Source organism: Vibrio gigantis (genome assembly GCF_024347515.1).
Lineage (GTDB): Bacteria > Pseudomonadota > Gammaproteobacteria > Enterobacterales > Vibrionaceae > Vibrio > Vibrio gigantis.
In genome coordinates this window covers 692056-749726 of the sequence record NZ_AP025493.1, presented here as the reverse complement: position 1 = coordinate 749726, position 57671 = coordinate 692056, and the positions used below count along the sequence as shown (strand labels likewise).

Below are 57671 nucleotides of genomic sequence, written 5' to 3'. Positions count from 1 at the left end.
GTCGTTCAATTGACCTGCTTTGATTTGCGTCTGCTCTTGGTTGATTTTAGAAGAAAGAGCGTAAGACCAATTATTGGCTTTGCCTTGCTCAGAACTTTCAATCACAAGCTCAGTGCTGTATGAAGCGTTCTCACCGGATTGATCGAATACGCGAGTGTAAACAGCGTCACCTACATTCAGGTCTTGTGTTGGGTTGATTTGACCGCCTTGATCCCAATCAGGAATGATAGGACCGTCGCCATCAAACTTCACGTCGATAACGTTGTAGAAAGCCGCAGCAGTGTCACCTACATCCCATACCGCAAGGATCACTTGATAACCTTCGCGTTCTGGCACATTACACAAGTGGCTTACTTGCATCGGTGGCTGTTTCATATTGCCTTCAACAACACAGAATGGCGTTAAGTCAAAGGAGCTGCGTGCCAAAGGCTGGTTTGGGTTCCAGTCTGGTTGAGTAATGTAATATTTCCAATCGCGAGTCTTGTGGTTAGCTGTGAACGTCCATTCAAAGTACTGAGAACCAGACTTGATAGGGCGTTTAACCCAGCGATCTGCTTTTTGCTCGTCTAGTGCTGCTGCTAAAGAAGATTGCGCACTGGCGATTTTCCCATCAGCAGGGCCGACTTCAGGAAAGCCTTCAGGGCCTTCCACACTTTGTGGCTCGTATTGGATACCACCACAGTTGGTGTTTTTCTCTTGCGTATCACTCGCGGGGAACTTACATAGGGCAACACGGCTCTCAGCAACGCCATTGTTGTATGCAGAGACATAACCGTGACCGAAGCTTGCACCGCTTACGCTAAGTAGCGATAGTGCGATGAGCGATTTTTTTGGGAGTTGTTTCATTATTTGTCCTTACTGTATTTGGCCGACAAAAAAGAGAACACTCCGGCATGCATTTACACTTAAATCCTATTAAGTGGCGGCCCCGCTATCATAGACAGAATATTTGTCGACAGACCGGTGGCTTTGCGTCCTATTCTTTCAAATAGTTTGCCAGAAGTGCGTTTGAGCAAACGAAATGTAGCCAACCAGTTTTATAAATGCGAATCAATCGATTGAAATGTGGAATGCCAATCTCGAACTTTTAATTCTTAATACAAATTAACTTGCTATATATTTCTTAAGTTAATGTATAAAATATTGATATAAATAAAGAAAGCATTTGCTCTAATCGTTTTTGTGAATGCTTTGAGTCTTTGTGCTTCGTTCTGTAGAACAATTGTGCTCATATCAAAACCAAACCTTTGGTTTCCACTAACCGAACTCTGACATGTCATGTATGAAAAAACGGACAATTGATTGGTATGAATTATATAAAGGAGTCGGTATGGAATTCACAGAACAAGACAGAGATGCGTTGTATCAAACGTGGATGTCACAAAAATCGAGAATGCGAATTACGCAGATGGAGTTTTCAAAAAAGCTAGGGATGAACCAGCTTGATTTCTCAAATGTACTGCGAGGGGAGACGCCATTGACCATGTCTTTCATCAGTCACTTTTGCCGTTTACTTCATTTAGAACCTAGAAATGTGTTCCCTTCACTTAAAGAAGGTAATGAGTCTGGACCTAAAGTGGTGTATTTGAAAAGTAGAATGAGTGTTGATGGCGAGATTCAAAACGCTTATATCGAAGGAAATCAGGTGATTGTAGAGTATGCTCATACCGTGCAGCATGACTAATTTTAGAGCTAGCTCTGAGTTTTAACCCCTTTTTCTACAATCTTCTCACATAGGGTATGGCATACTTAGTTGGATTTTTCTATTTAATGTAAGTGCGCTATGAAACCTTTAAAACTTCTCTTGCTTGTTGCAACCAGCATTTTTTTGTTTGGTTGTGCAGGCGGTCCAATTAAAACCGCAACCAAGTTCACCAGTTATGAAGATTTTCAGCCAGGTCCTGACGGTGGTGTTGACTTAGTTTGGGCCAGAATCGGTCTGCGTGACGCACAGCGTTTGAAATCCAAGTTAGATGATTACGATTCTGTAGTGATCGACCAAATTTTTGTTTTGGCAGAAGAAGGTTCGTTAGAGCAGGACGAAATTCAGGTGCTCACTACCCACATGGTTGCGCGTTTGGAAGAGAAAATATCGCCTCATAAAACGATTGTCGATGAACCTACAGGAAAGACGCTGCGCTTGAGTATCGCTCTAAGTAACGTTGAAACGCCCAACCCGATCTTAGCTGTAACGAGCAGTGTTCTGCCGTTTGGTCTTGCGATGTCAACCATATCTAAGGTGACAATAGGCGAACACAGCAATGTTGGGAGTGCGAGTGTAGAGTTATTGGTCAGTGATGCTCAAGAGGGGACGCCATTGTTTGCTGCAATCGACCGAGAAGCGGGGAATAAAGATTTTTCAACCATGATTGATTCGCTAGATGATGCCAAAGACGCGATCAACTATTGGGTTGAACGTTTAGGTGATACTCTACAGAACATAGATGACGCTTAGAAAGACCGAATAATGCTAGAGAAAGAGAACCTGATTAAGTTGGCTCGAATGCAGATGCCATTTGGAAAGTACGCGGGTCGTACACTGATTGACTTACCTGAAGAATATTTGCTGTGGTTCGACAAAAAGGGATTCCCGTCAGGCGAACTAGGCGACTTATTAAAATTGTGCCTTGCTCTCAAAATTGAAGGGCTTGATAGTGTCGTCAAGCCATTGAAAAGAATGTAATTAAACAAAAGCTCACGCTGATAACGTGAGCTTTTTTGTTTTTCAGTTCTACACAATTTCACAGGAATGCTGAAGCTTGAATAATTACTACTCTTGCTTTCCTATAAATTACGCAATCGATAACGTGTAAATAATGTTATACGGGGTGTTTTAAATATAAAACACAAAAAAATTGCGTTTATTTTCAATTAGTGATTGAAACTAGAGTTTTTACTAGTTAAGTTACAGGGAACAAGAAGATTAGTGCTGATAGAAAGTGACGTGAGACAACGTACATTCAGCTCAAGGATAGAAAAAAGGAAGAAGTAAGCAATGTTCCAGACTGATGATGTAAGAATTAACAAAGTAAAAGAGTTATTACCACCTGTTGCTGTTTTAGAAAAGTTTGCAGCGACAGAAATTGCTTCTTCTACAACCTTTGAAAGCCGTAAAGCGATTCACAATATTTTAGAAGATAGTGACGATCGCTTGCTTGTAATTGTTGGTCCATGTTCTATTCATGACACAGAAGCTGCTCTTGAGTACGGCAAGCGTTTAAAAGTGCTGCGTGACGAACTCGGCGATAAGCTTGAAATCGTAATGCGTGTTTACTTTGAAAAACCACGCACAACGGTAGGTTGGAAAGGTCTAATCAACGACCCGTACATGAACGATACGTTCAAACTAAATGATGGCCTTCGTTTAGGACGTAAGCTACTGCTTGACCTAACTGACATGGGCATGCCAACGGCAAGTGAATTCCTAGATATGATCACGCCTCAATACGTTGCTGACCTAATCAGTTGGGGTGCAATTGGCGCACGTACGACAGAATCTCAAGTTCACCGTGAGCTGGCTTCAGGCCTATCTTGCCCAGTTGGTTTTAAGAATGGTACTGATGGCAACATCAAGATCGCAACAGATGCTATTCGCTCTGCTAGCGCTTCTCACCACTTCTTATCGGTAACTAAGTACGGTCATTCAGCTATTGTTGAAACAGCAGGTAACCCTGATTGTCATATCATCCTACGCGGTGGTAAAGAGCCAAATTATAGTGCAGAGCACGTTGGTAAGATTAAAGAAGAGCTAGCAGCTTCAGGTCTTCCACAAAAAGTGATGATCGATTTCAGTCACGCGAACAGCTCTAAGCAGTTCAAACGTCAAATGAACGTGTCTGATGACGTGAGCGCACAAATTTCTGGTGGTGACAAAGCTATCTTCGGTGTGATGATTGAATCTCACCTTGTTGAAGGTCGCCAAGACTTGGTTGATGGTAAAGCTGCAACTTACGGCCAATCTGTTACTGATGCTTGTATTGGTTGGGAAGATACTGAAACAGTGCTGCGCCAGCTAGCAGACGCAGTTGAAGCTCGTCGCAACAAGTAAGTTGGTTTGCTTTAATTAGCTTTTAAAACGACTTAGATTATTTAAGGCCCTTACTCGCTTTTGTGAGTAAGGGCTTTTTTATACGCCTCTCATTTTAAGGTTTGCTATCCCATAAAGATATTTACTTATTGTATGCTGAATGGTTAAATAGTGTGGTGTTCCATAAACTGAAGAGTCGTACCAATGAAAGTAGTATTGGCGAGTGTAGTATTAATTGCGCTAAACACGTTTTCTATATCAAATGTACAAGCTGCAACAGGGCTCAACGCAGAGCAACTATGTAAAGCTGGCCTTGCACTAGCGATTGACAAGCAACCTCGTGGTATTAAAGCGACGTCAGGAAAAAGCAATCAGCGTATCTTGCTTAGCTTGAAAGATGGGCAGAACGATTGGGATTACCGTTGCGACGTAAACCGCGGTAACAAAACGATCAAGTTGGAAGCTAGAGAGCTCAAGCGTAACGATAAGTTCTTGGGCCAAGCGATTCGTTATGATGTTGCTGACGCGAAGCGCTCAGTAAAAGTAACAATGAAAAAGCGCAAAGGCTCTGGCGTGATCAGCGAAACTTATACGTCGCGCCAGCTTAAATAGTACAGTTTTCTTACATGAGAAAGCCGCAACTATTTGCGGCTTTTTTGAACTAGACAATGACAAGATAAGCCTACCTGATTAGGTTGAGTAGCTCTTCCACTTTTTCTGTTAACAAAGTTCTATTTTGTCTGGTTTCTACGTTAAGGCGGATTAATGGTTCGGTATTGGACTTTCTCAAGTTGAAACGCCACTCGCCCATGTTGATGCTGATTCCATCGGTATGATCGATGTGTACAGCACTCTTTTGGTAGCGTGATAGTACACGAGCCATAACCTTTTCAGAGTCTGCTACCTCGCGATTTATCTCGCCTGAAGAAGGGAATTTGTTCATGCTTGATCTGATGAGTTGGTGGAGAGATTGTTGAGTCTTACTGAGCAGTTCAATGACTAGTAGCCAAGGAATCATCCCTGAGTCGCAATACCCAAAGTCACGGAAGTAGTGATGTGCGCTCATTTCTCCACCGTACACTGCGTTGAGCTCTCGCATTTTCTCTTTGATCAAAGCATGCCCAGCTTTGACTCCAACAGCGTTTCCACCGAGTCTATCTGCAATCTCTATCGTATTCCATGTCATACGCATGTCGTGTAGTACAGTTGCATTGGAGTCTTTCAGCAAGAAGGCTTCGGTTAGCAGACCTACGATGTAGTAACCCTCAATGTAATTGCCTTTTTCATCAAAGAAGAAACAACGATCAAAATCACCATCCCATGCGATGCCAAGGTTTGCGGAGTGCTCTAAAACGGCATCGCGAGTGGCTGCTTGGTTTTCTTTGAGTAAAGGGTTAGGAATGCCATTTGGGAACATCCCATCAGGAATGTGATGAACCTTGATGAAGACGATTGGAACATTAAATTCGTTGAACTTAGTCTCTAGAGCATCAATGACATGCCCAGCAACGCCGTTTCCCGCGTTAACCACAATCTTCATCGGTGATAGCTTTGACGGGGTTACGTATGAGAGTAGGTGATCCACATAAGGAGCGAGAATACTGGCCGTTCTAATGAAATTATCGGCTTGATCATGGCTGATCGGTTGTTCGCTGATTCTCTCATGCTCTAGAGCTTCCATGCGCTGTTTAATTACATCTAACCCATTGCTTTTACTGATTGGATTAGCATCTAGACCGACTAACTTCATGCCGTTGTAATTGATTGGATTGTGGCTTGCCGTAATCTGGACTCCGCCAATGGCTTGTAGGTGGGGAGTTGCAAAGTAGACTTCTTCTGTGCCTGTCATACCGAGATCTACCACGTTGATCCCTGATTCAATCAAGCCCTTGGTCATCGCTTTCTGCAGTGGTAGTGAGGTTTCGCGATTATCACGACCAATGACTACTTGAGCCAGCTCACCGAATGACGTTTTAGATGCCTTTGAAAGGACATATTCGCCAAATGCTCTACCAAGCAGGTAAGCAAGGTGCTCATTGATTTGTTTACCAATGACTCCTCGGACATCGTTATTTTTAAAGCAGCTGAGTTCTAAATTCTGTTTCATTCTATCGTCGCTGCTTTAGTTCGATTTGTTGATTTGAGGTGAGCTAGATTGTTCGCTTCGCCCATAGCTATCTTGATATCGGATGATGTCGTCTTCGCTCAAATGGCTGCCGGTTTGTACTTCAATCATTTCCAATGGGGAGTCACCTGGGTTTTCTAGGCTATGTACGTGTCCTAGCGGAATGTAGGTGGATTGGTCTTCTTCGACTAGGTAAGTTTTCTCATCATTGGTCACCTTCGCGATGCCCGCGACGACAACCCAGTGTTCCGCTCTATGGTGATGCATTTGTAGCGATAACTTATGACCGGGTTTTACGGTGATACGTTTTACTTTGTCGCGTTTACCTAGGTCGATTAAATCGTATTTACCCCAAGGTCTAAACACTTCTCGGTGATGAACATGCTCTGTTCGTTCAGCTTGATTCAACTGGCTGACAATCGATTTCACTCCTTGAACCTTGTCTTTATTTGCAACCAATATAGCGTCTTTGGTTTCGACAATAATCAGGTTTTCGACACCCACAGTCGCAACCAGTTTATTTTCAGAGTGGATGTAGTTGTGCTGAGAGTCGACAGTTAACACATCGCCTTCAATCACATTGTTGTGTTCATCTTTATCACTGACATCCCAGATTGCAGACCACGAACCAATATCGTTCCAACCAACATCCATCGGGAGCACCGCAGCATCCGACGTTTTTTCCATCACGGCATAGTCGATGGAGTCGCTTGGGCTTCTTTTGAATGCTTCGGCGTCAATACGGATAAAGTCGAGGTCGGTGTTTTGCGTTGTGAGAGCGAGTTTACAGGCCGTTAAGATCTCTGGACGATGTTCAGCAAGTTCTTCAAGGTAGCGTGATGCTCTAAACATGAACATACCGCTGTTCCATAGGTATTGTCCCGAATCAATGTACTGCTCTGCAGTCGCTCTGTCGGGCTTTTCAACGAAACACTCAATTGCGTAAGCATGATGGGAGAGAGGCTCTCCTTGTTTGATATAACCATACCCAGTTTCTGGTGCGTTCGGAGTAATGCCAAATGTGACGAGTTTGCCTTGTTTCGCTTGCTCAATACCGCGGCTCACCGTTTGCTGAAATTCGGTCGTTTTGTCGATGTGGTGATCAGCGGCCAGTACTAATAGTATTGGGTCAGATTCATGTTGTTGACTGCTGTTCGAGTGATTTAAAGCCTGTAATGCAGCTAATGCGATGGCTGGAGCCGTATTTCGGCCGACAGGCTCTAGTAGAATACCACTGTGTTGGATGTGAGCCGATCGAGCTTGTTCCGCAGTAATAAAGCGGTGTTCTTCGTTACAGATAATGAAGGGAGCTGCACACTCGGTATTACTTAAGTACGCTTCAAGGCCTTGCAAACGCAAAAGGGTTTGCTGAAGCATAGATTGCTCACCTGCGATGTTGAGGAATTGCTTAGGGTAAAGCTCGCGAGATAGTGGCCAGAGGCGGCTACCAGAGCCGCCAGCTAGAATTACAGGTAAAATCATATCGAGGTAATTGAGTGCCTTAAAATACTGGCGCCATGTTACCACGCTTCACCGTTATTATTTATCGATAAGAAATTTACTTATCGATGACCTTCTAGATTGGAAGTGACTATGTCTTGAGCTTCACTCAAACCTTGTGGGTCGATTTTAAGTGTTTGAGTTGGGAACGCGATATCCGCATTGTGCTTATGAATAATCGCTAATACTTGTAATAGAACATCTTGCTTAACTTCGTGATACCTCACCCAGTTGACCGTTTTGGTGAAGGTGTAGATAAAGAAGTTCAGCGTTGATGGGCCAAACTTATCGAAGTTCACGATGAGCGTTTGCTTAGCGTCAATGTCTGGGTGCGTTTCAAGCATGGCTTTTACGTCATCCACAATAGCAGCCAACTTGTTTGCGTCTTCGTAACGAAGTCCAAAGGTTTCATTAATTCGGCGGTTCAGCATTCGCGATGGGTTTTCCACCACAATGTTACTGAATACTGAGTTTGGCACGTACAACGGGCGTTTATCGAAGGTGCGAATAATGGTCATGCGCCAGCCAATACGTTCGACGGTACCTTCGATTTGACGATCAGGTGAGCGAATCCAATCACCGACTTTAAAAGGTCGGTCGAAGTAGATCATCATGCCACCAAAGAAGTTCGAGAGTAGATCTTTTGCTGCCAAACCGACAATCAAACCACCCACACCACCAAAGGTCAGCAAGCCTGATAGGCTGAGTCCAAACGCCTGCATGATCGTCAGGCCGCCCATCACCATAAAGAACAGGCGAGCGACTTTCGCAATTGCCTGTACTGTCGTTTCATCTCTGTTTTTTTGTTCTAAGACATATGCTTCAGTGTTAGTGATCATTCGTAAGGTAAACCAAACGAAGGTACAGATAATCAATATATGCTTAAGCGTTTTTAACCAGTTGATTTCATTTCCGAACTGATCTTGAAGGATTAATCCAACAGATACTGTAGCAGGCCAGCACCAAAGTAGCGTACTGACTGGGGTTTTCAGTGCCTCTAGTAGCAGATCATCCCAGTGGAAAGGGGTTTTTTGTACCAGAATTTCTAAGCGATTATGGATAATTCGCCAAGCTACCCAAGCGAGAAAGCTCGCAATAGTGATGAATAGGACACTGTTCGCCCAATCACTATGGCTCTGGTTAATGTAGGTTTGTACTTGGGTTAAGAATTCATTCATTGTGTGTGCTGCCGCAGAAATTATGAATTGGAAATTAGCAGAAACTCGAGTTGTTCTCTACCTTTATAAATCAAGCGATTATGACAATAGTATAACCTTATTATTGCAGAACTAACTTTTTTTGAGATAGAAACTAATGTAGGTTTGGCTATCCCGTGTAATTAAAATTTCTAAACAGGATTTCAAATGAGCGACAAACAATATGCAGTTATCGGTTTAGGGCGTTTTGGTTTATCTGTTTGCAAAGAACTGCAAAGTTCAGGCGCGCAGGTATTAGCCGTCGATATTGATGAAGAGCGAGTGAAAGAAGCCGCGGCTTTTGTTTCACAAGCGATTGTTGCTAACTGTACGAGTGAAGAAACGGTTAAAGAGTTAAGGCTCGACGAGTACGATATGGTGATGGTTTCGATTGGTTCTGATGTGAACTCGAGCATTTTGACTACTCTCGTCGTAAAAGAATCGGGAGCTAAAACCGTTTGGGTTAAGGCGAACGATAAGTTCCACGGCAAGATCCTTTCTAAAATTGGCGCTGACCATATCATTATGCCGGAACGAGACATGGGTATTCGTGTTGCGCGTAAAATGTTGGATAGGCGCGTTCTTGAATTTATTGACCTTGGCAGTGATTTAGCAATGACTGAAATTGTTATTGGTTCAAAACTCTTAGGTAAGCAACTTCGTGATTTGAAGCTTTGCAAAGAAGTAGGCGTCGAGGTTCTTGGATTTAAGCGTGGTCCTAATCTCACTAAAGCACCTGAACTGGATATTAGTTTAGAAATCGGAGATGTGGTGATCATCGCTGGGCCTAAAGAGACCTTATCTAGAAAACTACGTAATTGGTAACTGGCAATGGGTCATAAGGTATTAGTATGAATTCGTTAAAACGAAAAGGTACTTTCTACACGCTTAAGAGAGATGAAAAGCCACGTAAAGGCTCTGAACCTAAGATAATCCTGACCAGTTTTTTGGCGGTTCTTATTCCTTCGGCCATCTTACTCACGATGCCCGTATTTTCTGTCACAGGGCTCAGTTTTACAGATGCGTTGTTTACCGCGACCTCTGCAATCAGCGTAACAGGTTTAGGGGTCGTTGATACGGGCGAACACTTTACTCTGGCCGGGAAAATCTTGCTGATGTTCTTGATGCAAGTGGGCGGGTTGGGGCAGATGACCTTGTCTGCGGTTCTTCTCTATATGTTTGGTGTTCGGTTAAGCTTGAAGCAGCAGGCATTAGCTAAAGAAGCATTAGGGCAAGATCGTAAGATTAACCTGCGCAAGCTAGTAAAGAAAATCATCATCTTTGCGCTAGTGGCTGAATTTATTGGCTTTGTATTGCTCTGTTTCCGGTGGGTTCCTGAAATGGGCTGGGCAACAGGCAGCTTCTACGCCCTTTTTCATGCGATATCAGCATTCAATAACGCGGGTTTTGCGTTGTTTTCAGACAGTATGATGAGCTTTGTTGACGACCCATTAGTGATCTTTACTCTAGCGGCTCTGTTCATTTTTGGCGGCTTAGGCTTTACGGTTGTCGGTGACTTGTCGAGTAACTGGCGTAAAGGCTTTCAGCATTTGCATTTACATACCAAAATTATGTTGACTGCAACGCCGACTCTATTGTTGGTGGGTACGGTATTGTTTTGGCTGTTGGAGAGAAATAACTCCGCGACTATGGAAGGGCTATCAACTCAAGGGCAATGGCTGGCGGCGTTTTTCCAATCAGCAAGTGCTCGTACCGCTGGTTTTAACAGCGTGGATTTGTCTCAGTACACGCAGCCTGCTTTGTTGGTGATGATTGTATTGATGCTGATTGGTGCAGGCTCTACTTCAACCGGTGGCGGTATTAAGGTATCGACCTTTGCAGTTGCTTTTGTCGCGACTTGGACATTCCTACGTCAGAAAAAGCACGTCGTGATGTTTAAACGTACTGTCACATGGCAGGCGGTAACCAAGTCATTGGCCATTATCGTGGTCAGTGGGGCGTTATTAACGACGGCGATGTTTCTGTTAATGCTTACTGAAAAAGCTGCGTTTGATCGAGTTATGTTCGAGGTCATTTCTGCTTTTGCAACGGTAGGGTTGACGGCTGGGTTAACCGCAAATCTAACCGAACCTGGCAAATACATCATGATTGTTGTGATGGTTATTGGTCGTATCGGTCCTTTGACGTTGGCGTATATGTTAGCTCGACCAGAGCCTTCACTGCTCAAGTATCCAGAAGACACGGTTCTAACAGGCTAGAAGCTAGTGTTCTTGTTTTTGAGTTAAAAAAAGCAAAGCCAGCGTTATGCTGGCTTTGCTTGTTATAGGTGTAGCGTTAATTATTGAATGCTTAGCCTTCAAACATCTCAACGTATTCTTCATACCCTTCTTCAGCCAGCTTATCTGCTGGGATAAAGCGCATTGCTGCTGAGTTCATGCAGTAACGTAAGCCTGTTGGTTTTGGACCATCTTTAAATACATGCCCTAGGTGAGAATCACCAAACTTACTACGAACCTCTGTTCTCGGATAAAGGAGTTTGTAGTCAGTAGTTGTTACTACATAAGCCTCGTTGATTGGCTGTGTAAAGCTCGGCCAGCCTGTACCTGACTTGTATTTGTCTTTTGAAGAGAACAATGGCTCACCCGTTACGATATCAACGTAAATACCTTCTTGCTTGTTATCCCAGTATTTGTTGTCAAACGGGCGCTCAGTCGCGTCTTCTTGCGTTACATCGTATTGAAGTGCGGTAAGCTTGGCTTTGATCTCTGCATCAGACGGTTTTACGTATGTTTTAGCATTCTTACTGTCGATGATCTGGCGGATTGTTTTAGGGTTATCCTTTCTATCATCACCGAAGATTTTATCTAAATATTGATCACGACCTGAAGCGTAACGGTAGTAATTGTAACGAACCTTACTCTTCTTATAGTAATCTTGGTGGTAATCCTCTGCTGGCCAGAATTTCTCAAATTTGATCAGTTCTGTTTTTAGTGGGGCACCAAAGATCTGAGCCTTGTCTATCTCCATCATAAAGTTTTGAGCAACGTCTTTTTGCTCTTGGTTATGATAGAAAATGGCAGGTCGATATTGCGGTCCACGGTCTACGAATGACCCTTTGTCATCAGTCGGGTCGATATGTCGGAAGAATTGGTCAAGAACCTGTTCATAGCTAACCACATCAGGGTTATAGGTCACGTTGATCACTTCGATGTGACCAGACTTACCTGAAGAAACTTGTTTATAGGTTGGGTTTTCTAACTTGCCACCAGAATATCCAGAGATAACGTCGGTTACACCTTTTAGCTTCTCTAGATCGGACTCCGTACACCAAAAACAACCACCAGCCAGTGTCGCGATTTCACTTTTACCTGAATTAGCCGTTTTATCCATTGTATTGGCAGTGCCAGTCTGGCTCACAAATAGTGAAATCAGTGGTAGCGCAACCACGAGTGATACCAATATTTTAGATAATTTATTCATAGATACCTCATCTTGACGTTCTTCTCATTCGATTTTGAATGTACGAATAGAGACAGGTTTTAGATGGAAAAAATTGCATCATTCACAAAAAAAATATGTCGCCTAGAAAATCTTGCTCATGAATGCTGCCAGTAGTAGGGTGTCGGTATTAATATCCAATAATAGATAGTGATGACGGTTATCGGTCATCTAAGGAACAACATGCAAGCAGAAGTTAAATGGGTCGAAGGCTTTAAATTCCTAGGTCAATCTCAATCAGGTCACTCTATCGTTATGGATGGAAGTGGCGGTGCTACCGCCCCAAGCCCTATGGAGATGGTCCTTATGGCCGCAGGTGGCTGTAGTTCTGTTGATGTGGTAGATGGTTTGAAGTCTGCGGGTCAGAACATCACAGGCTGTAATGCAAAGCTTGAAACCACACGTCGTGAAACAGCGCCAAAAATCTTTACTGTGATTAACATTCACTTTGAAGTGTCGGGTGACAGCCTTGATCCAGAGTTAGTGGCTAAAGTATGTGCTGACTCTTTAGAAAAGTACTGCTCTGTTTGCTTAATGCTGGGTGCTGGCGTTGAAATGACACACAGTTGGGAAATCGTTTAGTTATTTGATTGCACAGCTTGGCTTTGGCCGTTACTTTACGGCTTATGAGCAAAAACAGATAAAGACAAGGGCGGAGCACTTTGAGTGCTCCGCCCTTATTATTTCGGCTAAGGTAGAGTGCTATTATTCAGCAGTTTCTACGATAACTTCTTCAACTTGTACTTCTTCTTGGTATTCGAAACCAGGGATCGTTGCGTCAACACGACGGTTTTGAGCACGACCTTCAGCGGTATCGTTTGATGCAACTGGGTTCTCTTCACCTTCACCTGTAGCAGTGATACGCTCAGCTTCGATACCTTGCTCTTCGATGTGTGCAGCAACTGCAGCAGCACGTTTCTTAGAGATCATCATGTTGTATTCAGCAGCGCCTGTTGAGTCAGTGTGACCAACAACAACAACAGTCGATTGAGGGTGAGCTTTAAGAACTTCAACTAGAGGCTGTAGTGCAATCTTACCGTCTGTAGACAGTTCAGTACTGTTTGTCGCAAACATCTCTTGAGAGTAGCTCTCTGTTTGCGCTTTAGTTACGACAACCGTTGTTTTCTCTTCAACGACTACGACTGGCTCTGTGATTGGCTCAGATGGAGCTTGTGTCACTGCTGCCGAAGAAGCTGCAGCCGCTGCTGTCGCAGTACCCGTACCAAAGCTGTAGCTAATACCTACAGATAGAAAATTTGAGTTTAGGTCTTGAACATATTTGTCGTCGAAATCATCAAAATATTGGTATTCAGCTCGCAGTGCCCAGTCTGAAGACAGTTGCTTCTCTACACCGATACCAGCCGAAAGAACTACATCATCTTCACCACCGTGTGAAATGTAAGCAGGGCCAGCTTTGAAGAATACGTCAAACTCTTGTTGTACAGGTAGGCGGTACATTGGTGTTAGCGAGATTGCGATTAGTGGGTCACTGAATGCTGCGGTTGTACCATTCTTAGAAAAGCTTGTCTTATAGTCACCTAAGAAATCAGAACTAAGTTCAACACCGAGTCTTTCAGTAAATCTATAACCGGAGTAGATGCCAACACCAATTGCATCATCATCACACTTTGTACCGCTTACACATGCGCTATCTAACCAGCCCATGCCCAGTTTGGCACCCACATAAGTTGTAGCAGCAATTGAGGGAGCTGCTGCTAAGCCTGAAGCGGCAACAACGGCATACATGATTTTTGACAGTCTTTTCATAATCTTATCCTTGGATTAACTATTATTGTTATCTGAACTTACCTGTAAAACGATCACTTATTTGGGTTTCGACACTGCTGATAATAAGTAAATCAAGGAGTTGGTTCAGGTTGAACTTATCTTGTATCACTATTTATATTGTTAATCTGATTGCGTATCGCAGTCAATGAAATTGTTAAAAATTATACATTTAAAGTGCTATTTACTGTGTTGTTTGTCAATAATATGTTGTCTTAAATGTTGGAAACGAAGAAACCTCGTATCATTTTAGCTGATACGAGGTTTCATTTTCATGTGTGCTGAATGCTTGGTTGAATAACCTGAGTCACTCCCGTTATGGCCGTTCACCGGCTAATAAACGGTTTTCGATGTCGGCAATTACTTCTGGCAAATCAGCAATGGTATCAATTAGGTAGTGCGGGTTAGATTTGTTTAGCTTCACGCTTGCTTTTTCACGCGCAGTTGCAAGTGTCGCTTCATCTGCATCCACATATTCTTGGTAGGTTAAGCCTGCTTCGTTACCTGATAGTACAAGGCCGACTGTCCACATGCCTGCGTTGTGGCCTTCATCAATCCCCGGTGCTGCATCATCTACTTTCACACAAGCAGCAACGTTTGTAACACCTAGGTCAATGACGTTTTTAAGCGCCATGAATGGTGCAGGGCGACCACCTTGAGGTAAATCATCGGTTGCAACCACGTTGTCTGGACGATAGCCGTAATCTGCTGCTGCAGGAATTAGCACATCCATTACTTCACGTGGGTAACCTGAACAAGAGCCAATTTTTACGTTCTTCTCTTTTAGGTTATTCACCACTTCAATCGCGTTTAAAATGGGTGCTGCGTGGTCTGCTACTTTCGCTTTCTGAAGAGGCATAAATGCCGCGTAGATAGCGTCAACGTCTTCACTGGTCATTGAGCGTCCGAACTGAGCCTTCCAACGAGCATCAACAGCTGGAATTCGACCAACCGCTTGGATGTGGTCCCATTTGCCAATCCCCATAGGTTCGCGCGCTTCTGCTAAGTCGATATCAAAGTCGAAACCTTGTTTGAATGCTTCTACGAAGATGCTGGTTGGAGCAAACGATCCAAAATCAACGATAGTGCCGGCCCAGTCAAAGATAACCGCTTGGATAGGTGATGTTGTGTTCATAGTGGTGTCCTTTTTTGCCACTCTCCATTTAAAAGCACTGGAGGGACGAATGATGTTTTAGGTTATTGGTTTAGTGTTGGTTTAAAGGTATTCAAAGTCTTTACAGACTTTTGCTATCGCGTTTTCAAATACAGACAGAGCGGCTTCTAGTTCGCTACGGCTGATGATCAATGGTGGGCTTAACTGAATCACATTACCTTGTGACACCTTAAAGCTCAGACCATCGTTCAGACATTGATAAAGTACAGCTTCCGCTTCATCGAACGCTCGGGTTTGGGTGATATGGTCGGTGACCAACTCGACGCCCCAAAGCAGTCCGATGCCGCGAACGTCGCCAATGACTGGGTATTTCTCTTTCATTTGAAGCAGCTGCTCACGTATGAATGCACTGTCCGCTTGTACTTTTTCAAGCAAATTTTCTTGTTCAATCACTTCCATGGTGGCCAGTGCTGCCGCACAGCCAATAGGGCTTTTCTCGTGGGTGTAATGCCCAAGCGATACTTGTGCTGCCGTGTTGTATTTGTCTTTGGTGACCATGGCGGCAATTGGCACCAAACCACCGCCAAACCCTTTACCAATACATAGGATGTCAGGTTCAATAGCAAACGCTTGGTGCGTAAACCATTTGCCGCTTCGACCCATACCATTTGGAATATCATCAATGATTAGCATGACATTGTGTTTATCACAGATCTCACGGATGCGTTTCCAATAAGCCTTACTTGGTACTTGAACATCGGTGTTACGCACTGCTTCCGCAATGAAGGCACCAATGCCACCTTCTTTTTCAATCACGTACTCAAGGTAATCCGCATAATGCACATCGCATGCAGTCTCATTGTTATCGCTTGAGCTTTGCCCTTGAAGCGAAAAAGAGTCATTAAGAGGGAAAGCACCACGATAAGAGACCGCTGGTGGGATACGTTCTACGCCGGCCATTAACGGGCCCATACCTTCTCGAAAACAAGCTTCGCCACCGACAGAGATCGCATCCAGTGACGCGCCATGGAAGGAGTCCCACAATGAAACGACCTTGAAGTTGTTGGTGACATGCCGAGCCAGTTTGAGTGCCATACCAATAACTGATGTACCACCGGGAGCAAACAACACGCGATTTAAATCACCACCGCAGACCTGTGTTAGCTTTTCAGCGCACTGCACGGCTGTTTCATTAGTAAAGCGACGTGGTGAGAATGGCAATGAGGCCATTTGTTGAGTCACTTTATTGATAATGTGGGGGTGACCATAACCTAGTTGGTGGACATTATTACCATGAAAGTCCATGTACTTCTTACCAGTTGCATCTTGAATGTAGATGCCTTCTGCGGCTTCAAGTGTGTCTAGGCAAGGTGTTGACATCGCTTGATGAAGAAACACGTCAGAGTCACGTTTTAACATAGCTTGAGTCGCATCATCGTTTAGCGACTCATTCCACTTTTCACGAGCGGGTGTGGTGTTCACATCACCTTCGCTTCGAAAGTGTGTCGCCTTTAGAGTTGGCTCTTGATTGGTCGTCGTCATTATTTGATGTTCCAGTATATTGCGTTTTTAACTGCGCCAATTAGGGCTTCAATGTCGGAAGGGTAAACTTCGCCGATGTTGCCGATACGGAAACAGTCTGCGTTTGAAACCTTGCCCGGATAAATTACAAAACCTTGTTGTTTCAAACGGTCATAGAATTCCTTGAATTGGTAATCACTATGAGTTGGAGAATAGAAAGAGGTGATGATAGGTGAATGAAGATCATCATTAAGCAGTGGTTCAAAGCCAAGAGAGCGCATACCTGTAACCAATGTGTTTTGGTTGGTTTGGTAGCGATTGTGACGAGCTTCGATACCACCTTCTTCCTCCAATTCAAGTAGAGCTTGGTAGAAAGCGCGCACCGTATGAGTCGGAGACGTGAAACGCCATTTACCATGGTTGCTTTCCATGCAGTGCCATTGGTCAAACAGGTCAAGGCTTAATGAGCGAGCTTGGCCTTTACACTTCTCTAGCTCTGACTGCTTAGCAATAACAAAGCCGAAGCCCGGTACACCTTGAATGCATTTGTTGGCTGAGCTGATCATGTAATCGATACCTAAGTCAGCAATATCCATAGGGATACCACCAAAGCTCGACATCGCATCAAGGATGACGGTTTTGTTATGCTGCTTTGCCAATTTTGCGATGTCTTTAATCGGATTCAACATACCAGTGGTGGTTTCACAATGCACAATTGCAACATGAGTAATGTCTGAATCCATGGCCAATACCGCTTCCATTTCGTTCAAGTCAGGCTGTGATGTTTCGCCAGGGGAAACGACATGGCATGGAATGTTTAAATATTCTGCGATTTGAGCAATACGAGCGCCATACGCACCGTTATCAACAACAAGAAGCTTGCCGCTTTTAGAGATAACGCTACCGATTGTTGCTTCAACGGAAGCGGTGCCGCTACCTTGCATTAATACGCTTGTGTATCCCGGTTGCTTCGTGGCTAAAGTCACTAGCTTGCTACGAATCACTTCTACAACGTCTTTGTTGTATTCATCATCCCATGTACACCAATCTTTTAGCATCGCTTGGCGAACGGTTTCAGAAGTAGATAGAGGACCCGGTGTCAGTAGTAGGTATTCGTTTCTCATGTTCAATTCTCGTGATTTATATTTTGGACTATACCAGTATTTACAGTTACTTTAACAACCAATTTAAACGGTCGTAAATAGCTCAAACGCTATTTTCACAAAAGCTTAATATTCAAATTAGCCACTTGTGTTGAGGAATTTGTCGATCTTTAAATTGCCATTTTTTGTTCATTTAACCGTCATAAAAGTCGATTAGGTTAATACTCGTTATCTGGTACATACCAATTAAGGGTGTACTAACAACCTAAATGAATTTATGGATATAGAAGCCTCTAGATGGAGCTTCTAATTTCTAACCTTGGCATCGGGCCTGACTGGAGAAAATGATGAAAAACCGTTTTATGAAAGGATCACTTGCAGCGTTAGTCACTCTACTCGCTGGTAATGCTTATGCAGCACAGGAAGTGACGGTTTACACCGCTTTTGAAACTGACATTTTAGCGAAATACAAAAACGCATTTGAAAGTGAAAACCCAGACATCAACATCAAATGGGTTCGTGATTCAACTGGGATCATGACGGCAAAATTATTGGCTGAGAAAAACAACCCTCGTGCAGAAGTGGTGTGGGGCCTTGCGGGTTCTTCAATGGCACTGCTTAAAGAAGAGGGCATTCTTAAGCCTTACACTCCTCAAGGTGTAGAAGCGCTGCGTTCAAATCTCAACGATCCGCAATCTACTCAAGCTTGGTATGGCAACGATGCATTCTTCAATGCAGTTTGCTTTAACGAAGTAGTTGCTAAGCAATTGAACCTACCTGCACCGAAGTCTTGGGATGACCTAACGAAGCCTATCTACAAGGGCCACATTGCTATGCCAAATCCAGCATCTTCTGGTACGGGCTACATGCAAGTGTCGGCTTGGTTACAAAATATGGGTGAAGACCAAGGTTGGAACTACATGCAGAAGCTAGACCAAAACATTGCTCACTACACGCACTCTGGTTCTAAGCCATGTGTTCAAGCGGGCATGGGTGAAGTTGCTATCGGCATTTCTATGGCGAGCCGCGGCGCTAAGCTGAAAACTCAAGGCGCTCCACTGTCAGTGATTACGCCTGAAGGAATCGGTTGGGAATCTGAAGCGGTAGGTCTTGTTAAGCCTTCGGATGCAGCGCAACGTGTTGTTGATTGGTCTATTTCGAAAGCGGCAAATGAGCTTTACATCGAAATGTACCCAGTTGTTGGTCACCAAGATGTGACAGGCAAAGCAAAGAACTTCCCTAATGTAGAAAAGAATATGGCAAAAATGGACTTCGCTCGAATGGGTAGCGAACGCGCCGACGTTCTTAAAACATGGTCTGAGAAGTTTGACGCTAAATCAGAGCCAAAATCCTAATCTGACGAACTATTCAGTTCATTAGAAGTTAGCAATCAGTAAAGGAAGGCTTCGGTCTTCCTTTTTTAGTTTACGCCTTTAGGTTTTAAGTAAGGTACAACAAATGACAAAACACGATTCATATTGGTTCAAGCAAGCATTGGAACAAGAATTTGGCAGCATCGATGTAGGGCTAATATCGGCTAAGCCGCTGCAAAAAGACGTTAACAGTGATATTGCCATTGTCGGCGGTGGTTACACTGGTTTATGGACGGCGATTTTAATCAAACAGCAACAGCCTCAAAAGCACGTCGTGGTGATTGAAAAAGGTTTGTGTGGTAGCGGCGCATCTGGCGCAAACGGCGGCTGTATGCTGACGTGGTCGACTAAGTACCCAACGTTGAAAAAGCTCTATGGAAACGAACAAGCGAAATGGCTGGTTAAGGAGTCTGAAAAGGTTATTTACGAGATAGAGGCTTTTTGTAATGAACACAACATTGATGCACACCTTTATCGAAGCGGAACTTATTACACGGCGACTAATCAAGCGCAAAAAGGTGGAATGCAGCCAGTTGTGAATGAATTGGTCAAGCAGGGTATCAATAGCTGGAAGAAGTGCGATCAGTCATTGCCTGATAAAGCCGGTTCAGATCGTCATATTGAAGGTTATTACTCGGAAGCCGCAGGCAGTGTGCAACCTGCTCTATTAGCGAGAGGTTTACGTCGGGTTGCTCTCGAACTGGGTGTAGAAATTCACGAAAACACGGAGATGACTTCGCTAGACTATGGCTCTCCGGCTCGAATTCAAACCAAAGGCGGGACGATCTATGCCGACAAAGTGATTTTGGCACTCAATGCGTGGATGCTCGATCATTTTAAAGAGTTCAAACGCAGCATTGTGGTTGTCTCTTCAGATATGGTGGTGACCAAGCCTATCCCTGAAAAGCTCAAGCAGTTTGGTCCAGAGAAAGGGACAGCGGTGGTGGACTCGCGTATCTTTGTCCACTACTACCGAGATACCCAAGATGGACGACTCATGCTAGGTAAAGGTGGTAATAAATTCTCATTTGCTAATCAAGTTGAAAGCATGTTTAACCAAACCAGTAACTACTTACCAATTCTCAATCAATCTTTCCAAAAGCTGTTCCCCAAGTTAGAGCAACGTGAATTCGATTACAACTGGTCGGGTGGCTCAGATCGTTCGGTCACAGGTTTACCATTCTTTGGTAATTTAAAAGGCCAAAGAAACATTTTTTATGGACTTGGTTATTCAGGCAACGGCGTTGCTCAAACCCGTATGGGCGGGAAGATCTTGTCAGCAATGGTACTCGATATCGATAATGCTTGGACACGAAGTGGTTTAACTAAAGGCCCATTAGGACACTTCCCGCCAGAGCCATTCCGTTGGGTAGGTGCTATGATGGTTCGTGATGCAGTACGAAGAAAAGAGAACGCGGAAGATTCAGGTAAGACGCCATTGTGGCTTGATAAACAACTATCAAAGCTCGCAGGTGCGGCGGGTAAAGCCGACAAGGTTGAATCATAGATTAATCTATGACTCAAATTTGAAACACATACCAAGGCTCTCAGTGACTTTTTTGGTTAGTCATTGAGGGCTTTCAGCATCGAGTTAACTTTCAATGCTGAACAAATAATAATCTTTAATGCTTATTATATCTGCAATATAACTGTCATTTAGCTTCTATAAATTTGTCACTCAAATGCAATATTCTCAGTTTAAATTTGGTGTATACCATATAGAGAGTGCTGTAGTATGAGCAACCAAACTTATTTGAATATTGAAAACGTTGTAAAGCAATTTGGCCAATTTACAGCGCTAAAAGACATTTCCTTATCCATAGATAAAGGCGAGTTCGTCTGTTTCCTTGGCCCGTCTGGCTGTGGAAAAACCACCTTATTGCGTGCGATTGCAGGTTTAGATTTACCAACTTCAGGCTCTATTGAGCAAAATGGTAATGACACGACCTTCTTGCCACCAGAAAAGCGCGACTTTGGCATTGTGTTCCAATCCTACGCTTTATTTCCGAATCTCACTGTGGAAGAAAACATCGCGATTGGCCTTAAAAACCAAGGTATGTCGACCAAAGAAGCCCTTGAAACGGTGGAATCTTGGTTAGAAACCATCGGCTTACCAACGTCGGGGCAGAAATTCCCAAATCAACTGTCTGGTGGGCAACAGCAGCGTGTGGCTTTGGCTCGCGCGTTAGCGCTGTCTCCAGGCTTATTATTACTCGATGAACCGCTGTCTGCACTTGATGCAAAAGTACGAACACACCTGCGCGATGAGATCTGTCAACTGCAACGCAAGTTGGGTATCACCACTATCATGGTGACGCACGACCAAGATGAAGCCTTAACGATGGCCGACCGCATTGTGGTTATGAATCATGGTGTTATCGAGCAAGTAGGTGCTCCCCAAGAGATTTACCAAAAACCAGTCAGCCGTTTTGTGGCTGAGTTTGTTGGCAGCATGAACTTTATTCAAGCTTCTGTTGCGGCTCAAGGCAAGATGCGTATTGCTGAGTCTATGTTGCCACTTCCTGGCTTAGACAACCTGACACCAAAGCAGGGGGACGTGTTTGATATTGCAGTGCGTCCAGAACAAATTCAGTTTGTTGATCGTTTTAGTGAGTCATTACCCGTGAGAATTGTATCTAGTGAATTTCTAGGGGCGTTTTATCGTGTTGAGTGTGAACTGCAGCATGATTCAACGGCGAAGGAGATCATCGTCGATGTCCCAGTCAAAGAATTTAACCGATTGAAGCTGCGTCGTAGTGATATTCGTTACGTGGCGTTTGATCAAGAAGGCCTTAGAGCTTATTCCTCGAAAAGCTTGCAAGTGATGAAAGACGAGGCGGCGTAAACAATCATGGAATCGACTCAAATGATGCAATCTAAGCTGCTAATTCAACGACGAGTACAGCCTTTTCTAGCTCGGTTAAGCAAAGACAACGTAATTCTATTTGGGCTGTTGGCCTTTTTGTCTGTGGTCATGACGTTGTTTATCCTGATGCCACTGTGGGCAATGTTGAAAAAGAGTGTTCAGAACGCAGATGGGCAATTTGTAGGTTTACAGAATTTCGCAACGTATTTTGCGTCTCAAAGTCTGTGGCAGTCGGTAGGCAATACGTTCACGCTCGGGTTGCTAGTAACTGTTGTTGTTGGCGTATTAGCATTCGGCTATGCCTATGCTTTGACTCGTTCGTGCATGCCCTTTAAAGGGTTATTTCAGGTGCTGGGTTCGGCACCAATTCTTGCTCCGTCACTGCTTCCTGCTATTAGTTTGATCTTTTTGTTCGGTAATCAAGGTATCGCGAAAGAAGTCCTAGGTGGCAACTCGGTATATGGCTTGATTGGTATCTCACTTGGCTTGATATTCTGGACGTTTCCACACGCCTTGATGATTCTGACCACCTCGTTAAGGACCTCGGATGCTCGTTTGTATGAGGCAGCACGTGCACTCAATACTTCATCGTTAAAAACCTTCTTTATGGTAACGTTACCTGCGGCAAAATACGGCTTGATCAGCACCTTGATCGTTGTGTTTACGCTGGTGGTTTGTGATTTTGGTGTCCCGAAGGTGATTGGTGGTAGCTACAATGTTTTGTCGACGGATATTTTTAAACAGGTGGTAGGACAGCAGAATTTTTCTATGGGTGCGGTGACCAGTATCTTACTGCTGTTGCCTGCATTGTTAGCCTTTACCGTTGATCGCTGGGTGCAAAAGAAGCAAAAGAGCTTGTTTGATACCCGCTCTGTGGCTTACCAACCAGAACCAAACACCCTGCGTGATGGTGCATGTTTCCTTTATTGCACTGTCATCTCTGCTGCTGTGGTTATCGTGCTGGGCATGGCGATATACGGTTCTATGGTCACGTTTTGGCCTTGGAACAAGGCGTTAACGCTAAACAATTATAACTTCGCAGAAATGAGTACCTATGGTTGGACGCCATTTTTCAACTCTTTAACCCTTGGTGGCTGGACTGCGGTTATTGGCACTGTTTTGATTTTCCTTGGTGCGTATTGCATTGAGAAGGGCAGAGCATTTGGACCGGTTCGTCAGGCAATGCAGATGCTTAGTGTTGTGCCAATGGCTGTTCCGGGCATGGTGTTGGGTTTGGGCTATATCTTCTACTTCAATGACTTGAGCAATCCACTTAACTTCTTGTATGGAACGATGGCGTTCTTGGTGATAAACACCGTGGTTCACTACTACACGGTAGGGCACATGACAGCGTTAACCGCATTAAAACAGCTGCCTTCAGAAATTGAAGCAACGGCGGCTTCGGTAAACCTACCTCAATACAAGTTGTTCTTTAAGGTGACGGTGCCTGTTTGTCTGCCGGCGATTTTAGATATTGCGACATACCTGTTTATTAATGCACTTACCACCACATCTGCGGTAGTATTCTTGTATTCTACCAATACGATCCCAGCATCAGTTTCAGTATTGAATATGGATGATGCAGGTCAAACTGGTGCAGCAGCAGCCATGGCGGTAATGATCATGATATCCGCGGCGAGCGCTAAGTTGATTCATATGCTAATCAACAAGTTATTCGAGAAGCGCACCCAAGCTTGGCGTAAACGCTAGCGAACCATTTATAGTGCAGTTGGCCAAGGAGTGGCTGACGACAAGAACAAGAATGAAAGGAAATGAAGTGCAGTACGTAAAAATCAAAGATGTCATCGTAGAGCAGATAGAGTCGGGGATGTTAACGCCACGACAGAAGTTGCCTGCGGAACGTAAGCTGGCCGAGTCGTTTGATACGACTCGAGTTACCTTACGTGAAGCTTTGTCTTCACTTGAAGCGGAAGGGCGCATTTTTCGAGAAGACCGACGTGGTTGGTTTATCTCTCCAGAGCCGCTTCGCTATGATCCAACACAAACACTAAACTTCACCAATATGGCGTTGTCGCAAAATCGTAAGCCGAAAACAGAGTTGGTGGCCGCGAAAGGCATGTTAGCGACCAAGGAAGCGACTAAGCTTCTTGAGTTGCAACCTTTCTCAGATGTTTATCGAGTAGACAGAGTTCGGTACCTTGAAGATAGGCCCGTTGTGTATGTGACAAATTACATTCGACCAGAGTTGTTCCCTAACTTACTTGAACATGATTTATCGAAATCACTGACGGACATTTACCGTGAACATTTTGGTGTGGTCTATCAGAAGATCCGTTACCGAGTGAGCACAACGTCTTTGCTTGGCGAAACAGCGCAAGCTCTACGTGCCACGTCTGGCTCCCCAGCTATGGTTGTCGAACGTGTTAACTACAACCAAAACGGCGATTTGATTGACTGCGATATTGAGTATTGGCGCCACGACGCGATCAGTATTGAGTCGATAGCCCAACTAGAGCGCTAGTCGTACGTTAAAAAGCTGGCACACATACAACTTGTTAGTCTTGCCCAATTGAAACGATCAAAGGTCTCTTACTTGGAGGCCTTTTTTATCCCCTGTTTTCAGCGACTGCTTTTATTAGTCAATAAGTTAGGAATGAAATGGAATTCTCTGCCATCATCATTGTGATAATTTCGGCTCTGCTGCATGCGGGGTGGAATGTTCTAGGTAAATCTAATCAAGGTTCGGGCTCGTCTTTCTTCCTAGCGTCTGGTTTTGCCGCTGCCGTGATTCTGACTCCCTATTTGATTTGGTATGGCTACAGCGTCGGCTATGCAAACATTACGATTCCATTTTGGCAGTTGCTCTTCTTGAGTGGCATTTGCCAAATTATCTATTTAATCGGCTTAGGCATTGCCTATAAACAGGCTGATATTGGTGTGATTTACCCAATGGCACGAGCGCTGCCAGTGTTAATGGTTGGTTTAGGCACGGTGTTGATTGGCTATGAGTTGTCACTGAATCAATGGGTAGGATTTGCACTGATTACATTGGGCTGTTTGTTCGTCCCGCTTAAGCAATTTTCTGAACTAACGCTCAAGGCCTATCTTAACCTTGGCGTGTTATGGGCGTTAATAGCTGCAATAGGCACCACGGGTTACTCCATTATTGATAAAGAGGCGCTTCTATTATTGGAGCCTTTAAGCACGCCTAGTATTACTAATAAACACACGGCGATTTTCTACTTGGGTATCCAGTTCTGGGCGATTGTGCTTCCACTGAGCCTGTGGTTGCTCGTTTCAAATCAACGAATCGAGTTTTATAACGCTTGGTTATTGCGTAAAAGAGCAACACTTGCTGGCATCATGATGGCGTCGACTTATGGATTGGTATTGTTTGCAATGACTATGACAGAGAACGTCAGCTTGGTTGTCGCACTTCGGCAAGTAAGCATCATCTTCGGTGTTGTGATGGGGATCTACTTTTTAAAGGAAAAGTGGCACGCCACTCGCGGTGTAGGCGTTGTTTTTATCATTGCTGGTCTAGTTATCTCACTGATTTAAAAATAAATTAAATCATGCTTCCAACCTATAATGTGACTTTTCAGCCACATTTTTCTTATTGATAGCAAACGTTTTACCAATGTTAAAGATGTGATCCTTCTCATAGACAAGGCTGCAAAGTTACCGGTAACATTCATCCTAACGTTACCGGTAACATATAACAACAAACCGGACTCTGTGAAACTCATAAGGATACCCAAATGAAAGCTTTGACTAAAACGCTGATTGCTGCTTCCCTCACTGGCCTATTTGCTACATCAGCAATGGCTGCAGACTTTAAACTTAAGATTCAATCTTCAGATCCATCTGGTGATTTGAACTTCAAGGTTCAGCAAAAGTGGGCTGAGCGTGTAGAGACGATGTCTAACGGACGCATCGACATCGACCTTCTGCCTGTAGGCGCTGTGGTTAAACACACAGAAACGCTTGGCGCGATCAAAATGGGCATCCTAGATGGTCACATCACAGCAACGGGTTACTTCTCTGGTAAAGATCCAGCATTTGGCCTTATTGGTAACATGGTTGGTGCGTGGTCTGATACAACACAACTGCTTCAGTACATGAACTACGGTGGCGGTAACGAGTTAATGACTGAGCTGTACAAGCCTTACGGTGTTCAGTTCGTTGGCGCTTCAACTACAGGCGTAGAATCTTTTATCTCTAAAAAGCCAATCGACGGCGTAGCGGATCTTAAAGGTCTTAAACTGCGTGCGCCTGAAGGTCTAGTACAACAAGTGTTTGCGGCCGCAGGTGCGACGCCTGTTAACTTGCCGGGTTCTGAAGTCTTTACGGGTCTAAGCAAAGGCGTAATCGATGCTGCAGACTACACAGTGTTCTCTACTAACCAAAAAGCGGGCATGAACGACATTGCGACACACCCAGTTCAACCTGGCTTCCACTCGCTACCGTTGATCGATATCTCTGTTTCTCAGAAGAAGTGGGACAAGATGCCTGCTGATCTACAAACAATTTTACAAACATCAGTTCGTGACTTCTCTTATGACATGACGACTCAGTTGAAGATGGCTGATCAAGCAGCAGTTAAAGAAGCACAAGCGAACCCAGAAATTACTATCCATGACTGGTCTCAAGAAGAACGTAAGAAGTTCCGTGAAATCGCTAAAGGTCAGTGGAAAGTATTTGCAGAGCGTTCTGAGAACGCACAGAAAGTTTATGATTCAGTAACTGTGTTCCTAGAAGAAAACGGCTTACTGTAACTTAAACTTAGCTTACTGACGGGGGAGGGCATTGCTCTCCCGTATTCTCCCAGGAAATTTGGCCCATGACAGACAAAATCCCCCACGCCCCAGCTGAAAACGACGAACAACCAAGAAACATACTTGACCGTCTTATTATAAAGTTCAGTAATCTCGTTAGCTGGTTGTTTATATTTACTGTATTGATTTCATTTTACGAAGTTGTGATGCGTTATGCATTTGATGCCCCGACCACATGGGTACATGAAACAGCTTCTTTCATCGGTGGTTCTTTATTCATTATTGGTGGCATTTACGCTTTTGCTGCAAATAAGCACGTACGTGTGGTTCTTATCTACGATTCAGTCTCTAACCAAGCGCGTAAATATCTTAATCTTGTTCACCATATTGTTGGTTTGGCCTTTGCTGGCATGCTTGCTTACGCGGCTTATTTCACTGCTGAAGAAGCGTGGTTTGCACCATGGGGCGAATTCCGCCTTGAAACATCGGGCTCAGTGTTAAACGCGCCTTATCCTGCGCTGCTAAAAGGTCTGATCTTTGTCGTTTTATGTGTTCTTGTTGTCCAGTTTGTATTGCACCTAATCCAAGAGTTGATGGGTCTAAGGAAGAATGACGATGTTTGATTTATCTTCTATTGGTATCGCATGGGGTAGTTTACTCATGCTGGTTATGATGATTGGCTTGCTACTCACAGGTATGCAGTTGGCCTTCGTAACAGGTTTTGTCGCGATTTTCTTCACTCTGTGTTGGTTTGGCCCTGATGCCTTGCCTTTGATCGCGAGCCGAACTTACAGCTTTGCTTCTGGTTATGTGTTCCTCGCTGTTCCAATGTTCGTATTGATGGCGGCTTTGCTTGACCGTTCTGGTATTGCTCGAGATTTGTTTGATGCCATGAAATCTGTCGGACGTAAGGTTCGCGGTGGCGTTGCGGTACAAACCTTATTGGTGGCTGTTCTATTAGCTTCAATGTCAGGCGTTATCGGTGGTGAAACCGTACTGCTTGGTATTCTTGCTCTACCTCAAATGCTTCGTTTGGGTTATGACCGTAAGCTTGCTATCGGTACAACCTGTGCGGGTGGCGCGCTTGGAACCATGCTTCCACCAAGTATCGTACTGATCATCTACGGTATGACAGCCAGTGTTTCAATTGGCGACTTATTTAAAGCATCGTTCTTACCGGCGTTTATCCTAGCGGGTTGTTACATCGGCTATGTATTGATTCGTTGTAAGCTAAATCCGTCTCTTGCTCCTATTCCAAGTGATGATGAAACAGAAGAAGATATCGCAAACCAACCTAGCTACTTTAAGGCTCTATTCTTCCCACTGCTTTCTGTAGCAACGGTTCTTGGCAGTATCTACACAGGTATCGCTTCAGTAACAGAAGCGTCTGCATTGGGTGTCGTTGGCATCATGATCAGTGCACTAATCCGTGGCGAGCTGAACTACAACATGTTGAAAGATAGTGCCATCGCGACAATGCGTACCTGTGGCATGATCATGTGGATTGGTATCGGTGCAAGTGCTTTGGTTGGTATCTACAACCTAATGGGCGGTATTGATTTTGTTGAAGAAACTATCCTTGCGCTAAGTGGTGGCAACGCGACAGTAACGTTGTTAATCATGATGGCTATCTTGCTAGTACTAGGCATGTTCCTTGACTGGGTAGGTGTGGCACTTCTCACAATGCCGATCTTTGTTCCAATCATCACTGGCCTTGGTTTTGACCCTGTTTGGTTTGGTGTTGTGTTCTGTCTGAACATGCAGGTGTCTTTCTTGTCACCGCCATTTGGTCCTGCGGCGTTCTACTTAAAATCAGTAGCACCAAAAGACATCAGCTTAGGTGAGATTTTCTCTTCACTACTGCCGTTCATTGCACTTCAAGTACTGGTTTTAGGCTTGGTTATCGTCTTCCCGCAACTCGCGCTTTGGTGGCAATAACAGTAAAGGTTCCTGATCGAATTCAGTGTCAGGAACCGAAGTACAGCAACACCCGTTTAACTATTAGATTCGATTGTCAGCTCCAGTTTTGGTTGGGGCTTAGGGAAGGCTTGCCTTATGAAAAGCAAAAAAATACTCGTGATGGGCGTATCTGGATGTGGAAAAAGCCTGATTGGTAGCCGCATCGCACAGGCATTAGAACTTCAATTCTTTGATGGTGATGACTTCCATCCGCAAAGCAATGTAGAAAAAATGCGCCAAGGTATTCCGCTAACTGATGAAGATCGTCAAGGATGGCTGGAAACACTGAATAAGCAATATATCGAGCAACCAAGTGCTGTGATTGCCTGTTCTGCATTGAAACCTCAATACCGCGACATTCTACGAAAGAACAATGAAGGCTTAGTGATTGTGTACCTTCAGGGTAGCTTTGACACCATTTGGAATCGCCATAAAGCGCGTGAGAACCATTACTTCAATGGTCAAGAAATGTTGAAAAGCCAATTCGCAACCTTGGTTGAGCCGCATGAAGGCGAAGCGTTGTTTATTGATATCTCTCAAGATGTCGAACAGGTCGTCGAAAGTGCACTGAACCAAATTAAACAAATAGGCTAAACCATGACTCAGATAAAAAATGACATTGCGATGATTGGTTTAGGAGTGATGGGTAAAAGCCTCGCACTCAACCTTCTTGATAATGGCTTTAATGTCGTAGGCTTTGACCTCAATACAGATAACATTGAGCGTGCTAGCGCTGAAGCAAAGAAACTCAATGAGATCTTTGAAGGTAAGGGGCTATTTACTAGCGGTGTTAATCTTAAAGATGTTCTACAAGGATTAGCAAAACCACGTGTGATTGCATTGTCGGTTCCCGCAGGAAAACCGGTTGATATCGTGGTAAGTAACTTGCTAGAAGCAGGCTTAGATCACGACGATATTGTTATCGACACGGGTAACAGCTTGTGGACAGATACCGAGACGCGTGAGCAGAATTACAAAGGTAAACTTCGGTTCTTTAGTACCGCAGTTTCCGGCGGTGAAGAGGGCGCTCGTGTTGGCCCTGCGCTGATGGCAAGTGGTGACCAGTCGGCTTGGCAATATGTAAAGCCAATGTGGGAAGCCATTGCCGCAAAAGTCGACGCGAACGGTTTGCCTGTTGCTCAATTTGAAACGGGCGAGGCGTGTGCTGCGTATGTTGGGCCTTCTGGCACGGGCCACTACGTTAAGATGGTACACAACGGCATTGAGTACGCCGATATGCAGCTCATCTGCGAAGTGTATCATTTCATGCGTGATGTTCTGGAAATGCCAGCTCAAGAGATTGGTCAGGTTTTCGAACGGTGGAATCAGGGGGTTCTTAATAGTTACCTAATGGAGATCAGCGCCGACATTCTTCAGCAAGATGATGCGGTTACCGGAAAGCCATTTGTTGATGTGGTGCTGGATAAAGCAGGGCAAAAAGGTACAGGGTTGTGGACTGCGGTGAACAGCTTGCAAGAAGGTTGCCCAACGCCAACGATAGCGCAGGCGGTCTATGCTCGTGCGATGAGCGGTCAAAAATCACAACGTGTCCAAGGTAGTCAGCTGCTAAAAGGCAATATTGCTGATACAAGCCAGTTGGATAAAGCGGAGGTTATCTCTGAGCTTCATGATGCACTCTACTGCGCCAAACTGTCTGTTTATGCACAGGGCTTTGATTTACTAAAAACGGCGTCCGACAAAGAAGGCTGGAATCTCGACTTCACACAAATTGCTAAGATTTGGCGAGCGGGTTGTATCATTCGTGCGGCCTTCTTACAAAGCATCACATCGGCTTACCAACAAAATAGTAAGCTAGCGAACCTGTTGTTTGATGAGGCTTTCATCAAACAAGTGGAAGAGCGTGAGCTTGCTTGGCGTATCGCAGTTGCTAACTCAGCTTTGTATGGTGTGCCGATGCCAGGAATTAGCTCTGCACTGAGCTACTTTGATTCTCTGCGATGTGAAGTGTTGCCTGCGAATTTACTGCAAGCGCAACGGGACTATTTTGGTTCTCACACATACTCTAGAGTCGATCGAGATGAAGCGGAAAAGTTTCATGTCACTTGGAGTCAATCACCTAGAGCTGAAGTTAAAGTTAACGCCTAAATAATGCTAAACGCCCTCATATTGAGGGCGTTTGTAATTATGATTCGATATCAACATTTTACTAAATTAGACTTCAAATTCCACGCCAGTCGGATACACTGTTACCAGTAACATAATTCATAACTATAACAATTAAATACTATGTCGAATAAGAAAAAACGTCCTACATTACAAGATGTTGCCAACTTAGTTGGTGTCACCAAGATGACCGTTAGTCGCTGTCTTAGAGATTCTTCTCAAGTATCAGAAGCGCTACGAGACAAGATCAACGCCGCAGTCGACGAGCTCGGTTATATCCCTAATCGTGCGCCGGATATCCTTTCCAATGCTAAAAGTAATGCTATCGGTGTTCTCGTTCCCTCGTTAACTAACCAAGTTTTTGCCGAAGTTATCCGTGGCATTGAGCAAGTTACGGCGCCTGCGGGCTATCAAACCATGATTGCCCACTATGGTTATAGCGCAGAACTGGAAGAGCAAAGTATTGCTTCGCTGCTCTCGTACAATGTTGATGCGATTATTCTGTCTGAGAATGTCCATACTGATAGAGCGCGTAAGATGCTACAGACCGCTTCGATTCCTGTGATTGAGATTATGGACTCGGTATCACCAAGAATTGAACAAGCTGTCGGCTTTGATAACTTCGAGGCGGCTAGAGCGATGACCAAAACCATGCTCGACAGAGAACGCACCAATATCGCTTACTTAGCAGCACGTATGGATGAACGAACTCGCTTAAAAATGGCCGGCTACGAACATGCGATGCAGGAAGCTGACAAAACGCCTGTAACACTGCAAACGGAAGACGCTTCCTCATTTACTCTCGGCGCTAAACTGATTGGTGAGTTACTTGAGAAGCACCCTGAAGTGAATGGCATTTTCTGCACGAACGATGACTTGGCAATCGGTGCTTTCTATGAATGTGTACGCCGTGGTATTCAAGTACCAGAACAGATGGCGATTGCAGGTTTCCACGGGCACGACATCACAGTGGCGATGACACCTCGCTTAGCGACTGTGGTTACACCTAGGGAGCAAATTGGTAAAGTCGCTGCACAGCAAGTTGTGGCGCGTTTAAAAGGGAACAAAGACTGGATTGCCAAGCTTGATCTTGGTTACGAGATTGAAGTGGGTGAGAGTATTTAGTCCCACTCCTTGGTTTGCTCTCATCAGATTAAAAAACACCCTTAGCGATGTATTGATCGTTAAGGGTGTTTTCATATTTGGTCTCAAGACGGGCTATGTGGTGGCAGGTTTAGTCTGCTAGTGATTGAGCATCTTGTTGTTTGATAACCTTATGCCCATCTTCACTGACACCACGTTTCCAGTAGCTGCTGATGTAGATGTTCTCTTTCGCCACTTCTTTTTCGTTGCGGAAGTATTGTCTCAGTTCGCGCATGCTTTCAAATTCACACGCCGTCCATACTGAAACCTGCCCGTCTAACCACGTTAAGCTGCGAACCGTTTGGGATAGAGTTTCTGACGTTTGATCTTCAATTAACCAAGTGATCTTGATGCCTTCAGGGGCTTCAAGTATTTGCTTGTCTGCCGCTGAATTGATCTGAATAACAGCGTGACCTGCTGCGTCTTCTGGAAGTGTTTTTACCTTTGCGGAAAGTGCAGGAAGTGAGGTCATATCTGCCACTAAGAAGAACCAATCCGACTCAAGGTTCAGTCCTTGAATTAAACCAGGACCAGCCACTGAAATCGTGTCACCTACTTGTGCGTTCATTGCCCATCTCGCAGCAAAGCCACATTGCAAATCTTTAGTGATATGGCGAACGAAATCGACTTCGATAAATTTTTCTACAGGGTTGTAGTGACGAATGGTGTAGGTGCGCATGGTTGGCCGCTCGCCTTCGTTCAGCTGGCTCAAGTCGGTGGTGCCGAGCGGTGAGAATAGAAGCTTGATATAGCCGCCTACACATTCAGCTGGGTACTTACTTAATCCCTCACCGCTAAACGTAATACGCTGCATGTTTGGAGTAATGGTTGAGGTTTGAGTAACGGTTAATGTGATAGGACTAGGCTTGCTCATATAAGGCTCTCTTAGATTTTGATGCCCACATAATAATCCCGAACCAGAAAACACTCAATACTAATAATTATCATTTACTGTAATTTACACAAGTGCAATTTAATCAAAACTGTTCCGCTTATATCGCTAACTCTTATCAACAAAAAAGCCCTTTAGTAAACTAAAGGGCTTGATGAATAGCTTGCTGAATAACAGTGCTTTTAGCTGTTTGCTTCTTCTAGTTGAATGGTTTCATCAGCGGCTTTTGCTGCTTCTAGCATCTTACGAATAATGAAAGATGCAGCCATTGCGATACCTACCATCACCACTGCAAGAACAGTTAGCATTTGGAAGTAGTCACCGTAAACCGTTTGTACGATCTCTTGTGTGATTTCCTGACCTTTTTCTAGTGCAATAGACGTTGAGAATACGGCACCAACAATGCCTGATAGTGCGATAGCAACAGAGAACAAACTTACAGAGAAGTTCTCGATGTGCTTAGGTGCCACAGACAGGATGAAGGCTACAACCATGGAGCCTACAATCACTTCACCAAACGCTAGGAAGAAGTGAATCGCTAAGAATATTTCTGGGCGGATCAGAACATCATCACCAACTGTGGTCACTGCCATCGTAAGGATACCGAAAGCGATAGCCGTTAGGATGAAAGAGAAACCTACTTTGGTTGCGGTAGAGAAGTTGATGTTTTTCTTTTCTAGGTTTGAGAAGATACCCGCGATGATAGGGCCGGCAACCATACACCATAGTGGGTTCATTGCCATTGAAGCTTCAGGTGCGACAGGAATGAAGCCAAACAGATCGCCACGCATTGTGTTAATCGCTACCATTGTCATCGAAGTCATCATTTGACCGTAGTAGACGAAGAAACAGGTGGTAAGGAATGTGATGATTAAGATAGTGCCCATTTTCAGCATGTCTGATTTCTTCGATTTCAACATCAAAGAAACAAAGTAGACGATTGCTGCACCGCCAATTGCGTATACGATGTTTTGGCCAATATCCATGTTAGAGAACATGAAGAATACCAAGCCAATCATAGCGGTAGAAAGACCAAGGAACGCTGCCCAGTTTTTCGCGCTTACTGGTTGTTGATCGATCTCTGCACTTGCTTCAACAAGGCCCTTGCGAACAAAGATCATCATTAGAAGCGCAGCGCCTGCTAGAACAGCTGAAAGAAGGAAACCGCCGTGGAAACCAACAACAAGCACTAGCATTGGGAACAGGTATTGACCTAGCAGAGCACCAATGTTGTTTACTGAGTAGTTGATAGGGTAGCAGTTTTCAAAATCTTCTTGAGTTTTGAACGTGCGTTTGTAAAGACTTGGGTAAGAAGGAGACATCAAACCACGTGCATAACTTGCTAAAGCGATACCGCATAATGCCATAGGAACATTGGTTGCCGCTGCACCGAGTACCAGTAAAACATAACCACTTGCGAAGCCTAAAAAGGCAATGGTTAAAGAACGGTAAGCACCTAAAAATTTGTCGGCGATGAAGCCACCTGCGATAGCAAACAGTGGTCCGATTGCAGAGAAAGCACCAACGACCATCATGGTGTCAGCTTCATTGTAGTTCAGGTCTTCAAGGAAGAAACGAGTCAAGATCACCATGACGCCATAGAACGAAAGTCCAAACATCATTTGGCAGAACATCATTGATTTGTTTAATCTATTCCACATTATTTTATTCTCACATTAGTATTAATATGTAGTGTAATTACCCAATTATAATACCATTGCTAGTAATACATAAACTGAAACATCTATCCCAAACCGGACTTTGCGCGATATATCTTTTCTTATGAGTACATTCATATTTCTCATGAATGAAATTTGCAATGTTAGATTTTGCTAGTGGATGCTTGGCTGCGTGAAAATTAGCCACCTTCATTTGTGGTTAAGTAATGAACTATTAAAGAGAAATTTAGCGAAAGCCATCTGGTAATAACTTTTAAGTGGGTATCACTTTTAGTTAACGGTTGGGTTCTCGCCAATAAAAAAGCCAGCTTGGCAGCTGGCTGTATTTTGATATTGAAAACTAAGTTTACAAGAATGCCATCTCTAAAGAGGCTTTCTCCACTCGTGTGCTCGTCTGTTATTCACACGGTGGTGCCATGTGAATCACCGCCAAGCCACCTAAAGACGTTTCACGGTATTTCTTGTTCATATCTTTACCAGTTTGATACATGGTTTCGATAACCTTGTCTAACGAGATAAGACACTTGCTTGTACGTTTCAACGCCATGCGCGATGCATTAATAGCTTTCATTGCGCCCATAGCATTACGTTCAATACATGGTACTTGTACAAGACCACCGATAGGGTCACATGTCATGCCCAGTGAGTGTTCCATAGCGATCTCAGCTGCAATACAGATCTGCTCGTTACTGCCACCACGTAGGGCAGTTAAGCCTGCAGCTGCCATTGAGGAAGATACACCAACCTCACCTTGACAACCCACTTCAGCGCCAGAAATAGAAGCATTGGTTTTGTAAAGGATGCCGATAGCGCCAGAGACTGCCAAGAAGTCTTTAAGCTGCTTAGTGTCTAGTTCTTTGATGAAACGGTGGTAGTACATCAATACTGCAGGGATTACGCCGGCAGCACCATTGGTTGGTGATGTCACGACCTGACCACCTGCTGCATTTTCTTCACTTACAGCAAAGGCAAACAGGTTAATCCAATCCATGATCTCCATTGGATCGTTTTCAATCGAGGCATTCGCTTCCAGTTTTTTCAAAAGCGCAGGAGCTCGACGCGTTACTTCTAGGCCGCCATCAAGAATGCCTTCAGTGTCAAAGCCACGTTGCATACACAGAGACATCACCTTCCAAATTTGGTCGGCTTTCTGGTCAATTACATCCATATCTTGGAATGAAACTTCGTTGCGCAGGATTAAACCACCAAGGCTAAGCCCTTGTTGCTCCGATAGTTCAAGTAACTGGTCAGCAGAAGAGAAGGGGAACTCAACTTGTGTTTCTGCTTCTTGCTTCCCATTTTGTAGTTCATCAGCGGTCGCGATAAAGCCACCACCAATCGAGTAGTAGGTTTCCATATCCAGAAGATTGTCACTTGCATCAAAGGCTGAGATAGTCATGCCATTCTCATGCAGTGGAAGGTTCGTTTTGTGGAAGAGCAGGTCGCTTTCTACATCGAAATGAATTTCATGGTTACCGCTAACCAATAGAGATTTACCTTCAATCGCCTTACGCATTGCTTGGTTAGCACTGGAAATTTTGATGGTGTCGGGGCGGTTACCTAGCAAACCTAATAAGGTTGCTCTGTCTGTGTGGTGACCAATACCCGTCAATGATAACGATCCGTATAAGTCGATTTGAATACGTTTCACTTGCTTAAGCTGAGCATCAATTTTTTGGGTAAAGTTAAACCCAGCGATCATTGGTCCATTTGTGTGGGAACTGGACGGCCCAACCCCAATTTTGTAGATATCAAAAATAGACAGCATAGTAACTTCCTGTGAAGACGGTTCGATGAACGAACTCTGTGTAAAATTTGTATTTAGTTAGTGTCACTTCTTTGAGTGAACCGATTCTTGATTGAGCGTATTCATTGATTGAAAGGGCTCTTTTATCGACTAATGCTAATAAGCATAGAGCGATGAAATACAAGAGCGTGCTATGTTTGCTTTAAAAGCGACACGTCTATTCTTGTATTAGCTAAGATGTCGCTATCAATAGTGAGCATTATTGCGAGCAACATATAAGAATTTCAAAATACTTTTGTTAACAAGTATTGTATACATAATTCACTCCATCTAATCGCCAAAACGAGACTTGAACATAAAATGAGCATTAATCACCTCCTTATTGTGCTGGGTAAGCGACTTAATGAGAATAAATTGACTGATGAAGGAGTCAGTCGAGTTGATGCTTTGGTTGAGTATCTGGCGGTGAAAGCCAATCTGAAAACCGCCGTAGCATTTTGTGGTGGAGTGACAAAGGGGCAAACACTGTCTGAAGCCGATGCGATGCACCAATATTTTAGAAATCTTGAAAATCAGCGAGAACACTCGTTTCCGTTAGGGGCGATGTTACTCGAGCAGTATTCGACCAACACTGTTGAGAACATTCGGAACTTGGCCTCTGAGATGATTGCAAGCGGGCTGTTTACTCATGGGCAGAGTGTGCAGGTGACATTCGTTTCTAATGACTACCACTTACAGCGTATATTCGAGATTCAATCGTTAATGGACGAGCAAGGGCTACTTAAAGTTCTAGTCGAGAAGTGCTCAGCACTCGGCGTCGAGTTACAGATAGACCGGAAGTTGGATGCTCATGTCGCGGTGCCATATCCTCACCAAAGTCCTCAAGGGCAATTATTTTTATTGATGGATGTACTGACGACCTATCGAGTGTATCTTGAAGGTGTTTGTGCGGGTGTATTTGAGCGAGATTTGGAGTCGGTTAGGCGGGAGCCTGAAAGATTGTCACTGGAAGCACTGATAGCCGTAAAAGAGTTAGTCGGGCATGCATCTCACTGTGAAATTGTGGACAGCTTACTTCCAGTATTGGAGCGCTGTATCAAACAGACTTCAGTCGGTTGTGACATAAAAAAAGTCAGGGAATATCTAGCTCTACTAGATACTAACCTGACTTTATTGAATCGTTATTTAGACCCGGAATCGGATCACACACATCGCTGGTGGCGATAGGTGATTATTTATTTCTCGTGATGCCAGTAACGGTCTTTAAACTCGCAAAAGCAATCAGACTGTAAGCTAAAAGCTCTGTGCCTTCTTCTGCGATGGTCTTAACATTCCTTATATAATGCTCTTCCATTACGCCATGCCAAAAACTACCCATGCCAAATAGGCGAGAGAACACCAACAGTAGCATGACACCAGTTACTAGTAAGTTCATGTGTGGGGAAGCAAGAATAAGCGCAAGCTGGTCAATGGTTCGTTTACCATTTTTGATCGCATAGAAAATTGCGCTACCAGCAACCAATAGGGCAGGAACAACCCAAGCGCCATGTACGATCATGTCAAACCAATGATCTAGTTCTCGAATAAACATTACGGCAAAGAATGCACTGATTAACATTGCGGCATGTTTTACCTCAGGACGTTTTTTTGCGAGGAAAGTAAATGCGCCAGAGGAGAGGACTAAAAGAAGTTGCTGTAGCATTTCAGTGACTGAATTCTCACCGATACTGCCATTCAAGAAAACAAAATCAATGCGGATTGCTAGGTTGACCATTATACCAATTGCTAATACTACCAGTGCTGTTTGACAACGCTTGTAGATCACTTGAGAGGTCGATTGAGAAAGGGTGAACTCAGGGAGTTCAAAAGACATGTGAGTTTGCTCTTTCGTTTTAGAATGGTTTTTCATTTCAATTCAACCTGTAAATATTTGTAACAGGCCGGCATTCTATCGTCTTGGAATTTGATAATGTCAGAGAAATGTCAGGAATAAAACGGTGTTCAATTGGTATTTTCGTACGGTAAACCGCTGCCAATTGGCAGCCAGTTTACGTAATTGATTGAAATAAAAAGGGGGGAGAGGTTAGGTGATGTCAGAGGGAGCGTTATTCACTTTTAGCTTCTGATTCTTGCTCGTGATTATTTCTGTAATACTCCCACTGCTCAACACGTTGACCGTCATCGAATACGCAGTAAGTTGTGCGTTGATTGTTTTCAGTAACCGTGTCTAATTCACCATCCTGTTGAACACAATAAACCGCTGCTGGGTTAGCGACTGAAACACGTTGGCCTTCGCTATATTCCGCATAGTCGTTTGCACAACCGCCTAATACAACGACACATGCAGCCATCAAACCAATTTTCTTCATGTTTATCTCCTACGTGATAAGTCTACAAATGAATGCGTTAAGTTCTACAGAACCAAATGAGAAGCTCTATGAAATGAGTATATTTTAGATTTCAGAAAAGGTTGTCCTAATTTGGTCAAGATATTGAAATAGGTTGATATTTCGTTAGGTTTCGACAATTTTTGAGTGCTAGATCAAGCTAACTAGATCCAAGTTATAAATGGATCTTTCTTGTTTGCCGAGTACTCGTTTGAGGTTTACTGTGATTCGATGGCTATGCGCTTATAACTGGGATGTAGAGTAGGAATGCGGTCTGGAAGTCGATTGTGAACCTCGAATCTATTGATGATTATGGTATGATGCCGCCAAATTCAGTAGAGCAGTCAGAATCATGAGACACCTAAAAACAACCATCCACCCTGATATCGACCATCTAGACAATAAAACAGTCTATAAGCGCAACGCAGCCCGTGCGATTGTGTTAGATGGTGAAGACATTCTGATGCTTTATACAGAGCGTTATCACGACTACACCATTCCTGGTGGTGGTTTGGATGAAGGGGAAGATGTTATTGCAGGCATGGTTCGTGAACTGGAAGAAGAGACGGGTGCGAAGAATATTCACAGCATCAAGCCGTTCGGTATTTTTGAAGAGTTCCGTCCTTGGTATAAAGACGACGCGGATATGATGCACATGATCTCCTACTGCTACTCATGTAAGATCGATCGTGAGCTTGGTGAAACGGCCTACGAAGACTATGAAGTGAAAAATGGGATGAAACCGGTGTGGATGAATATCCATGAAGCGATCGCTCATAACGAAAAAACGATGGCTGAAAGTCCTAAAAAGGGCATGAGTATTGAACGTGAAACGTTTTTGTTGCATTTGATCGCGAAAGAAATGCTTTAGTCCTACTCAATAAAAGCCTGTTAAGTTATTTATTTGCCGCCACTTTTGGCGGCAAAGTTGTTTCTAGCAATGCAAAAATCCAATAGCGGAAACAAATTATTGAATATGGTTGATATTGTCAACTAAGTTATTTTGATGTATCTTTACCTCAGTGATGACCCTATCTAGCTTAATTGCAGGGTTATCATACCGCTAGATCTCGCTGTGAACCTGCCCTAAACAAAGAATACTATGACTAAAAGACAGTTTATTGCCCATTACTTGCGCATGAATCGCACCTCGTACCTGCTAGCGATTGTGTTCATTTTTCTCGTCAACTGGTTACAAGTAGAGATCCCTCGTTATATTCAATTAGCCATAGATTTAATTGATGATGCCTCTTCAACTGGTCATCAACAGCTTCAAACCTACGTTTGGATTGTGGTGGGTATGTCGGTCGCTATGGTTGTCGTACGGATCCTGTCACGGATCTATGCGTTGAACCCTGGGCGAATCACTGAGGCAGCGCTCAAAACGACACTGTTACAAAAGCTGAATCGTTTACCAAGTAGCTTTCATGAACGCTTCGCTTCAGGCCGTTTAATTTCAATCATCAATAATGACCTTGGCGGGATCCGATTGATGTTCGGCGTGGGCTTTTTGCAGTTCTTCAATGCGTTACTAGCGTTATCACTTACGCCCCTTTATATGTGGCGTATCTCACCAGAATTAACGCTTTACTCGATTATTCCTATCTCAATCGCTTTTGTGATTTTCCGAGTGGGCTTCAAGCGTATGAAAACGCTGCACTTAGAGCACATGAAGCGGCTGCAAAATCTATCTGCTCAGTTGATGAGTTACCTATCAGGGATTGATCTGATCAAGAGCCAACAGATGTCACCTTGGGTGAAGGCGGAAACTGAAAAGCTCAATCAACTGTTGCTTGAATGTCGTCTTAAGATCACTCGTATTCAAGTCTTCTTCATGCCGGTGCTCGATTACGCCAATGATCTGATGAAAATCATCATTCTTGGTCTGGGTGGTTTCATGTTGATGAGACAGGAACTCACACTTGGTGAGATAACCGCTTTCTTAACTTACTCGGTTTTGCTCGCTATGCCATTGATGCAGCTTGGCAGAATCGCCACCATTTATCAGCGTGGCATGGTAGGCATTCAAAGTGCACAAACCATTCTTAACGCCAAAGTCCCAGAGCTGGATGAAGATAGGCTCACTGAGTTAGATGTTGAATCGCTAAAAGGAAAAACGTTTTCCGTTCGCAATCTCAGCTTTAGTTATTCAGGTGAAGAGCGTCTAATTCTCGATGACATCAGTTTTGATATCCCAGTCGGCAAGAAAGTCGGTGTACTTGGTGGAATAGGGGCGGGTAAAACGACATTAGTGAACTGCTTGAACCATCATTTGGACGTTCCAGAGGGGGCGATTTTCCTTGGGGAAAAGGACATCACTAGCTTCTCACGCAGTGACTTGCGCCGTTATATTAAAACCGTGACTCAAGACCCTTACCTGTTTTCAGCAACCGTCGAAGACAATATCCGTTTTGGTAGCTTAGATACTGATTTGGCAAAGAGTCAGGTTGATGAAGTGCTAGAGCTTAGCCAGTTGGCCAGTGACGTGACGCGTTTTGAGCATGGCGATCAAGCCTTAGTTGGTGAGAAAGGGATCATGTTGTCAGGTGGTCAGAAGCAGCGCCTGAGTATTGCTCGGGCCTTACTACAACCCACCGATTTGATCATCATGGATAATGTTCTGTCTGCGGTCGATTATGAAACCGAAAGAAAGATCTTAGAAGGCCTGTTTAAACGATTGGAAAATCAATCGGTTCTTGTGGTTTCACACCGCGTTAATGCCCTTGAATATATGGATGAAATCATCGTGTTGAACGAAGGTAAAGTGATCGCGAAGGGCGACCACGCCACGTTATTGAAAACGTGCGATTACTATTACGATACATGGCAACTACAGCAGAATGAAACGGAGGCAGCAGCATGTTAAAAGGTGTTGATCTCAAGTATCTCAAGCACTTTTTTAAGTTTGCTAAGAAATACAAAGGCTCTGCGATTCTGGGTATCGCTATGCTTCCTCTTTCTGTCATCACGAGTTTGTTGTTCCCTTGGCTGATCATTCAAGTGATCGATGTTCACCTGAGCCAAGGGGATATGGATGGACTGCTCGAATACGTTTTCTATTTAGCTGCCGTGCTGGTGGCGAGCTATGTGGTGGATACCACCTATTCTTATAACCTGCGTAAAACCGGGCAATACACGATAACCGACATGCGCTCAGTGTTGTTTGCTCGCGTGCTTCAACTGCCACGTAGTTATTTTGATAACACACCGATAGGCGTAACGCTTTCACGATTAACCAGTGACTTGGAAACTATCGGCGAGACGTTTGTTCAGTCGGTAGTAGGGCTAGTTAAAGACAGTATTAATACCATTGCTCTGTTGGTGATGATGTTCTTTATTGACTGGCAGTTAACTATGATTGTGTTGATAATCATGCCGCCAGTGATGTACTTGACGGTGTATGTTAGAAACCGACTTCGTGCTTTATATAAGGTGACCCGTTCTTCGCTCGCTCGCGGTATTGGCTTCCTACAAGAAGTCTTATTTGGCATGAAAACCGTTCAGATGTACCGAGCGGAAGAACAAGTAGAACAACGCTATCAAGGCTATACCGATGAGTTTCTAACTGCGCAGAAGAAGATCAATAAATACGATGCGATTTTATTCTCGTTTATCTCTGGCATTACCTCGATCACTATCGCGATTATGATCTGGTATGGCTCTGAGCAAGTGATAGAAGGGGCACTCACTTTGGGTGTATTGATTGCGTTCATCAACACCTTAGAGAAAGTGTTTGTTCCTATCCGTGACTTTACCTCGCAGATAGCCTCGATTCAGAGTTCATTTGCAGCGTTTGACCATATTGAAGAGTTGTTTGTTGAACCGACCGAAGAGGAAGGGCGTAACCTGCTGCCATCTAACGAGGTTGAAAAACAGCTCGAACAGTTTGTGAGCCTTGAGTTTAAGAACGTGAGCTTCCGCTATAAAGACGACGCGCCGTACGTTCTAAAGAATGTCTCTTTTGTATTGGAAAAAGGGCATCAAATCGCGCTTGTGGGTTCGACGGGGTCGGGGAAGTCGACGATTCTGCGTCTGATCTCTAAAACCTACCAAGACTATGAAGGCAGCATTTTATTGAATGGAATAGAGCTGTCACAGATCTCAAGTGAAGACTCAGCTCATTTGTTCTCAATGATGATGCAAGACGTGCACTTATTTGAAGAGACAATCCAATTCAATATCGCGCTAGGTAAAACGCATTTATCTAGAACTGAGGTTGAACAGGCGGCGAGATATGTTTATGCCGATAGGTTTATTGAACAACTCCCTCTGGGTTATGACTTCCATTTGGAAAAGAATGGCTCCAACTTGTCTGTGGGGCAAACGCAGCTTATTTCATTCGCACGAGCGGTTGCACAGGGTGGTCAATTGATGATGCTTGATGAGGCGACCAGTTCGGTAGATTCAATCACCGAAGACCTTATTCAAAAAGCAATGCAGCGCCTTTTCAAGGAGAAAACCGTTATTGCGATTGCACACCGTTTGAGTACCGTTCGTCACTCGGATGCGATTCTTGTGTTGGAAAAGGGTGAAATTGTTGAGCAAGGAAATCATCAACAGCTGGTGGCACACAATGGAATTTACGCAGGGTTGTTGAAGGAAGCGATTGTCGAAACGAACGATTCTCAAGTTACTGTAGTCTGATTACCTCAAATCAAGCTGTTGTTTTTAATGAGACGAATTGGTCTTGCTTATGCTTCATCAGTTTCTATTGTTTCCTTATATTCCCAATAGGTTAGGGAAATAAAACATATTTTACGATCATTAATATGTTATGATCTCTTTACTACTAAAGGGGTGCCTTTGGGCATCGGGATGTATGCGAGCAAAACGTAAGTGCTTGTGTCAGTCACTTTCTGGCGAATATGGAATCGAAAATGTTGTTGGAAGAAGTTGTAGAAATTATCGAATTAACCGACTCAGACCATTTATCTCAAGCAATGGAACTGTTTAACGAGCATGGTTTTGTTGATGCTGAGTCTTTGCCTTTTATGAATGTTGTTTTTGAAACAGCACCAGATCAACTTGCGCAGAAGTTGTCACAGATTGGTTTTAAAGGTTTAGTACAAATCGAAAAGAATGAAGATGCATCGGGCTTCACTATTATTGATGCTGACCGCGTTCTGCTAAAAGACTCTGCTTAGCTAAAAGACTCTTCTTAAGTACAAGAATAAGATTTAGCTTAATAAAAAGACTCTATCCAGTTCAGTAACACCCGTTATGATTATTTGAGGTTAATAAAGTGACAACAGCTACCGCTTCAGCAACAGAACAACATATCTCCAATGAACATGCACTCTTGGGAGCGTCGTTACTAGCGTCTCAAAAAGTAGAATTAGCTCTGTTCAGTGTGATCTCTAAATTAGCTAAAACCCTATCAAAAGAGCAGCAACAGTCATTAGGCTTAGAGCTGGATACCTTTTTAAGGGAGAAGCCAAATGATCAAGCCTCTACGTTGGGCTTATACGAACAAACGTTTGGTGAGCAGCTTCCTTTGAAGACAAATGAACTCAATGATTTTATTTATCATCGAAACTTGGTAACTCGTGGCTTTTGGCGTGTGACAGGGGCTGATGTTAAGGGCGGCGAGAAGCTTGCTAACCCAGAACTTTATTTAAAAGAATTCTTGGCTAAGTGTGAATATTGGCAAGTGATGCTTGATACTCAAACCAAGTAAGCGAATTGAAATAAGAAAGCCATAGCGAACATGCTATGGCTTTTTTGTTTGTGCAATCCGTCCTGAGTTCTTTGAATCTAGAGCATCATCTTCAATACATAGTTCCTAGAGACAAAGTGGTGTTTAAGTGCAGCACTAATATGCAGAATAATTAAACAGGTAAGGGCAATACAACTGGCACGATGTAAATAGAAAAAGAAGTCGTTGATCGCAGGGTCGGTAATTAGATTATTTACGTTCACCAACCAAAATAAAGAGTAAGGCTCTTTTAGCATCAGGTAACCGGTACTGAAAACCATAAACATCACAAGATACATCAAGGAATGTGCGAGCTTAGCAATGCATTTCTGCCCCTCTGGTATCGAGGTGGGCATAGTTGGTGAAGATCGAAAGTGACTCCAGATATAACGAATCACGAGTAGTGGTGTTGCAATGGTCGCCAATGACATGTTGAGCACTGACAGAAAAGAAAACAGTTCTGGATGACTGGTGACATAATGCATCACATACCCTGCGATTGTTGCGTAGATGATTACAGAAGCCATCACCCAGTGCAGTACACGGCTTACTAAATCGTATCGTGGATTATTCAAATTAACCTCGCTCTGATCGTTATTAATATAAGATTCATCTCGATGCAATAAATCGATTTTTGGTATATTCGCATCGCGAATTAATTATATAGAACAGTATTACGCGGTATTTTTATAATTTAGAAATTAATGATGTTGCTTCAGGTGTTTTATAATTATCAATGATGTTTTAGAGTGTTAATTCCAATCTGGACAAGGCAAACTTGTCGACTTCCTAGCTTGTATGCCTATTACGAGATACAGTTAGCATAAATATGAATATATAAGGAATGTATAATGCTTCGAATCTTATTGATTGCAGTTATCTCAGTGTTCAGCGCGATGAGTTTTGCAAGCGAACAGGTTAAGTACTCGGAACAAGAGTATTTGGATAGACCGCTGATGGAACGCTATATCTTGGATGAGTTGAAGCAACTGCGAATGGAGCAGCAAGATCTTGAAAGACGCTTAACCATTCAGATGACAGACCGCGAATTAGCCGTTGCGGACAAATCTCTCAACTATGCGAATGTAACCGTTACCTACTTCTTCTACATTATTGCCGGTGTTGCTTCTCTAATTGCATTGGTGGGTTGGCAATCGCTCAAAGAGTTGAAACACACCACCAAAGAGATGGCCGACCAGCGACTCAATTCGATTGCTCAAGAGTACGAGAAGAAGTTTAACGTTCTTGAAAGGGACCTTAAGCGTAAGACTCGAATCATCTCAGAGAACAATCGAGAAATCGAAATCATCAACGAAATTCATAACTTATGGTTAAGAGCTCAAAATGCTCAAACTGCTGAGCAGAAAATTGAAATCTATGATGAGATCTTAAAAGTCCGTCCGGGCGATTTAGAAGCGCTAACTTACAAAGCCGACGCAGCAATGGATATTCAGGAATACCACTGGGCGATGAGCTTATGTAATCGAGTGTTAGAAGTGGACGATCAAAATGCTCACGCCTTGTATCAACGTGCTTGTGCTTACGCTAGGCTAGGAGCAGAAGGGCAAGCTATTGATGATTTAGAACGTTCTGTCGAAGCCAGTGGCTCAATGCGAGAGCTATTAGCTGATGAACCTGATTTTGAGATGTTGCGCGGCTTAGAACGCTTCGAAGCACTTCGCGAAGAGTAACGTTAGGTAAAGAGTGGTGTTAACTAAGGTGATGGGCTTCGCACGCCCACCATATTTTCACACTTACTGCGCTGCGGTTTCTTACATTTCATTTATTTTTTTGTTTTAATTGTTATGTTATAACACTTTCTAAGTTCCTTGTTATAACCGCTAAGTATTTTATGAAGTTCCTCCGTATTGGCCTGATCATTACTGCTATCAGTGCCTTTTCCTTTGCTGCTTTGCTCTCTTTTCATTCCAAACCAGCACAAGAAATATCTATAAAAATAACACCTTATCAAGGCCCTCCAGCGACTGATGCAGAAGGTGTCGATTCTCAATTGAATCCCTCTTTGATTAAAGTCCATTACTTTGTGAAGGTAGGGGATACCCTCAGCAACATATTTTCGTCATGGCAACTGCCTTATGGAACCGTTCAAAAGGTGATGGAAGCGGATCTTGAGTCTTTGAAACTCGACACAATAAAACCTGGTGATCATCTAGAGTTGCTTCTGGATAGTGACTCCAAACAGCTTGTAGAGCTGATTTATCACGAGAGTCTGGTTGAGCAAGCGACCTTTACTCGAAACGATGATGGTAGCTTCACCTATAAATTCCACGAGATCCCAGGCAAATGGAAAGAAAAACTCTATACGGGTAGTGTCCAAGGGAGTTTTTCAACATCGGCATACAAAGCAGGGCTGACGACAGCACAGATAGCCAATATTACGCGCACGTTGAAAGATAAAGTTAACTTCGCTCGTGAGCTGAGAGCGGGTGACCGCTTCAATGTATTGGTCAAAGAGCAGTACACAGATGATCACCTAACAGGCAAAACAGAAGTTCAAGGTATCTCAATCCAGTTACGAAACCGTGAGGTGGCAGCTTTTCTAGCGCCAGATGGTCTTTTCTATGACAGAGAGGGCAATAGTCTAGAGCAAGCCTTTGATAGATACCCTGTCGACAGAAAATTCCGACGAATTACTTCATCGTTTAATCCGACACGAAGACACCCAGTAACTGGGCGAATCTCACCACATAATGGTACTGACTTTGCTACTCCTGTTGGTTCTCCGGTTTACTCAACGGGTGATGGCCGTGTTGTCGCGCTTCGTGACCACCCTTATGCCGGGAAATACTTGGTGATTGAACACAACAGCGTATATAAGACCCGTTATCTTCACTTGAGCCGCTTCTTAGTTAAGAAAGGGCAACAAATCAAGCGAGGTCAGAAAATTGCACTATCGGGTGCGACTGGTCGTATTACTGGCCCTCATTTGCATTTTGAAGTGTTGGTTCGTGGTCGCGCGGTCGATGCGATGAAGGCTAACTTACCGATGGCAAGTTCGATTATGCCTAAAGATAGGAAAGAGTTTTTGGCTCGAATGGCCTCTTTTGATGCCATGCTCTCTACGCCAGTTGAACGCGCGAGCTAGATATATTCAAATCTAACTTGGGCAATGCATACAAAAATGCCCCTTAGCTAGCGATTTGGCCAAGGGGCTTTTTTATAGAGAATCACATTATTGGTTTCCAGACTGCAAGGCTTGGTGGTTAGCTGGACTCAGAATCAACCAATAATCAATTAAGCAACAACCACCGCAGTACCGCTTGCAGACACCATTAGCATGCCGTTACCTGTGCCAAGCACTTCATAATCGATGTCGACACCCACGACGGCGTTTGCTCCGGCTTCAATGGCTTTCTGCTCTAACTCTTTGAATGCATAGTTTCGTGCTTTCTCGAGTTCCTTTTCGTAGGAGCCAGAACGTCCACCAACAAAATCACGAATACCAGAAAACATATCCTTGAATACGTTCACCCCTAAGATAGCTTCTCCGGCAATAACCCCTTTGTAGTCGACAATGCGTTTACCTTCGACAGATTGTGTGGTGGTAATGATCATAATGGCCTCTTGTAAGTAACGGTTCTATTGAATGTTATCGTTATTCTCTTCTTGTGTTCTATCGTTAAGCGTCATGTCTGAATTGGCAAATTCATGTCTTAACCATGTTCTCAGTTGTAGCACACTTTCTTGTTTTAACTTGTTTTTTGGGCAAACAAAATAGAAATCTTGGTGTGGGTTAGCGACTGGCTCGCCTAGCTCAACCAGCATGCCGTGGCTGATGTCATCTTTTACAAACAAGCGATGGGTGACTAATACGCCAAGTGAACGAATTGCGGCTTGTACTGCTTGAATCGATACATCAAAGGTTAGATTGCTGTGGAAACTGGGCAGCGGGATTTGATAATGGTCGCACCATACTTGCCAGTCGTGTTTTCGCCTTGGGTTAAAAACACCAATTGTAGGGTTCTGTTCGACAAACTCTTTGACGCTTAACTCTTTATTGTTCGTTAGTAGCGTAGGGCTACACACCAGAACCAGATCATCATCGCCTAGTTTTTCGCTGTAGTACCGCTCCCATTCATTGGGTTTGCCATGCACAAGAGCAATATCAACCCCCTCTTGCTCGATATCAAAAGGGCCCGTTAATGTCGAAATACGAATATCAAGTGACGGGGCAAAAGCTTGAAAGTCGGGGACGCGAGGGATCCACCAGTGCATGGCGAGCGAATTCACCATATTGAGGGTGATGCGGTGGTCATTGGGCGTCCTTGCTAGCTCTTCAGTCGCTTCTATCACCTGTTCTAATGCTGGAGCTACCTTGCGGTAATAACGTTTACCTGCGGCATTAAGGACAACACGGCGACCTACTCGCTGAAACAGAGGCTTATTGACCTGTTGTTCTAAAGACTTAATGGCCTGGCTTACTGCAGAGTGGCTGACATACAACACGCGAGCGGCATCGGTCATGCTGCCTGTTTCTGCAACAGCAATGAAAGCGTAAACGGATTTAAGCGGAACGAGCTTTTTCATTGGTAAGTTTTCCTTACAGTTATGGTTAATATTACTCGCTATTTTTAATTACGTCACGCTTCTAAAATAGACAGCATAGGAGGTGATAATTATGTCTGATATTACCAAGGCAACGACTTTCATGTTGTTGTCTACGTTCAGTTTGTCTTTAAGCGGTTTAGTGGCGAAGTATCTATCGGAAGCGATGCCTATTTCATTGCTGAGTTTTGTGCGTTTTTTCTTACCCAGCTTGCTCTTATTCTTGTTTCTTATCTTTTCTAAAATCAGCAAGCCGACAGGAAGTATGTGGAAGCCATTGGTCATGCGCGCGATATTCATGGTGGCATGTCAGTGGTGTTTTCTTACGTCGTTACAAACTTTAACGCTGGTGGAAGGTGTAGTGCTGTTTAGTACTGGGCCGCTATTTATTCCTTTGTTAGAAAAGTTTATGTTTGGTGCCAAAATTCATACAACAACCATATTTTGCTTAGCGATAACCTTTGTTGGTGTTCTGATGATGGCAGGGGATTGGTCGCAGTTTAAATTTGGCTCTGAGTTCTTGAGGCCTGAATTGCTGCTTGGTTTGTTGGCTGGAGTATTCAACTCAGCGTCACAAGTGAGCTTGTATCGCGCTTCTAAAACCAGTCTCACGCCTGCAGAGCTTAACGCTTGGACATTCTTAGTCGCGGCAATACTGGTTATCCCGATGTTGGTATTCACCTCAATACAAGGCGTTTCTGGAGTGCAAGCAGACTCAAGCATTCTTAATAGTTTAAAGACGATTGACCAAATCGGCTGGATTGGAATAGGTGCATTTGGATTGGCGTTATGTACTGTTAATACACAGATATTCCGTTCAAAGGCTTACAAGCTTGCAGAAAGTGGTTCTCAACTGGCTCCGTTAATTTTCACCAACATGTTGTTTAGTGCACTGTGGCAAGGTGTGTTTTTTGATGATGTATTTTCTACTCAGCAGTTAGTCGGTATTAATCTGATTGTCGCTGCGAGCATCACAAACACCTTGTTAGCGAAAAAGCACAGTAAAGCTGGGCAAGCAGCCAAGCCGACGAGCAGCTCCAAAGAAAGCTCGATGTTGGGTTTACAGCCAATAGTTAAGCGCTAACCGTTTAAAAGAGTGAGCGGATGTACTCTTTTACTTTTTCGATGTGTTTCGTTTCATCAACCTCGCATCGTTGGTTTGGCTCAAGGAATCGCTCGGCGTATTTGTCGTAGATCTTGTTTTCTAGAAACAATAAATAGAGTTTGGGATCGATATGACCGCTAGTGGCCATGTCGGTCATGATATTGAGTGATTCGCTTAAGAGTTTGCCTTTCTTATAAGGGCGGTCACTGGAGGTAAGCGCTTCAAAGACATCAGCTATCGCCATTGCTCTAGAAGGCAGAGGCAATTGGTCTTCATTTAAGCCTCTTGGGTAGCCTTTACCATCAATACGCTCGTGATGTCCGCTCGCAATATCGGGAATGTTCTTGAGATAAGACGGGTAAGGGAGCTTGTTGAGCATGGTGAAAGTTTGAATGATATGATCGTTGATCATGAAACGTTCTTCATCGTTTAAGGTGCCACGACGTACTTTCAAATTGTATAACTCACCTTGGTTGTATTTTACTTCGCCGGGCTTGAGTACAAATGCTTCTTGCCATACATCTGCCGGGTTAAAGCCATTATCCCACGGTATTTTATGTTCTGGTTTGTCAGCAAGTAGTGGCTCCATTACCGGCAAAATCGTCTCCGGACTTGTTGGCTCAGTTTTATCTTTATCAACAGTATCTTTTTGGGTGTTGAACCTCTCTTTCTCAGACCAAGATAGCCCCAGTTGATCATCCAGTGTCCGTTTCCATTGGCGTTTGGCTATTTGGTCTAAGCGTTCTAGTTGCTCCTCTGTCATGGACTCGCCGCCGAGATTGCACTCAGCAACGAAGGCAAACTCTTCATCCAGCTCGGACAGGCTTTGTTCGAGTATTTTAAGCTGCTCCTCTTGAAGTCCACCGTTCGCCATCGCCTTCCAATAGTCGGTTTCCGCTTGTTGTTTTAGCAATTCAAATCGCATGCGAATTTCGTGGATTCGGTCGTAAATCGTTTCTAATTTTGTTGCTTTATCTACTACATATTCTGGCGTGGTGACCTTGCCGCAATCGTGAAGCCAAGCGGCGAGCATCAACTCTTCCCACTGCTTACTATTGAGTGAGAACTGCGGATAATAGCGGTCATCATCAATAGTCGCTTGAGTTAGCCATTTGGTGAGTTCAGGTACTCGTTGGCAATGCCCACCTGTGTAAGGTGATTTAGTATCGATCGCCGATGCAATTAACTCGATAAAGGCATTAAGCATGTCTTTCTGTTGCTGCATTTGGTCAATATTGTCTTTCGCTATTTCAGCAAAGCTGAGCAGCTCTCGTAAAAAGGCGTGCTTATCAGCCTGCATCTTGGTAATCGGCCTTTCATAGCCAATGGCCACAATACCCACTAAGAGCTTTTCACGGTTCAAGAGAGGAAAAAGGTACAGGTCTGAATTAAAGATTGAGTCTTGATAATAGTTGAGCACATTATCTTCTCGGTTTAAGTGGATCGTTTCACCTGACTTAAGCTGACACAGCAACCAAGGTGTATGTTTGATGAAGTCATTGATGTCAGCTTTAAAAGGAATAATCGCGAGGTTAGCGGCTGTATTAAATACATCTTTTTCTTCTGATTGAGTAAACAGCACAATGGTTTCGGCTTTGGTTATCAAATAGCTTTGATGGGCGATGTTCTTGGCTAGTATCGAAAACTCCTGATTTCCTGCGGTGTCTCGAAGTAAGTTGATGAGGTCGTGAAGCGTGTGCTCCATCAGTTCAATGGAGTGAGCAAGGTTCGCAACCTCTTTAATCATGCTCTTTGGATAATGGGTACGACGGAAATCAAAGCGTGCGATGTTATCTGTAAGCTGCATCAACGTATTGAGCGGCTGGGATAGGCGATTAGCAACCAGCCACACGATGCCAAAACAGATAAACAACATCCCAATTGCGACGGCGACTTGTTTGTCACGCATAGAAATAAGATCAGAAAGCAGTTCATTGTGTGGTGTCGCTTCCGCCAAATAGAGGGTCACGTTTTGGGTGAGCTCAACCGGAGTTAAGGTCAGTGCCCATGTGTTCAGGTTGTACTCCACGTTTTTTAGATTGAGGTTAAATTTCTCTTCATCCGATATCAGCGGACCCAAAACGGATGATTTTAACGCTTCCATTTGATCTCGTTTGGGGATGTTAAAGAAGCTTTGTTCCTGCTCGCTACCAGAGAGTTTGTTTGTACTTTGCCCATTATTGATATTGGCGTTGTTGGCTTCGAGTGTGAGGTTAGAGGTGGTTAAATCAAGTTGATGCTGGCCAAGAAGATTAAAGTGTTCATCAAATAGAGCCAGTCTGGTTTGTGGGGAATATGCCAGTTCACTGATCTGAGAAGAGAGTGAACTCAGCGTGAAGTCAGCGCCCACCACATGCTTGCCATCGGCCGAACGCCTAGAAAGCGTAATGCCGTTGGTTTTCATAAAATAAAAAAGATAGGGCTCAGAAAGGTGAATGGATCCATCCGGCTTGGCATTACGATACCAAGTACGAGTCGTTGGATTAAATTTGCTCTCGCTTTGAGCAGTACTGATGACCTGATGTGCACCATCGAGGTAGGTAATAAAGTTCTCACCATCCAAATTAGTACTGCTGACCATCATGGTCGCTTTGGCAGGGGCATTGTTTTCGGCCCTCTGTTTGTTAGTGCTTAAGGGGCGAAAGATCCTGAAGTCGCCATCTTCCGAGCCGTAGAACAGCGCGACCAAATTGGTATTCTGCTTGAAGATGATATCAACCGACGCTAGCCAAGACTCCTTTTCGATGGAAGATCCCTGCTGAGTAACAAACGGGCTCACCGCCATCACATTTAAAGTTGTGATAACAGGGGCAATGGCTTGTTTAAATACCGATTCTAGCTTGTCACGGTGCTCATTGCTTACCTCACGTACCGTACCCAAAAGCAACTCTTGAGAATGCCGATAGCTTATTGATATCAATACTGTACCGACAAATGTTGTCAAAATTAGGAAAAGGCTAGTGATGTGGATACTCAGCGGATAACGTCTTCGTCTCATCTAACACTCCAGCGTGTGAACTGGTTTAAGTATTGACGAACTTGGGTAGGTTGCAAAAAATTGGCGCAATTACCGAGTTTGTGCAGCTCTACTAAAATAAGACTAAGAGTTGGGTGGTTCAGGTTAGTCACGTATTTTTGTATCGTGTAAGTGAACCAGCAATAAACCTTTATGTTTGGGTGCTAATTGTTACTTTCAGCTGATAAACTGGTCGAATTGTTGCCACTAGGCATTTCTTTTCAGAAAAAGGTGCAGGGGTACCTTTCTGAAAAACGTTTTAGACCAAGCGAAGAGGGTATTGATTCATGGAACTCAAAGTAGACACTCACACCCATACATACGCCAGTGGCCATGCCTACAGTACATTGATTGAAAACGCTAAATCGGCAAAACAAAACGGCCTTGCTATGTTCTGTACCACTGACCATTCAGAGTCAATGCCGGGCGCGCCACACTACTGGTTTTTTAGCAATCAGCGTGTACTTCCTCGTTTTATCGAAGGCGTTGCGATTATTCGCGGCGTTGAATCAAACATAATGAATACTCAAGGTGAAATCGATATACACCCAAGTGTTGATAAGAACTTAGATTGGGTGATTGCAAGCTTTCATGAGCCGGTTTTCCGCCCGTCAGATTTAGCAGCTCACACTGAGGCTCTCTTGAATGTTATTAAAGGTGGTCGAGTCGATGCACTTGGCCATTTGGGCAATCCTAATTTTGATTTTGACTTCGAAGCGGTCATTCAATGTGCGGTAGAGCACGACGTCGCCATCGAGATAAATAACACGACACTGAAAGGCAATAGCCGCGTAGGCAGTGTTGATCGCTGTTACGAGATCGCGAGAATAGCAAAAACAAAAGGAGCATTTATCACTTCGGGTAGTGATGCTCATTTTTGTAATGATGTTGGTGGTTTGGATCTTGTGGCTGCACTGCTTGATGAGGTTGGCATTGACTCGAATAAGGTGATTACTCATTCACCGAAGCAATTCTTGTCGTTTCTGGCGTTACGTGGTCGTAATGAAATACCAGAATACTCAGCGCTTGTTTAAGAGAATGTCGGCGGGTTTGCATTTCGACACAATCAATTTTTGTGCCTGACGGATTTTTGTATACACTAGCCGGAAAATAATAAAGTCGAAGCGCTGCAGTAATGATGGCGCTATCTTCAAAGTCACAGTTTCACTTGGAGAAACAATGAAAACTCGCTCAATCCTTTTATCTGGCTTAATCGCTGCTGCAGTAATGTCTGGCAACGCATTTGCTAACGTTGACCTTAAGAAAAACATGCAAGAAATGAAGCTTGCATTTAAACAAGCGGCAGAAGCTCAAAGCATTGAAGAGATGCAAAAGCCTATCGTTCGTTTAGATACGCTAGTGGCAGAGCTGAAAACGGGTGTGTACCCAGTAGAGAAAGAAGACAACTTCATGGAAGGCTTCAAAAAGATCAGTGCATCACTGGATAGCATTGAACAGAAGCTAGACCAAGGCGACTTAGAGTCAGCACAACAAGAACTTCGTACTATTGACGGCCTTCGTGAAGAGTACCACGAGAAGCGTAACCCAAGTATCTGGAGCAAGATCTTCGGTTAATGGGTTAATCAAGAGCATATGCTTGTTAGATAGTTAACAAAGCCCAAACCTCAAGATTCGATTTCTAAAACGCCGCCTATATTTACCTTTATTGGAAAATGTAGGCGGCGTTTTTTATTGGTGGCTTTCTAACCGGGAGCTGTGCACGTACATGAATAATATGGGGTATGTTCTATTCGCGTAACCAGTTTTTAACTAAAAAGAGTGTGCGTTGGCTTCAACTTTTTAACCTGATGTTAATCTTTACGTTTACCTATATAACAAGTGCCTCATAATAAGGGGAATTTATAAAGATTTGGAATAATGCGCCGAACCTCGTTCAACCTCTCTATGTTACTTGCCACTGCGTTAAGCTGGGCTTTAGTGACATTAATGCCTGTTATCAATGCTCATGGTAACAGTGCGGGAGTATGGGCGTCGTTGTGTACGGTCAATGGCTTTGAACTGGTTCAAATCGAAGAGGGTGAACCGAATACTCATAAAGCTAAGCCGTGTCCGTTTAGCCATTTTTCCACATTTCACCAAGATGAACTTCCAACTACACTACTCACAACTCGACTGAGTTTTATTGTCTCAGACAGCTACGCTTTTTTGGCTCTAAGCGAACGCTATTCGAGGCAAGCCCCACGTGGCCCTCCCTTTGTTACTGCTTAAACCTCACTCATTAAAATAATTAAAAAATATAGTATTAAGTAAAGTTAAACATGCCTTAGTGACTTTCTGATTTTTCAGAAGGTTCGTTTGCGCATGTCAAAGGAAATAATAATGTTGAGAAATGAATCTCAAACTACTGTGAAGGCACAAGCGACTTCGCAGTCTACAAGCAGTGCAACAAGCAGTTCGAAAACCGATATTCAAAGCAAAGAGCGCAATAAAACCCTCTACTTTCTCACCTGGCGCTGGCATTTCTATGCTGGGCTGTTCGTTATCCCATTTATGTTGATGCTAAGTATTACTGGCTTAGTGATGTTGTTTGACGATGAGATCGAATTAGCTTTTCATCAAGAGGCGATTGAAATTGCAGTATCCGGTGAGCCGATCAAGGTTTCGCAGCAGTTAGCGGCAGTGCAAAATCAATATCCACAAAGTTCGGTGACACAGTTTGTACCAAGCAAAGCGCCTGATTTGGCGAACCGATTTTCAGTCTCTCTGGAAGATGGCACATCGGTTTTTGCCACTGTGAATCAATATACAGGTGAAGTCGTCGGTGAAGTTCCACGCAGCGACAGCCTGTACCAGTTGGCAAACGACATCCACGGCACGTTATTGATTGGCGATTGGGGTGATTATCTGATTGAAGTCGCAATCAGCTTGTCGATTCTGTTGCTCGTCAGTGGAATTTACCTATGGTTGCCACGCGACAATGCGAGCCGTGCAGGCTTTCTTAAGTTGAGAGTGTCATCTGGGACACGTGTACTGATGCGTGATCTGCATGCGAACATCGGTGGCACGTTATCTCTTGTTCTGTTGCTATTTATCCTTTCTGGTTTGGCGTGGACAGGTTTCTGGGGTGGTAAGCTAGTCCAAGCATGGAGCACTTTTCCTGCTCAAATGTGGGACGATATTCCGCTGTCTGATAAGACACACGCATCGCTTAACCATGGCTCGGAAGAGGAGCTTCCATGGAACTTGGAACAGACACCATTGCCGTTGTCCCAAGATAAACCTGCCGAACATGTACATCATGTGGAAGAGGCGTCCGAACCTCATGATCACTCTAAGATGGGCGATGACCACTCTATGCATGTCATGTCTGCGAGTAGCTTTGCCATTGATGATGTCATTGAGAAAGCACGAGCTCTTGGCTTCACTCAGTACAAGGTAAACTTCCCACGTTCAGAAACCGGTGTCTACACGGTGACAGCGAACACCATGGGCGGCGATATCATCGACCCAACTCAAGATCGTACCACGCACCTAGACCAATATTCAGGTCGTATCCTTGGTGAAGTGACCTGGCAAGATTACAACTTTATCGCCAAGACATTAGCGGTCGGTATTTCTCTGCATCAGGGTGATATTAGTATCATCAACAAGCTTTTAAACGCCTTGTTCTGCTTGGCTTTCATCGTGGTATCAGTAACTGGCGGTGTGATGTGGTGGATGCGTAGACCATCAGGTCAACGTAAGCTTGGCGCGCCACCTAAGTTTGGCGATGCTGGCCTATGGAAAGCTGGTTTGGTGAGTGTTGTTGTGATTTCAGTGCTATTTCCTCTCGCGGGAGCAACGATTGTCACAGCTATGATATTTGACTGGCTACTTTTCTCACGTGTTGAGAAGTTCAAAACGGCGTTGAGCTAATTGAACTGAAAACGGACCTTTTCAGCCTGAGAAGGTCCGTTTTGTATTCTGGCGGGAAGTTGACTGATCAGGAAAGTTTAGTTTTGATACAGCCTATTTTTGATAAAGCTCTATATTTCATAAAGCTCTAGCGGCAGACCGTCTGGGTCTGCGAAAAACGTGAATGACTTCCCCGTAAACTCATCAACTCGAATCGGTTCGACGTCGATTCCATGTCCTTCTAAATAACTTTTTACTTGTTGAACGTCATCAACGCAAAAGGCTAAATGTCTTAACCCTTGAGCTTCTGGAAAGCTAGGCCTTTCAGGTGCATCAGGGAAGCTAAACAACTCTATTTGAGCACCATTAGGCAGTGCTAGATCAAGTTTGTAAGACTGGCGCGCTTCTCGGTAATTCTCAGCTATCACTTCCAGTTGTAAAACTTCAGTGTAAAAGCGTTTCGATAGCTCGTAATTGGAACAGATGATTGCCGCGTGGTGGATTCCTTTTAGCATCAGTTTATTTCCCCTGCTAACTTGTCACCCAAGTGTTCCATCGCGTAGTCAATGAACACGCGAAGGCGGGCGGGCATGTATTTGGTTTGTGCGAACTGCATCGCGATGGCGCCGTGATAGTTACTCTTGATGGTCCAGTCATTCAATACTTGAACAACACTGCCTTCTGCTAACGCATCT

53 protein-coding genes and 1 riboswitch (2 of these 54 only partly in view) are annotated in these 57671 nt (G+C 43.9%); of the genes, 33 read left to right on the top strand and 20 right to left on the bottom strand.

Annotation, left to right across the window (positions count from 1 at the left end; translation table 11 throughout):
- Positions 1-846: the 5' portion of an N-acetylglucosamine-binding protein GbpA gene (gene gbpA, locus OCV56_RS19445; protein ID WP_086712601.1), read on the bottom strand. Its footprint begins 621 nt before the window's first position; the window shows 846 of its 1467 coding nt (coding positions 1-846); the start codon lies at positions 844-846; the stop codon falls past the left edge of the window.
- A gap of 72 nt (positions 847-918) precedes the next feature.
- A riboswitch (cyclic di-GMP riboswitch) is annotated at positions 919-1008 on the bottom strand.
- A 322-nt stretch (positions 1009-1330) separates the two neighbouring features.
- Between gbpA and OCV56_RS19440 the strand changes: the two genes are divergently transcribed.
- The 5 genes from OCV56_RS19440 (at position 1331) to OCV56_RS19420 (ending at position 4639) form a co-directional block, all read left to right on the top strand.
- A complete protein-coding gene (locus OCV56_RS19440; RefSeq protein WP_048659090.1) occupies positions 1331-1684 on the top strand; it encodes a hypothetical protein in 354 nt (117 codons plus the stop codon).
- 99 nt (positions 1685-1783) lie between these two features.
- The gene (locus OCV56_RS19435; protein WP_086712602.1) at positions 1784-2455 is read left to right on the top strand and encodes a DUF3313 domain-containing protein; all 672 of its coding nucleotides are present in this window, start codon (positions 1784-1786) and stop codon (positions 2453-2455) included.
- 12 nt (positions 2456-2467) lie between these two features.
- Positions 2468-2683: a DUF3820 family protein gene (locus OCV56_RS19430; RefSeq protein ID WP_004730103.1), complete on the top strand. Its 216-nt coding sequence runs from the start codon at positions 2468-2470 to the stop codon at positions 2681-2683.
- A gap of 312 nt (positions 2684-2995) precedes the next feature.
- On the top strand, positions 2996-4048 hold the full coding sequence (aroG, locus tag OCV56_RS19425; protein ID WP_060981594.1) for a 3-deoxy-7-phosphoheptulonate synthase AroG: 1053 nt from the start codon (positions 2996-2998) through the stop codon (positions 4046-4048).
- Between the two features lie 183 nt (positions 4049-4231).
- Complete coding sequence (locus tag OCV56_RS19420; RefSeq protein WP_143691557.1) at positions 4232-4639, top strand: hypothetical protein; 408 nt, start codon at positions 4232-4234, stop codon at positions 4637-4639.
- Between the two features lie 70 nt (positions 4640-4709).
- Here OCV56_RS19420 and OCV56_RS19415 read toward each other — a convergent pair whose 3' ends face one another.
- The 3 genes from OCV56_RS19415 to OCV56_RS19405 form a co-directional block, all read right to left on the bottom strand.
- Positions 4710-6134 (bottom strand): phosphohexomutase domain-containing protein, encoded by a 1425-nt coding sequence (locus OCV56_RS19415; protein ID WP_086712603.1) that lies wholly within the window; start codon positions 6132-6134, stop codon positions 4710-4712.
- Positions 6135-6149: 15 nt separating this feature from the next.
- Entirely contained in the window at positions 6150-7634 is a 1485-nt protein-coding gene (locus OCV56_RS19410; RefSeq protein WP_086712604.1) for a mannose-1-phosphate guanylyltransferase/mannose-6-phosphate isomerase, read from the bottom strand.
- 80 nt (positions 7635-7714) lie between these two features.
- Complete coding sequence (locus tag OCV56_RS19405) at positions 7715-8830, bottom strand: mechanosensitive ion channel family protein (RefSeq protein ID WP_086712605.1); 1116 nt, start codon at positions 8828-8830, stop codon at positions 7715-7717.
- Positions 8831-9016: 186 nt separating this feature from the next.
- Between OCV56_RS19405 and OCV56_RS19400 the strand changes: the two genes are divergently transcribed.
- Both OCV56_RS19400 and OCV56_RS19395 read left to right on the top strand, forming a co-directional pair.
- Positions 9017-9673, top strand: coding sequence for a potassium channel family protein (locus tag OCV56_RS19400; protein ID WP_086712606.1), 657 nt, complete (start codon positions 9017-9019; stop codon positions 9671-9673).
- Positions 9674-9699: 26 nt separating this feature from the next.
- The gene (locus OCV56_RS19395; RefSeq protein WP_086712607.1) at positions 9700-11067 is read left to right on the top strand and encodes a TrkH family potassium uptake protein; all 1368 of its coding nucleotides are present in this window, start codon (positions 9700-9702) and stop codon (positions 11065-11067) included.
- Positions 11068-11158: 91 nt separating this feature from the next.
- On the opposite strand, the gene msrB is transcribed toward OCV56_RS19395, so the two are convergent.
- Complete coding sequence (gene msrB / locus OCV56_RS19390) at positions 11159-12289, bottom strand: peptide-methionine (R)-S-oxide reductase MsrB (protein ID WP_086712608.1); 1131 nt, start codon at positions 12287-12289, stop codon at positions 11159-11161.
- Between the two features lie 201 nt (positions 12290-12490).
- Here msrB and OCV56_RS19385 point away from each other — a divergent pair, with 201 nt between their 5' ends.
- Positions 12491-12889, top strand: a complete 399-nt coding sequence (locus OCV56_RS19385; protein ID WP_086712609.1) for an OsmC family protein — start codon at positions 12491-12493, stop codon at positions 12887-12889.
- A 123-nt stretch (positions 12890-13012) separates the two neighbouring features.
- Here the strand turns inward: OCV56_RS19385 and OCV56_RS19380 are convergent, their stop codons facing one another.
- The 4 genes from OCV56_RS19380 to phnW form a co-directional block, all read right to left on the bottom strand.
- The gene (locus OCV56_RS19380) at positions 13013-14074 is read right to left on the bottom strand and encodes an OmpA family protein (protein ID WP_086712610.1); all 1062 of its coding nucleotides are present in this window, start codon (positions 14072-14074) and stop codon (positions 13013-13015) included.
- Positions 14075-14408: 334 nt separating this feature from the next.
- Complete coding sequence (phnX, locus tag OCV56_RS19375; protein ID WP_086712611.1) at positions 14409-15227, bottom strand: phosphonoacetaldehyde hydrolase; 819 nt, start codon at positions 15225-15227, stop codon at positions 14409-14411.
- Positions 15228-15308: 81 nt separating this feature from the next.
- Positions 15309-16748 (bottom strand): aspartate aminotransferase family protein, encoded by a 1440-nt coding sequence (locus tag OCV56_RS19370; protein ID WP_086712612.1) that lies wholly within the window; start codon positions 16746-16748, stop codon positions 15309-15311.
- Complete coding sequence (gene phnW / locus OCV56_RS19365; protein WP_086712613.1) at positions 16748-17851, bottom strand: 2-aminoethylphosphonate--pyruvate transaminase; 1104 nt, start codon at positions 17849-17851, stop codon at positions 16748-16750. The genes OCV56_RS19370 and phnW overlap by 1 nt, the downstream gene beginning before the upstream one ends.
- Positions 17852-18174: 323 nt before the next feature.
- On the opposite strand from phnW, the gene OCV56_RS19360 reads away from it, so the two are divergent.
- The 12 genes from OCV56_RS19360 to gntR all read left to right on the top strand — a co-directional run bounded on the left by OCV56_RS19360 (position 18175) and on the right by gntR (position 32016).
- A complete protein-coding gene (locus tag OCV56_RS19360; protein WP_086712614.1) occupies positions 18175-19185 on the top strand; it encodes a putative 2-aminoethylphosphonate ABC transporter substrate-binding protein in 1011 nt (336 codons plus the stop codon).
- A 103-nt stretch (positions 19186-19288) separates the two neighbouring features.
- On the top strand, positions 19289-20710 hold the full coding sequence (locus tag OCV56_RS19355) for an FAD-dependent oxidoreductase (protein WP_086712615.1): 1422 nt from the start codon (positions 19289-19291) through the stop codon (positions 20708-20710).
- A 228-nt stretch (positions 20711-20938) separates the two neighbouring features.
- Positions 20939-22048: a putative 2-aminoethylphosphonate ABC transporter ATP-binding protein gene (locus OCV56_RS19350; RefSeq protein ID WP_086712616.1), complete on the top strand. Its 1110-nt coding sequence runs from the start codon at positions 20939-20941 to the stop codon at positions 22046-22048.
- Positions 22049-22069: 21 nt separating this feature from the next.
- Positions 22070-23779, top strand: coding sequence for a putative 2-aminoethylphosphonate ABC transporter permease subunit (locus OCV56_RS19345; RefSeq protein ID WP_373959772.1), 1710 nt, complete (start codon positions 22070-22072; stop codon positions 23777-23779).
- 67 nt (positions 23780-23846) lie between these two features.
- Positions 23847-24551 (top strand): phosphonate utilization transcriptional regulator PhnR, encoded by a 705-nt coding sequence (gene phnR, locus OCV56_RS19340; protein ID WP_086712765.1) that lies wholly within the window; start codon positions 23847-23849, stop codon positions 24549-24551.
- A gap of 137 nt (positions 24552-24688) precedes the next feature.
- Positions 24689-25591, top strand: a complete 903-nt coding sequence (locus tag OCV56_RS19335; RefSeq protein WP_086712618.1) for an EamA family transporter — start codon at positions 24689-24691, stop codon at positions 25589-25591.
- A 200-nt stretch (positions 25592-25791) separates the two neighbouring features.
- Positions 25792-26808: a TRAP transporter substrate-binding protein gene (locus OCV56_RS19330; protein ID WP_086712619.1), complete on the top strand. Its 1017-nt coding sequence runs from the start codon at positions 25792-25794 to the stop codon at positions 26806-26808.
- A 65-nt stretch (positions 26809-26873) separates the two neighbouring features.
- Entirely contained in the window at positions 26874-27431 is a 558-nt protein-coding gene (locus OCV56_RS19325) for a TRAP transporter small permease subunit (protein ID WP_060981576.1), read from the top strand.
- The gene (locus OCV56_RS19320) at positions 27424-28746 is read left to right on the top strand and encodes a TRAP transporter large permease (protein WP_086712620.1); all 1323 of its coding nucleotides are present in this window, start codon (positions 27424-27426) and stop codon (positions 28744-28746) included. Before OCV56_RS19325 ends, OCV56_RS19320 begins: the two co-directional genes overlap by 8 nt.
- Positions 28747-28863: 117 nt before the next feature.
- Positions 28864-29361, top strand: a complete 498-nt coding sequence (locus OCV56_RS19315) for a gluconokinase (protein ID WP_086712621.1) — start codon at positions 28864-28866, stop codon at positions 29359-29361.
- Positions 29362-29364: 3 nt separating this feature from the next.
- Complete coding sequence (gene gndA, locus OCV56_RS19310) at positions 29365-30873, top strand: NADP-dependent phosphogluconate dehydrogenase (RefSeq protein WP_086712622.1); 1509 nt, start codon at positions 29365-29367, stop codon at positions 30871-30873.
- Between the two features lie 141 nt (positions 30874-31014).
- Positions 31015-32016 carry a gluconate operon transcriptional repressor GntR gene (gntR, locus tag OCV56_RS19305; RefSeq protein ID WP_086712623.1) on the top strand — a complete coding sequence of 334 codons (1002 nt, stop codon included), beginning with the start codon at positions 31015-31017 and terminating at the stop codon, positions 32014-32016.
- A gap of 109 nt (positions 32017-32125) precedes the next feature.
- Here gntR and OCV56_RS19300 read toward each other — a convergent pair whose 3' ends face one another.
- The 3 genes from OCV56_RS19300 to OCV56_RS19290 all read right to left on the bottom strand — a co-directional run bounded on the left by OCV56_RS19300 (position 32126) and on the right by OCV56_RS19290 (position 36373).
- Positions 32126-32908 carry a siderophore-interacting protein gene (locus OCV56_RS19300; protein WP_086712624.1) on the bottom strand — a complete coding sequence of 261 codons (783 nt, stop codon included), beginning with the start codon at positions 32906-32908 and terminating at the stop codon, positions 32126-32128.
- A gap of 200 nt (positions 32909-33108) precedes the next feature.
- The gene (locus tag OCV56_RS19295) at positions 33109-34587 is read right to left on the bottom strand and encodes a peptide MFS transporter (protein WP_086712625.1); all 1479 of its coding nucleotides are present in this window, start codon (positions 34585-34587) and stop codon (positions 33109-33111) included.
- Between the two features lie 415 nt (positions 34588-35002).
- Complete coding sequence (locus tag OCV56_RS19290) at positions 35003-36373, bottom strand: L-serine ammonia-lyase (protein ID WP_086712626.1); 1371 nt, start codon at positions 36371-36373, stop codon at positions 35003-35005.
- Between the two features lie 339 nt (positions 36374-36712).
- On the opposite strand from OCV56_RS19290, the gene OCV56_RS19285 reads away from it, so the two are divergent.
- On the top strand, positions 36713-37579 hold the full coding sequence (locus tag OCV56_RS19285) for a YdcF family protein (RefSeq protein WP_086712627.1): 867 nt from the start codon (positions 36713-36715) through the stop codon (positions 37577-37579).
- A 4-nt stretch (positions 37580-37583) separates the two neighbouring features.
- Here OCV56_RS19285 and OCV56_RS19280 read toward each other — a convergent pair whose 3' ends face one another.
- Entirely contained in the window at positions 37584-38261 is a 678-nt protein-coding gene (locus OCV56_RS19280; protein WP_086712628.1) for a hypothetical protein, read from the bottom strand.
- Between the two features lie 196 nt (positions 38262-38457).
- The gene (locus tag OCV56_RS19275) at positions 38458-38721 is read right to left on the bottom strand and encodes a putative hemolysin (RefSeq protein WP_086712629.1); all 264 of its coding nucleotides are present in this window, start codon (positions 38719-38721) and stop codon (positions 38458-38460) included.
- A gap of 370 nt (positions 38722-39091) precedes the next feature.
- Here OCV56_RS19275 and OCV56_RS19270 point away from each other — a divergent pair, with 370 nt between their 5' ends.
- The 5 genes from OCV56_RS19270 (at position 39092) to OCV56_RS19250 (ending at position 44416) form a co-directional block, all read left to right on the top strand.
- The gene (locus tag OCV56_RS19270; RefSeq protein WP_017059522.1) at positions 39092-39610 is read left to right on the top strand and encodes an NUDIX hydrolase; all 519 of its coding nucleotides are present in this window, start codon (positions 39092-39094) and stop codon (positions 39608-39610) included.
- Positions 39611-39841: 231 nt separating this feature from the next.
- A complete protein-coding gene (locus OCV56_RS19265) occupies positions 39842-41605 on the top strand; it encodes an ABC transporter ATP-binding protein (RefSeq protein ID WP_086712630.1) in 1764 nt (587 codons plus the stop codon).
- Positions 41599-43383 carry an ABC transporter ATP-binding protein gene (locus OCV56_RS19260; protein WP_086712631.1) on the top strand — a complete coding sequence of 595 codons (1785 nt, stop codon included), beginning with the start codon at positions 41599-41601 and terminating at the stop codon, positions 43381-43383. Before OCV56_RS19265 ends, OCV56_RS19260 begins: the two co-directional genes overlap by 7 nt.
- 233 nt (positions 43384-43616) lie before the next feature.
- Positions 43617-43883 carry a hypothetical protein gene (locus OCV56_RS19255; protein ID WP_086712632.1) on the top strand — a complete coding sequence of 89 codons (267 nt, stop codon included), beginning with the start codon at positions 43617-43619 and terminating at the stop codon, positions 43881-43883.
- Between the two features lie 98 nt (positions 43884-43981).
- Positions 43982-44416 (top strand): hypothetical protein, encoded by a 435-nt coding sequence (locus tag OCV56_RS19250; protein ID WP_086712633.1) that lies wholly within the window; start codon positions 43982-43984, stop codon positions 44414-44416.
- Positions 44417-44493: 77 nt separating this feature from the next.
- Here OCV56_RS19250 and OCV56_RS19245 read toward each other — a convergent pair whose 3' ends face one another.
- Positions 44494-44961, bottom strand: coding sequence for a cytochrome b (locus OCV56_RS19245; RefSeq protein WP_228761195.1), 468 nt, complete (start codon positions 44959-44961; stop codon positions 44494-44496).
- Between the two features lie 324 nt (positions 44962-45285).
- On the opposite strand from OCV56_RS19245, the gene OCV56_RS19240 reads away from it, so the two are divergent.
- Complete coding sequence (locus tag OCV56_RS19240; protein WP_086712635.1) at positions 45286-46125, top strand: tetratricopeptide repeat protein; 840 nt, start codon at positions 45286-45288, stop codon at positions 46123-46125.
- Positions 46126-46286: 161 nt separating this feature from the next.
- Positions 46287-47540, top strand: a complete 1254-nt coding sequence (locus OCV56_RS19235; RefSeq protein ID WP_086712636.1) for a peptidoglycan DD-metalloendopeptidase family protein — start codon at positions 46287-46289, stop codon at positions 47538-47540.
- Positions 47541-47689: 149 nt separating this feature from the next.
- On the opposite strand, the gene OCV56_RS19230 is transcribed toward OCV56_RS19235, so the two are convergent.
- Positions 47690-48010 carry a heavy metal-binding domain-containing protein gene (locus OCV56_RS19230; protein ID WP_086712637.1) on the bottom strand — a complete coding sequence of 107 codons (321 nt, stop codon included), beginning with the start codon at positions 48008-48010 and terminating at the stop codon, positions 47690-47692.
- A 24-nt stretch (positions 48011-48034) separates the two neighbouring features.
- Positions 48035-48982, bottom strand: a complete 948-nt coding sequence (locus tag OCV56_RS19225; RefSeq protein WP_086712638.1) for a LysR substrate-binding domain-containing protein — start codon at positions 48980-48982, stop codon at positions 48035-48037.
- A gap of 91 nt (positions 48983-49073) precedes the next feature.
- Between OCV56_RS19225 and OCV56_RS19220 the strand changes: the two genes are divergently transcribed.
- Entirely contained in the window at positions 49074-50084 is a 1011-nt protein-coding gene (locus OCV56_RS19220) for a DMT family transporter (protein WP_086712639.1), read from the top strand.
- 4 nt (positions 50085-50088) lie between these two features.
- Here OCV56_RS19220 and OCV56_RS19215 read toward each other — a convergent pair whose 3' ends face one another.
- Complete coding sequence (locus OCV56_RS19215) at positions 50089-53103, bottom strand: HD domain-containing phosphohydrolase (RefSeq protein WP_150330739.1); 3015 nt, start codon at positions 53101-53103, stop codon at positions 50089-50091.
- Positions 53104-53408: 305 nt separating this feature from the next.
- On the opposite strand from OCV56_RS19215, the gene OCV56_RS19210 reads away from it, so the two are divergent.
- The 4 genes from OCV56_RS19210 to OCV56_RS19195 all read left to right on the top strand — a co-directional run bounded on the left by OCV56_RS19210 (position 53409) and on the right by OCV56_RS19195 (position 56997).
- Positions 53409-54155 carry a phosphatase gene (locus tag OCV56_RS19210; protein ID WP_086712641.1) on the top strand — a complete coding sequence of 249 codons (747 nt, stop codon included), beginning with the start codon at positions 53409-53411 and terminating at the stop codon, positions 54153-54155.
- A gap of 145 nt (positions 54156-54300) precedes the next feature.
- Positions 54301-54696 carry a cytochrome b562 gene (locus OCV56_RS19205; protein WP_086712642.1) on the top strand — a complete coding sequence of 132 codons (396 nt, stop codon included), beginning with the start codon at positions 54301-54303 and terminating at the stop codon, positions 54694-54696.
- 303 nt (positions 54697-54999) lie between these two features.
- Entirely contained in the window at positions 55000-55350 is a 351-nt protein-coding gene (locus tag OCV56_RS19200; RefSeq protein WP_086712643.1) for a hypothetical protein, read from the top strand.
- 111 nt (positions 55351-55461) lie between these two features.
- On the top strand, positions 55462-56997 hold the full coding sequence (locus tag OCV56_RS19195; protein WP_086712644.1) for a PepSY-associated TM helix domain-containing protein: 1536 nt from the start codon (positions 55462-55464) through the stop codon (positions 56995-56997).
- Positions 56998-57107: 110 nt separating this feature from the next.
- On the opposite strand, the gene gloA2 is transcribed toward OCV56_RS19195, so the two are convergent.
- Both gloA2 and OCV56_RS19185 read right to left on the bottom strand, forming a co-directional pair.
- Positions 57108-57491 carry an SMU1112c/YaeR family gloxylase I-like metalloprotein gene (gene gloA2, locus OCV56_RS19190; RefSeq protein ID WP_086712645.1) on the bottom strand — a complete coding sequence of 128 codons (384 nt, stop codon included), beginning with the start codon at positions 57489-57491 and terminating at the stop codon, positions 57108-57110.
- Positions 57491-57671 carry the 3' end of a LysR family transcriptional regulator gene (locus OCV56_RS19185; RefSeq protein WP_004742441.1) on the bottom strand. 752 nt of this gene lie beyond the right edge of the window, so only the last 181 of its 933 coding nucleotides appear in the window; its start codon lies off the right edge, out of view; it ends in the stop codon at positions 57491-57493. The genes gloA2 and OCV56_RS19185 overlap by 1 nt, the downstream gene beginning before the upstream one ends.

Coding starts and splice junctions, on each gene's coding strand:
- OCV56_RS19440 (WP_048659090.1), top strand. CDS start 1,331: ATGGAATTCACAGAACAAGACAGAGATGCGTTGTATCAAACGTGGATG.
- OCV56_RS19435 (WP_086712602.1), top strand. CDS start 1,784: ATGAAACCTTTAAAACTTCTCTTGCTTGTTGCAACCAGCATTTTTTTG.
- OCV56_RS19430 (WP_004730103.1), top strand. CDS start 2,468: ATGCTAGAGAAAGAGAACCTGATTAAGTTGGCTCGAATGCAGATGCCA.
- aroG (WP_060981594.1), top strand. CDS start 2,996: ATGTTCCAGACTGATGATGTAAGAATTAACAAAGTAAAAGAGTTATTA.
- OCV56_RS19420 (WP_143691557.1), top strand. CDS start 4,232: ATGAAAGTAGTATTGGCGAGTGTAGTATTAATTGCGCTAAACACGTTT.
- OCV56_RS19415 (WP_086712603.1), bottom strand. CDS start 6,134: ATGAAACAGAATTTAGAACTCAGCTGCTTTAAAAATAACGATGTCCGA.
- OCV56_RS19410 (WP_086712604.1), bottom strand. CDS start 7,634: ATGATTTTACCTGTAATTCTAGCTGGCGGCTCTGGTAGCCGCCTCTGG.
- OCV56_RS19405 (WP_086712605.1), bottom strand. CDS start 8,830: ATGAATGAATTCTTAACCCAAGTACAAACCTACATTAACCAGAGCCAT.
- OCV56_RS19400 (WP_086712606.1), top strand. CDS start 9,017: ATGAGCGACAAACAATATGCAGTTATCGGTTTAGGGCGTTTTGGTTTA.
- OCV56_RS19395 (WP_086712607.1), top strand. CDS start 9,700: ATGAATTCGTTAAAACGAAAAGGTACTTTCTACACGCTTAAGAGAGAT.
- msrB (WP_086712608.1), bottom strand. CDS start 12,289: ATGAATAAATTATCTAAAATATTGGTATCACTCGTGGTTGCGCTACCA.
- OCV56_RS19385 (WP_086712609.1), top strand. CDS start 12,491: ATGCAAGCAGAAGTTAAATGGGTCGAAGGCTTTAAATTCCTAGGTCAA.
- OCV56_RS19380 (WP_086712610.1), bottom strand. CDS start 14,074: ATGAAAAGACTGTCAAAAATCATGTATGCCGTTGTTGCCGCTTCAGGC.
- phnX (WP_086712611.1), bottom strand. CDS start 15,227: ATGAACACAACATCACCTATCCAAGCGGTTATCTTTGACTGGGCCGGC.
- OCV56_RS19370 (WP_086712612.1), bottom strand. CDS start 16,748: ATGACGACGACCAATCAAGAGCCAACTCTAAAGGCGACACACTTTCGA.
- phnW (WP_086712613.1), bottom strand. CDS start 17,851: ATGAGAAACGAATACCTACTACTGACACCGGGTCCTCTATCTACTTCT.
- OCV56_RS19360 (WP_086712614.1), top strand. CDS start 18,175: ATGATGAAAAACCGTTTTATGAAAGGATCACTTGCAGCGTTAGTCACT.
- OCV56_RS19355 (WP_086712615.1), top strand. CDS start 19,289: ATGACAAAACACGATTCATATTGGTTCAAGCAAGCATTGGAACAAGAA.
- OCV56_RS19350 (WP_086712616.1), top strand. CDS start 20,939: ATGAGCAACCAAACTTATTTGAATATTGAAAACGTTGTAAAGCAATTT.
- OCV56_RS19345 (WP_373959772.1), top strand. CDS start 22,070: ATGATGCAATCTAAGCTGCTAATTCAACGACGAGTACAGCCTTTTCTA.
- OCV56_RS19335 (WP_086712618.1), top strand. CDS start 24,689: ATGGAATTCTCTGCCATCATCATTGTGATAATTTCGGCTCTGCTGCAT.
- OCV56_RS19330 (WP_086712619.1), top strand. CDS start 25,792: ATGAAAGCTTTGACTAAAACGCTGATTGCTGCTTCCCTCACTGGCCTA.
- OCV56_RS19325 (WP_060981576.1), top strand. CDS start 26,874: ATGACAGACAAAATCCCCCACGCCCCAGCTGAAAACGACGAACAACCA.
- OCV56_RS19320 (WP_086712620.1), top strand. CDS start 27,424: ATGTTTGATTTATCTTCTATTGGTATCGCATGGGGTAGTTTACTCATG.
- OCV56_RS19315 (WP_086712621.1), top strand. CDS start 28,864: ATGAAAAGCAAAAAAATACTCGTGATGGGCGTATCTGGATGTGGAAAA.
- gndA (WP_086712622.1), top strand. CDS start 29,365: ATGACTCAGATAAAAAATGACATTGCGATGATTGGTTTAGGAGTGATG.
- gntR (WP_086712623.1), top strand. CDS start 31,015: ATGTCGAATAAGAAAAAACGTCCTACATTACAAGATGTTGCCAACTTA.
- OCV56_RS19300 (WP_086712624.1), bottom strand. CDS start 32,908: ATGAGCAAGCCTAGTCCTATCACATTAACCGTTACTCAAACCTCAACC.
- OCV56_RS19295 (WP_086712625.1), bottom strand. CDS start 34,587: ATGTGGAATAGATTAAACAAATCAATGATGTTCTGCCAAATGATGTTT.
- OCV56_RS19290 (WP_086712626.1), bottom strand. CDS start 36,373: ATGCTGTCTATTTTTGATATCTACAAAATTGGGGTTGGGCCGTCCAGT.
- OCV56_RS19285 (WP_086712627.1), top strand. CDS start 36,713: ATGAGCATTAATCACCTCCTTATTGTGCTGGGTAAGCGACTTAATGAG.
- OCV56_RS19280 (WP_086712628.1), bottom strand. CDS start 38,261: ATGAAAAACCATTCTAAAACGAAAGAGCAAACTCACATGTCTTTTGAA.
- OCV56_RS19275 (WP_086712629.1), bottom strand. CDS start 38,721: ATGAAGAAAATTGGTTTGATGGCTGCATGTGTCGTTGTATTAGGCGGT.
- OCV56_RS19270 (WP_017059522.1), top strand. CDS start 39,092: ATGAGACACCTAAAAACAACCATCCACCCTGATATCGACCATCTAGAC.
- OCV56_RS19265 (WP_086712630.1), top strand. CDS start 39,842: ATGACTAAAAGACAGTTTATTGCCCATTACTTGCGCATGAATCGCACC.
- OCV56_RS19260 (WP_086712631.1), top strand. CDS start 41,599: ATGTTAAAAGGTGTTGATCTCAAGTATCTCAAGCACTTTTTTAAGTTT.
- OCV56_RS19255 (WP_086712632.1), top strand. CDS start 43,617: ATGTTGTTGGAAGAAGTTGTAGAAATTATCGAATTAACCGACTCAGAC.
- OCV56_RS19245 (WP_228761195.1), bottom strand. CDS start 44,961: ATGGCTTCTGTAATCATCTACGCAACAATCGCAGGGTATGTGATGCAT.
- OCV56_RS19240 (WP_086712635.1), top strand. CDS start 45,286: ATGCTTCGAATCTTATTGATTGCAGTTATCTCAGTGTTCAGCGCGATG.
- OCV56_RS19235 (WP_086712636.1), top strand. CDS start 46,287: ATGAAGTTCCTCCGTATTGGCCTGATCATTACTGCTATCAGTGCCTTT.
- OCV56_RS19230 (WP_086712637.1), bottom strand. CDS start 48,010: ATGATCATTACCACCACACAATCTGTCGAAGGTAAACGCATTGTCGAC.
- OCV56_RS19225 (WP_086712638.1), bottom strand. CDS start 48,982: ATGAAAAAGCTCGTTCCGCTTAAATCCGTTTACGCTTTCATTGCTGTT.
- OCV56_RS19220 (WP_086712639.1), top strand. CDS start 49,074: ATGTCTGATATTACCAAGGCAACGACTTTCATGTTGTTGTCTACGTTC.
- OCV56_RS19215 (WP_150330739.1), bottom strand. CDS start 53,103: ATGAGACGAAGACGTTATCCGCTGAGTATCCACATCACTAGCCTTTTC.
- OCV56_RS19210 (WP_086712641.1), top strand. CDS start 53,409: ATGGAACTCAAAGTAGACACTCACACCCATACATACGCCAGTGGCCAT.
- OCV56_RS19205 (WP_086712642.1), top strand. CDS start 54,301: ATGAAAACTCGCTCAATCCTTTTATCTGGCTTAATCGCTGCTGCAGTA.
- OCV56_RS19200 (WP_086712643.1), top strand. CDS start 55,000: ATGCGCCGAACCTCGTTCAACCTCTCTATGTTACTTGCCACTGCGTTA.
- OCV56_RS19195 (WP_086712644.1), top strand. CDS start 55,462: ATGTTGAGAAATGAATCTCAAACTACTGTGAAGGCACAAGCGACTTCG.
- gloA2 (WP_086712645.1), bottom strand. CDS start 57,491: ATGCTAAAAGGAATCCACCACGCGGCAATCATCTGTTCCAATTACGAG.